Source organism: Bacillus sp. SSR7, from assembly GCF_055902415.1.
On the sequence record NZ_JBVVXV010000010.1, the window covers coordinates 115,343 to 173,013 of the forward strand.

At 34.4% G+C, this 57,671-nt stretch carries 50 protein-coding genes and 2 pseudogenes (1 of these 52 cut by a window edge); 40 read left to right on the forward strand and 12 right to left on the reverse strand.

Features of this window, described 5'->3' with window-relative positions:
• From pgsA to AC0NJG_RS18020, 15 genes are all read left to right on the forward strand, one after another.
• Window positions 1-436: the 3' portion of a CDP-diacylglycerol--glycerol-3-phosphate 3-phosphatidyltransferase gene (gene pgsA / locus AC0NJG_RS17950; RefSeq protein WP_001052965.1), read on the forward strand. The gene continues 143 nt to the left of window position 1, outside the view; only the last 436 of its 579 coding nucleotides appear in the window; its start codon lies beyond the left edge, outside the window; its stop codon occupies window positions 434-436.
• Window positions 437-456: 20 nt separating this feature from the next.
• Entirely contained in the window at window positions 457-1,695 is a 1,239-nt protein-coding gene (cinA, locus tag AC0NJG_RS17955; RefSeq protein WP_042514732.1) for a competence/damage-inducible protein CinA, read from the forward strand.
• Between the two features lie 144 nt (window positions 1,696-1,839).
• A complete protein-coding gene (gene recA, locus AC0NJG_RS17960) occupies window positions 1,840-2,871 on the forward strand; it encodes a recombinase RecA (RefSeq protein ID WP_001976711.1) in 1,032 nt (343 codons plus the stop codon).
• A gap of 481 nt (window positions 2,872-3,352) precedes the next feature.
• On the forward strand, window positions 3,353-4,918 hold the full coding sequence (gene rny, locus AC0NJG_RS17965) for a ribonuclease Y (protein WP_046198515.1): 1,566 nt from the start codon (window positions 3,353-3,355) through the stop codon (window positions 4,916-4,918).
• 162 nt (window positions 4,919-5,080) lie between these two features.
• Window positions 5,081-5,875: a TIGR00282 family metallophosphoesterase gene (locus tag AC0NJG_RS17970; RefSeq protein ID WP_429681157.1), complete on the forward strand. Its 795-nt coding sequence runs from the start codon at window positions 5,081-5,083 to the stop codon at window positions 5,873-5,875.
• A gap of 149 nt (window positions 5,876-6,024) precedes the next feature.
• Window positions 6,025-6,285 carry a stage V sporulation protein SpoVS gene (spoVS, locus tag AC0NJG_RS17975; RefSeq protein WP_000404341.1) on the forward strand — a complete coding sequence of 87 codons (261 nt, stop codon included), beginning with the start codon at window positions 6,025-6,027 and terminating at the stop codon, window positions 6,283-6,285.
• 58 nt (window positions 6,286-6,343) lie between these two features.
• Window positions 6,344-7,267: a dipeptidase gene (locus AC0NJG_RS17980; RefSeq protein WP_143881467.1), complete on the forward strand. Its 924-nt coding sequence runs from the start codon at window positions 6,344-6,346 to the stop codon at window positions 7,265-7,267.
• Between the two features lie 227 nt (window positions 7,268-7,494).
• The gene (locus AC0NJG_RS17985; RefSeq protein ID WP_087954517.1) at window positions 7,495-9,252 is read left to right on the forward strand and encodes a 2-oxoacid:acceptor oxidoreductase subunit alpha; all 1,758 of its coding nucleotides are present in this window, start codon (window positions 7,495-7,497) and stop codon (window positions 9,250-9,252) included.
• On the forward strand, window positions 9,239-10,105 hold the full coding sequence (locus AC0NJG_RS17990; protein WP_000190154.1) for a 2-oxoacid:ferredoxin oxidoreductase subunit beta: 867 nt from the start codon (window positions 9,239-9,241) through the stop codon (window positions 10,103-10,105). Before AC0NJG_RS17985 ends, AC0NJG_RS17990 begins: the two co-directional genes overlap by 14 nt.
• A 427-nt stretch (window positions 10,106-10,532) precedes the next feature.
• Window positions 10,533-12,062 carry a tRNA (N6-isopentenyl adenosine(37)-C2)-methylthiotransferase MiaB gene (gene miaB / locus AC0NJG_RS17995; protein WP_001005400.1) on the forward strand — a complete coding sequence of 510 codons (1,530 nt, stop codon included), beginning with the start codon at window positions 10,533-10,535 and terminating at the stop codon, window positions 12,060-12,062.
• A 3-nt stretch (window positions 12,063-12,065) separates the two neighbouring features.
• Window positions 12,066-12,497, forward strand: a complete 432-nt coding sequence (locus AC0NJG_RS18000; protein WP_000870462.1) for a YlbF/YmcA family competence regulator — start codon at window positions 12,066-12,068, stop codon at window positions 12,495-12,497.
• A gap of 125 nt (window positions 12,498-12,622) precedes the next feature.
• Window positions 12,623-13,165 carry an outer spore coat protein CotE gene (gene cotE / locus AC0NJG_RS18005; protein WP_001288800.1) on the forward strand — a complete coding sequence of 181 codons (543 nt, stop codon included), beginning with the start codon at window positions 12,623-12,625 and terminating at the stop codon, window positions 13,163-13,165.
• A gap of 181 nt (window positions 13,166-13,346) precedes the next feature.
• Window positions 13,347-16,019, forward strand: a complete 2,673-nt coding sequence (gene mutS, locus AC0NJG_RS18010; protein ID WP_087954518.1) for a DNA mismatch repair protein MutS — start codon at window positions 13,347-13,349, stop codon at window positions 16,017-16,019.
• An 8-nt stretch (window positions 16,020-16,027) separates the two neighbouring features.
• The gene (gene mutL, locus AC0NJG_RS18015) at window positions 16,028-17,971 is read left to right on the forward strand and encodes a DNA mismatch repair endonuclease MutL (protein ID WP_087954519.1); all 1,944 of its coding nucleotides are present in this window, start codon (window positions 16,028-16,030) and stop codon (window positions 17,969-17,971) included.
• Between the two features lie 265 nt (window positions 17,972-18,236).
• Entirely contained in the window at window positions 18,237-19,223 is a 987-nt protein-coding gene (locus AC0NJG_RS18020; protein ID WP_087954520.1) for a choloylglycine hydrolase family protein, read from the forward strand.
• A gap of 360 nt (window positions 19,224-19,583) precedes the next feature.
• On the opposite strand, the gene AC0NJG_RS18025 is transcribed toward AC0NJG_RS18020, so the two are convergent.
• On the reverse strand, window positions 19,584-19,769 hold the full coding sequence (locus tag AC0NJG_RS18025; RefSeq protein WP_000461128.1) for a hypothetical protein: 186 nt from the start codon (window positions 19,767-19,769) through the stop codon (window positions 19,584-19,586).
• Window positions 19,770-20,351: 582 nt separating this feature from the next.
• Between AC0NJG_RS18025 and AC0NJG_RS18030 the strand changes: the two genes are divergently transcribed.
• A complete protein-coding gene (locus AC0NJG_RS18030) occupies window positions 20,352-23,135 on the forward strand; it encodes a dynamin family protein (protein WP_087954521.1) in 2,784 nt (927 codons plus the stop codon).
• Window positions 23,136-23,234: 99 nt separating this feature from the next.
• Here the strand turns inward: AC0NJG_RS18030 and AC0NJG_RS18035 are convergent, their stop codons facing one another.
• From AC0NJG_RS18035 to AC0NJG_RS18045, 3 genes are all read right to left on the reverse strand, one after another.
• Window positions 23,235-25,154 carry an LTA synthase family protein gene (locus tag AC0NJG_RS18035; RefSeq protein WP_087954522.1) on the reverse strand — a complete coding sequence of 640 codons (1,920 nt, stop codon included), beginning with the start codon at window positions 25,152-25,154 and terminating at the stop codon, window positions 23,235-23,237.
• A gap of 429 nt (window positions 25,155-25,583) precedes the next feature.
• Window positions 25,584-26,921: an NAD(P)/FAD-dependent oxidoreductase gene (locus AC0NJG_RS18040; RefSeq protein WP_087954523.1), complete on the reverse strand. Its 1,338-nt coding sequence runs from the start codon at window positions 26,919-26,921 to the stop codon at window positions 25,584-25,586.
• 265 nt (window positions 26,922-27,186) lie between these two features.
• Entirely contained in the window at window positions 27,187-27,984 is a 798-nt protein-coding gene (locus AC0NJG_RS18045; RefSeq protein ID WP_087996557.1) for a cell wall hydrolase, read from the reverse strand.
• Between the two features lie 290 nt (window positions 27,985-28,274).
• Between AC0NJG_RS18045 and AC0NJG_RS18050 the strand changes: the two genes are divergently transcribed.
• From AC0NJG_RS18050 to AC0NJG_RS18085, 8 genes and pseudogenes are all read left to right on the forward strand, one after another.
• A complete protein-coding gene (locus AC0NJG_RS18050; RefSeq protein WP_087954525.1) occupies window positions 28,275-30,116 on the forward strand; it encodes a S8 family peptidase in 1,842 nt (613 codons plus the stop codon).
• 177 nt (window positions 30,117-30,293) lie between these two features.
• Window positions 30,294-31,283, forward strand: a complete 990-nt coding sequence (plcA, locus tag AC0NJG_RS18055) for a phosphatidylinositol diacylglycerol-lyase (protein WP_087954526.1) — start codon at window positions 30,294-30,296, stop codon at window positions 31,281-31,283.
• A 31-nt stretch (window positions 31,284-31,314) separates the two neighbouring features.
• Window positions 31,315-31,428, forward strand: a pseudogene (locus AC0NJG_RS18060) (GntR family transcriptional regulator); the annotation flags it as partial.
• Between the two features lie 214 nt (window positions 31,429-31,642).
• Window positions 31,643-31,834 carry a hypothetical protein gene (locus tag AC0NJG_RS18065; RefSeq protein ID WP_000006463.1) on the forward strand — a complete coding sequence of 64 codons (192 nt, stop codon included), beginning with the start codon at window positions 31,643-31,645 and terminating at the stop codon, window positions 31,832-31,834.
• A gap of 186 nt (window positions 31,835-32,020) precedes the next feature.
• Window positions 32,021-33,454 carry a MocR-like pyridoxine biosynthesis transcription factor PdxR gene (pdxR, locus tag AC0NJG_RS18070; protein ID WP_087954528.1) on the forward strand — a complete coding sequence of 478 codons (1,434 nt, stop codon included), beginning with the start codon at window positions 32,021-32,023 and terminating at the stop codon, window positions 33,452-33,454.
• A 33-nt stretch (window positions 33,455-33,487) separates the two neighbouring features.
• A complete protein-coding gene (locus AC0NJG_RS18075) occupies window positions 33,488-33,844 on the forward strand; it encodes a CidA/LrgA family holin-like protein (RefSeq protein WP_087954529.1) in 357 nt (118 codons plus the stop codon).
• Window positions 33,845-33,867: 23 nt separating this feature from the next.
• The gene (locus AC0NJG_RS18080) at window positions 33,868-34,539 is read left to right on the forward strand and encodes an LrgB family protein (protein ID WP_087954530.1); all 672 of its coding nucleotides are present in this window, start codon (window positions 33,868-33,870) and stop codon (window positions 34,537-34,539) included.
• A 21-nt stretch (window positions 34,540-34,560) separates the two neighbouring features.
• Window positions 34,561-34,986: a YfmQ family protein gene (locus tag AC0NJG_RS18085; RefSeq protein WP_087954531.1), complete on the forward strand. Its 426-nt coding sequence runs from the start codon at window positions 34,561-34,563 to the stop codon at window positions 34,984-34,986.
• 22 nt (window positions 34,987-35,008) lie between these two features.
• On the opposite strand, the gene AC0NJG_RS18090 is transcribed toward AC0NJG_RS18085, so the two are convergent.
• The 3 genes from AC0NJG_RS18090 to AC0NJG_RS18100 form a co-directional block, all read right to left on the reverse strand.
• Window positions 35,009-35,422 carry a CBO0543 family protein gene (locus tag AC0NJG_RS18090; RefSeq protein WP_173601311.1) on the reverse strand — a complete coding sequence of 138 codons (414 nt, stop codon included), beginning with the start codon at window positions 35,420-35,422 and terminating at the stop codon, window positions 35,009-35,011.
• Window positions 35,385-36,551, reverse strand: a complete 1,167-nt coding sequence (locus AC0NJG_RS18095) for a DUF2515 domain-containing protein (RefSeq protein ID WP_087954532.1) — start codon at window positions 36,549-36,551, stop codon at window positions 35,385-35,387. Before AC0NJG_RS18095 ends, AC0NJG_RS18090 begins: the two co-directional genes overlap by 38 nt.
• A gap of 145 nt (window positions 36,552-36,696) precedes the next feature.
• Window positions 36,697-39,420 carry a sensor domain-containing phosphodiesterase gene (locus AC0NJG_RS18100; protein ID WP_140421290.1) on the reverse strand — a complete coding sequence of 908 codons (2,724 nt, stop codon included), beginning with the start codon at window positions 39,418-39,420 and terminating at the stop codon, window positions 36,697-36,699.
• A 421-nt stretch (window positions 39,421-39,841) separates the two neighbouring features.
• Between AC0NJG_RS18100 and AC0NJG_RS18105 the strand changes: the two genes are divergently transcribed.
• The 4 genes from AC0NJG_RS18105 to AC0NJG_RS18120 all read left to right on the forward strand — a co-directional run bounded on the left by AC0NJG_RS18105 (window position 39,842) and on the right by AC0NJG_RS18120 (window position 42,506).
• The gene (locus AC0NJG_RS18105; RefSeq protein ID WP_087954534.1) at window positions 39,842-40,231 is read left to right on the forward strand and encodes a VOC family protein; all 390 of its coding nucleotides are present in this window, start codon (window positions 39,842-39,844) and stop codon (window positions 40,229-40,231) included.
• Window positions 40,232-40,439: 208 nt separating this feature from the next.
• Complete coding sequence (locus AC0NJG_RS18110; RefSeq protein ID WP_087954535.1) at window positions 40,440-41,255, forward strand: alpha/beta fold hydrolase; 816 nt, start codon at window positions 40,440-40,442, stop codon at window positions 41,253-41,255.
• A gap of 34 nt (window positions 41,256-41,289) precedes the next feature.
• Window positions 41,290-41,865, forward strand: coding sequence for a histidine phosphatase family protein (locus AC0NJG_RS18115; RefSeq protein WP_087954536.1), 576 nt, complete (start codon window positions 41,290-41,292; stop codon window positions 41,863-41,865).
• Window positions 41,866-42,188: 323 nt separating this feature from the next.
• On the forward strand, window positions 42,189-42,506 hold the full coding sequence (locus tag AC0NJG_RS18120; RefSeq protein WP_044791624.1) for a hypothetical protein: 318 nt from the start codon (window positions 42,189-42,191) through the stop codon (window positions 42,504-42,506).
• A gap of 114 nt (window positions 42,507-42,620) precedes the next feature.
• On the opposite strand, the pseudogene AC0NJG_RS18125 reads toward AC0NJG_RS18120, so the two are convergent.
• Window positions 42,621-43,235 (reverse strand): annotated as a pseudogene (locus AC0NJG_RS18125) (YczE/YyaS/YitT family protein); the annotation flags it as partial.
• 195 nt (window positions 43,236-43,430) lie between these two features.
• On the opposite strand from AC0NJG_RS18125, the gene pepT reads away from it, so the two are divergent.
• Entirely contained in the window at window positions 43,431-44,663 is a 1,233-nt protein-coding gene (pepT, locus tag AC0NJG_RS18130) for a peptidase T (RefSeq protein ID WP_474063263.1), read from the forward strand.
• A 37-nt stretch (window positions 44,664-44,700) separates the two neighbouring features.
• Here pepT and AC0NJG_RS18135 read toward each other — a convergent pair whose 3' ends face one another.
• The 3 genes from AC0NJG_RS18135 to adaA are packed head-to-tail and all read right to left on the reverse strand — an operon-like array spanning window position 44,701 to window position 46,716.
• Window positions 44,701-45,612, reverse strand: a complete 912-nt coding sequence (locus AC0NJG_RS18135) for a DNA-3-methyladenine glycosylase family protein (protein WP_048550006.1) — start codon at window positions 45,610-45,612, stop codon at window positions 44,701-44,703.
• Window positions 45,609-46,139, reverse strand: coding sequence for a methylated-DNA--[protein]-cysteine S-methyltransferase (locus tag AC0NJG_RS18140; protein WP_044791632.1), 531 nt, complete (start codon window positions 46,137-46,139; stop codon window positions 45,609-45,611). Before AC0NJG_RS18140 ends, AC0NJG_RS18135 begins: the two co-directional genes overlap by 4 nt.
• Window positions 46,126-46,716, reverse strand: a complete 591-nt coding sequence (adaA, locus tag AC0NJG_RS18145) for a bifunctional transcriptional activator/DNA repair enzyme AdaA (protein ID WP_087996569.1) — start codon at window positions 46,714-46,716, stop codon at window positions 46,126-46,128. Before adaA ends, AC0NJG_RS18140 begins: the two co-directional genes overlap by 14 nt.
• Before the next feature lie 154 nt (window positions 46,717-46,870).
• Between adaA and AC0NJG_RS18150 the strand changes: the two genes are divergently transcribed.
• From AC0NJG_RS18150 to AC0NJG_RS18200, 11 genes are all read left to right on the forward strand, one after another.
• Entirely contained in the window at window positions 46,871-47,629 is a 759-nt protein-coding gene (locus AC0NJG_RS18150; RefSeq protein WP_000767600.1) for an exodeoxyribonuclease III, read from the forward strand.
• Between the two features lie 300 nt (window positions 47,630-47,929).
• Window positions 47,930-48,895, forward strand: coding sequence for an iron-hydroxamate ABC transporter substrate-binding protein (locus tag AC0NJG_RS18155; protein ID WP_087954540.1), 966 nt, complete (start codon window positions 47,930-47,932; stop codon window positions 48,893-48,895).
• Between the two features lie 27 nt (window positions 48,896-48,922).
• Entirely contained in the window at window positions 48,923-49,930 is a 1,008-nt protein-coding gene (locus AC0NJG_RS18160; RefSeq protein WP_087954541.1) for a FecCD family ABC transporter permease, read from the forward strand.
• Window positions 49,923-50,945, forward strand: coding sequence for a FecCD family ABC transporter permease (locus AC0NJG_RS18165; RefSeq protein ID WP_087954542.1), 1,023 nt, complete (start codon window positions 49,923-49,925; stop codon window positions 50,943-50,945). Before AC0NJG_RS18160 ends, AC0NJG_RS18165 begins: the two co-directional genes overlap by 8 nt.
• Before the next feature lie 14 nt (window positions 50,946-50,959).
• A complete protein-coding gene (locus tag AC0NJG_RS18170; protein WP_000025777.1) occupies window positions 50,960-51,781 on the forward strand; it encodes an ABC transporter ATP-binding protein in 822 nt (273 codons plus the stop codon).
• A 15-nt stretch (window positions 51,782-51,796) separates the two neighbouring features.
• Window positions 51,797-52,624 (forward strand): alpha/beta hydrolase, encoded by an 828-nt coding sequence (locus AC0NJG_RS18175; protein ID WP_087954543.1) that lies wholly within the window; start codon window positions 51,797-51,799, stop codon window positions 52,622-52,624.
• A gap of 318 nt (window positions 52,625-52,942) precedes the next feature.
• The gene (locus AC0NJG_RS18180; RefSeq protein ID WP_087954544.1) at window positions 52,943-53,170 is read left to right on the forward strand and encodes a hypothetical protein; all 228 of its coding nucleotides are present in this window, start codon (window positions 52,943-52,945) and stop codon (window positions 53,168-53,170) included.
• Between the two features lie 290 nt (window positions 53,171-53,460).
• Complete coding sequence (locus AC0NJG_RS18185) at window positions 53,461-53,763, forward strand: metal-sensing transcriptional repressor (RefSeq protein ID WP_000509876.1); 303 nt, start codon at window positions 53,461-53,463, stop codon at window positions 53,761-53,763.
• Window positions 53,764-53,965: 202 nt separating this feature from the next.
• Window positions 53,966-54,172, forward strand: a complete 207-nt coding sequence (copZ, locus tag AC0NJG_RS18190; protein WP_474063264.1) for a copper chaperone CopZ — start codon at window positions 53,966-53,968, stop codon at window positions 54,170-54,172.
• Between the two features lie 95 nt (window positions 54,173-54,267).
• The gene (locus tag AC0NJG_RS18195; RefSeq protein WP_088327970.1) at window positions 54,268-56,685 is read left to right on the forward strand and encodes a heavy metal translocating P-type ATPase; all 2,418 of its coding nucleotides are present in this window, start codon (window positions 54,268-54,270) and stop codon (window positions 56,683-56,685) included.
• A gap of 169 nt (window positions 56,686-56,854) precedes the next feature.
• Complete coding sequence (locus tag AC0NJG_RS18200) at window positions 56,855-57,334, forward strand: GNAT family N-acetyltransferase (protein WP_087954546.1); 480 nt, start codon at window positions 56,855-56,857, stop codon at window positions 57,332-57,334.
• A 19-nt stretch (window positions 57,335-57,353) separates the two neighbouring features.
• Here AC0NJG_RS18200 and AC0NJG_RS18205 read toward each other — a convergent pair whose 3' ends face one another.
• Window positions 57,354-57,626 (reverse strand): HU family DNA-binding protein, encoded by a 273-nt coding sequence (locus tag AC0NJG_RS18205; protein ID WP_001043904.1) that lies wholly within the window; start codon window positions 57,624-57,626, stop codon window positions 57,354-57,356.
• Between the last annotated feature and the right edge of the window lie 45 nt (window positions 57,627-57,671).

Sequence of the window (57,671 nt, forward strand, 5' to 3'; positions counted from 1 at the left end):
CTTTATTGTTGCTTCGGCTACAGATTGGATTGATGGACATTACGCAAGAAAGTATAATCTTGTAACGAATTTAGGGAAGTTCCTTGACCCGTTAGCGGATAAATTACTTGTTTCAGCGGCACTTATCACGTTAGTTGAGATGCAATATGTACCTGCTTGGATCGTTATTGTTATTATAAGCCGTGAGTTTGCGGTAACTGGTTTACGTCTTGTACTTGCTGGAACAGGGGAAGTAGTTGCGGCAAATCAGCTAGGGAAAATTAAGACATGGACACAAATTATCGCGATTGCGGCATACTTATTACACGATGTACCTTTAAATTTAATCCATATTCCGGTTGCTGATATCTTTATATGGATTGCATTAATTTTTACTGTTATTTCAGGATGGGATTATTTCTGGAAAAATAGAGCTGCTTTTGTAAACTCAAAATAGAAGTTTATGGGGGAATTGGGATGAATGCTGAAATTATTGCGGTTGGAACGGAATTATTACTTGGACAAATTGCAAATACAAACGCCCAGTTTTTATCTGAAAAGTTAGCTTCAATTGGCATTAATGTGTACTACCATACTGTAGTTGGAGATAATAACAAACGATTACAGCAGGCGATTGAAGTTGCAGAAGAACGTGCGGATATGCTTATTTTTACAGGTGGATTAGGCCCGACAAAAGATGATTTGACGAAGGAAACAATTGCGTCTAGCTTAGGGGAAGAGCTTGTATATGACGAAAATGCATTAGCATTAATAAGCGATTATTTTAAGCGTACAGGTCGTGAGTTCACTGAAAATAATAAAAAGCAGGCACTCGTTTTAAATGGAGCAACTGTATTTGCAAATGATCACGGTATGGCACCTGGTATGGGTTTAAATAAGAACGGAAAAGTTTATATCTTATTACCAGGACCGCCGAAAGAAATGAGGCCAATGTATGTAAGTTATGTAGAGCCTTTTTTACGTAACTTTACAACAGGAGAAAACATTTATTCTCGCGTGCTTCGCTTCTTTGGAATTGGGGAATCTCAATTAGAGGTGAAAGTTCAAGATTTAATTGATGGACAAACGAACCCGACAATCGCCCCGCTTGCGAGTGATGGAGAAGTGACATTACGTTTAACTGCGAAGCATCAAAATGCTCATGAAGCGGAGAAACTCATTCAGCATATGGAAGATTTGATTTTAGAAAGAGTAGGAGAATTTTTCTACGGGTATGACCAAGAGTTTCTGCACTATAAGGCGATAGAGTTATTGAAGAAAAAAGGATTAACTTTAGCATGTGCAGAAAGTTTAACAGGTGGTCTCTTCGGTAATCAAGTAACAGAAAGTGCTGGTGTGTCTTCCGTATTTAAAGGCGGTGTCATTTGTTATCATAATGATGTGAAGCAACATGTTTTACATGTACCTGAGGAAGTGTTGTCTACTGACGGTGCAGTTAGTAAAGAATGTGCTCGTTATCTTGCGGAAAATGTTAAAGAATTATTAAAAGCGGATATCGGAATTAGTTTCACTGGGGTAGCAGGGCCAGATGCTTCAGAACATAAAGAGCCGGGAACAGTATTTGTTGGATTGGCGATGAAAGATGAACCAACTGTAGTCTTTCCTCTAAATTTAAGCGGAAGTCGTCAACAAATTAGGGAACGCTCAGCAAAATATGGATTTTATCATTTGTATAAAAAGCTAGAAGAGATATAAGTCTCTTTTAGCTTTTTTTAATGGCTAAATGCGGTTTTATTTAATGGAAAATAAAAAAATCGAATAAATGTTCGATTTTTGTTGGCAAATTGAATTGAAAATAGGTATAATAAGATTAGCAATTCAGTTAAGGAGGAATTTTGAATGAGTGATCGTCAAGCGGCATTAGATATGGCGTTAAAACAAATAGAGAAGCAATTCGGTAAAGGTTCAATTATGAAATTAGGAGAACAAGCGGAGCGTAGAGTTTCTACAGTTTCTAGTGGTTCTTTAGCACTTGATGTGGCATTAGGGGTAGGCGGATACCCACGCGGCCGTATTATCGAGATTTATGGACCTGAGAGTTCAGGTAAAACAACAGTTTCATTACATGCAATTGCAGAGGTACAGCGTCAAGGTGGACAAGCAGCATTCATTGATGCGGAGCATGCAATGGATCCTGTATATGCACAAAAATTAGGTGTTAACATCGATGAATTACTATTATCACAACCTGATACAGGGGAGCAAGGTTTAGAAATCGCGGAAGCACTTGTACGAAGTGGTGCGGTTGATATTATCGTAATTGACTCTGTAGCAGCTCTTGTACCGAAAGCTGAGATTGAAGGAGACATGGGTGACTCACACGTAGGTTTACAAGCTCGTTTAATGTCTCAAGCACTTCGTAAACTTTCAGGTGCAATCAATAAATCAAAAACAATCGCAATCTTTATTAACCAAATTCGTGAAAAAGTTGGGGTTATGTTCGGAAACCCAGAAACAACTCCAGGTGGTCGTGCATTGAAATTCTATTCAACTGTTCGTCTTGAAGTGCGTCGTGCGGAGCAATTAAAACAAGGTAACGACATTGTTGGTAATAAAACAAAAGTAAAAGTAGTTAAAAATAAAGTGGCACCACCATTCCGTGTTGCGGAAGTTGATATTATGTACGGAGAAGGTATTTCAAGAGAAGGTGAAATCTTGGATATGGCTTCTGAACTTGATATCGTTCAAAAGAGCGGTGCTTGGTACTCTTATAATGAAGAACGCTTAGGACAAGGTCGTGAAAATTCGAAGCAGTTCTTAAAAGAAAATACGGATTTAAGAGAAGAAATTGCCTTCTTTATTCGTGAGCATCACGGAATTAGCGAAGATTCAGGTGCTGAAGGTATGGAAGATCCAAGTCTTCTTGATTAAAAATAAAAGACACGGCTTCGTGTCTTTTATTTTTGTATCATTATGAAAGCGTTCTATATCGTTGGAGATAAAATATTTAATCTACCTAAAAGATTATGTATAAAGAGGGATATATGCACGTTTTACATAAATAAACTGGAATTTACTAAGGTTTTCCAGGATAATATGCTGTCTGCTTTTTACATTCATATATAAATTAGGACTGAAGGTAAAGAAAGTAAAAGTAGACAACGCTTGACAATGAAAATTGCGATAGATACAATGAGAATGTATATTTTTTCTTATATACGAAACACTCTTCTCAAGAAGAGAAGTAATATTCGGAGTAAGACTTAAATCTTGCCGAAATAATAATATGACATTTTAATTGTGAAATGAAGAAAGTCCCTTAAAAAAGCGGGACGACGGTCTTTGCTGTATGTTGGTATTCAATGTACATGCCGACAGTCTTTTTTCATTCATAGCAAGGGGAGGTGAAATCATGAGTAGTACTGCAGTTTGGATACTCATCTCCATTTTGCTTGCAACAGTCGGTGCAGTTGTTGGCTTTTTTGTTCGAAAGTCTATTGCTGAAGCGAAGATTAATGGTGCAGCTAATGAAGCGAAACGTATTATAGATGAAGCGAATCGTGAGGCTGAAGCACTTAAGAAAGAAGCGCTTTTAGAAGCAAAGGATGAAATTCATACACTTCGTACAGAAGCTGAATTAGAAATTCGTGACCGTAGAAGCGAATTACAAAAACAAGAAAATCGTTTAATGCAAAAAGAAGAGAACCTTGATCGTAAAGACGAAACGCTCGATAAACGCGAGCTACAGTTAGAAAAGAAAGAGGATTCTCTTGTAGCGAGACAACAACAGATTGAAGAGTTGGAAAGCAAAGTGGGAGAGTTAGTTCAAAAGCAACAAACAGAATTAGAGCGCATTTCCAATCTGACACGCGAACAAGCGAAAGCAATTATTCTTGGTAAAGTAGAAAGTGAAGTTTCTCATGAAATTGCCGTAATGGTAAAAGAAAGTGAAGTTCGTGCGAAAGAAGAAGCGGATAAGAAAGCAAAAGAGATTTTATCTCTTGCAATGCAAAGATGTGCAGCTGATCATGTTGCTGAAACAACCGTTTCGGTTGTAAATCTTCCAAATGACGAAATGAAGGGACGTATTATCGGGCGTGAAGGTCGTAATATTCGTACGTTAGAAACGTTAACGGGTATTGACTTAATTATCGATGATACACCAGAGGCGGTAATCCTTTCTGGATTCGACCCAATTCGTCGTGAAACAGCTCGTATCGCTCTTGATAAACTAGTACAGGACGGACGTATTCACCCAGCGCGTATTGAAGAGATGGTCGAAAAATCAAGACGTGAAGTGGACGAGTATATTCGCGAAGTCGGAGAGCAAACAACGTTTGAAGTGGGTGTTCACGGATTACACCCAGATTTAATTAAAATTTTAGGTCGTTTAAAATACCGTACAAGTTATGGTCAAAACGTCTTAAAACACTCTATGGAAGTTGCATATTTAACTGGACTTATGGCAGCAGAGCTTGGCGAGGATGAAAAACTAGCAAGACGTGCTGGTCTATTACATGATATCGGGAAAGCGATTGATCATGAAGTAGAGGGTAGCCACGTTGAAATTGGTGTTGAACTCGCAACGAAATATAAAGAGCATCCTGTAGTTATAAACAGTATCGCATCACACCATGGTGACACAGAACCAACTTCTATCATTGCAGTTTTAGTTGCAGCAGCAGATGCTTTATCAGCTGCAAGACCGGGAGCTCGTAGTGAAACACTTGAAAACTATATTCGTCGTCTTGAAAAGTTAGAAGAGATTTCAGAGTCTTATGAAGGCGTTGAAAAATCATTTGCAATTCAAGCAGGACGTGAAGTTCGTATTTTGGTAAAACCAGATACAATCGATGATTTAGAAGCTCATCGTTTAGCTCGTGATATCCGAAAACGTATTGAAAATGAACTGGATTACCCAGGACATATTAAAGTAACTGTTATTCGTGAAACACGTGCAGTGGAATACGCAAAATAAAGTGGTGAAACACCACTTTATTTTTTTGTGTTGGAATTGGATAAAATAAAGACAGTTAGTTATATAGCATAAAAGTAAAACAAACTTATAATAAACATATTATAAGGAATTTACTTAATGCTATAGCAATAAAAAATGCAGTACATAGAAAGGGTAAGACATATGAGAATATTATTTGTTGGGGATGTAGTAGGATCTCCTGGTAGAGGTATGATTCAACAATACGTACCGGCATTAAAGAAAAAATATACACCTACAGTAACAATCATTAATGGAGAAAACGCAGCAGGTGGCCGTGGAATTACAGAAAAAATATACCGTAACTTTTTAGAGTGCGGAGCACAAGCGGTTACACTTGGAAATCACGCTTGGGATAATCGTGAAGTATTTGAATTCATCGAGGATGCAAAATATCTTGCAAGACCAGCTAACTTCCCAGAAGGAACTCCAGGAAAAGGGCTTATTTTTGTGAACTGTAATGGAACAGAAGTTGCAGTTATTAACTTACAAGGACGTACATTCCTTCCTCCAATTGATTGTCCATTCCGTAAAGTGGATGAATTAATTAACATTGCGAAAAAACGTACGAATATTATCTTTGTTGATTTCCATGCGGAAACTACAAGTGAAAAACAAGCGTTAGGTTGGTATGTAGATGGTCGTGCTACAGCGGTAGTAGGTACGCATACGCATGTTCCTACAGCAGATAATCGTATTTTACCAAGCGGAACGGCATACATTACAGATGTTGGGATGACAGGGCCGTATGATGGAATATTAGGTATGGACAGAGAAGCAGTATTGAAGAAGTTTTTAACAAACTTACCGGTACGATTTGAAGTAACAAATGGTAGAACGCAATTAAGTGCAGTGTTAATTGATGTGGATCCAAATACAGGAAAAGCAAAGAAAATTGAACGTATTTTAATTAATGACGATCAACCATTTTTCGAGTAAATTTTCGTTAAAATTTAGATAAGTTATTATATTTTAATTTTTTAGAAAAATTACGAAAATTTAGCAGGAATACGCGCCATTCCTCGTGAATATAAGTTAAAGTGAAATAATTGCTAATACTTTTTAAAGAAACGAGGAGGAAACGCGGAATGGAAATATTAAAAGTTAAAGCAACGTCGGTCCCTAATTCTGTAGCTGGTGCACTTGCAGGTGTTATTCGCGAACGCGGAACAGCAGAAATTCAAGCCATTGGTGCAGGTGCATTGAACCAAGCGGTAAAGGCAGTAGCAATTGCAAGAGGATTTGTAGCGCCTAGTGGTTTGGACCTGATTTGTATCCCAGCGTTTACGGATATCATGATTGATGGGGAAGAACGTACAGCAATAAAATTAATTGTAGAACCTCGTTAAGTTTAAACAACCTGTTTGCAGTATGCAAACAGGTTGTTTTTATAATGGAGGAATGAAAATGAAAATTTTTGATGCTCATTGTGATGTGCTTCTTCAGTTATGGAGTGCACAAGGGAGAAAGGATTTTAAACATGATTCGCAATTACATATTACATTTGAACAGTTAAAGAACAGAAAAGGAAGTATACAATGTTTTGCTATATATGTGCCAGAAACAGTGGCATATGAAAACCGATTTGAAGTAGCATTACAAATGGTAGATATTTTTTATAATGAAATTTTATCCCTACCAGGTGTGAAGTTTATTCAAACAAAAGATGATATTAACATGTTAAAACAGGACGAGATTGGAGCGATATTAACACTAGAGGGATGCGAAGCACTTGGGAAAGATGCAATGAAATTACGGTTGTTGTATCGCCTAGGAGTACGTTCTTTTGGATTAACATGGAATTATGCCAATTTATTAGCTGATGGTGCGCTAGAGACACGTGGGGCAGGTTTAACGACTTCTGGTAAACATGTTGTACAAGAACTGAATGCGTTACATGTATGGACTGATGTGTCTCATTTGAATGAAAGAAGTTTTTGGGATGTTATAGAAATTGCAAAAAATCCTATTGCTTCCCACTCAAATTGTATGAAACTTTGCCAGCACCCACGTAATTTAAACGATGAACAACTTAAAGCTCTTATAAAGCGAAATGGCATGATCGGCGTCACTTTTGTACCGCAGTTTCTAACAAATGAAAAACAAGCGAATGTAGCAGATATAGTAAGACATATCGAATATATTTGTTCATTAGGTGGAGAGAACAATATAGGGTTTGGTTCAGATTTTGATGGGATAGTAGAAACAGTTGTAAATGTATCAGCGTATCGAGATTATGAAAATGTAATGAATGAGCTTTGTAAACACTATGCTGCATCTACTGTAGAGCGATTTTTATATGGTAATTTTGTTGAACATATTGGCTTTTAAGATTTTTGTTTTAAAAATCCAGAAAAATTAGAATTAATTCATTTGATATTATTGCTTTTTTTAAGACCTAATACTAGAATGAAAAACAAAATAGCTTTATACTAAAGATTCAGGGAAATCAGAAGAGGCATAATTTGCGTCCATTGTAGTTTATTTGCATAAAAAATGCTAAACTATTACTGTAAAAAAATACACTACAATGAATGCAGCCAAAAGGGGTGTAGGAGATGATTAGTCAACTTTCATGGAAAGTTGGAGGCCAACAAGGTGAAGGAATTGAAAGTACAGGAGAAATCTTCTGTATTGCATTAAACCGATTAGGATATTACCTATACGGTTACCGCCACTTCTCATCACGTATTAAAGGCGGCCATACAAATAATAAAATTCGTGTAAGTACAACAGAAGTACGCGCGATCTCAGATGATTTAGATATTTTAATTGCTTTTGATCAAGAAACAATTGATTTTAACTTCCACGAACTACGTCCGGGTGGGATTGTAGTTGCAGATGCGAAATTTAATCCGACAATACCTGACAATACAGATGTAAATCTATATGTGATACCGTTTACAGATATTGCTTCAGAATTAGGCACATCATTAATGAAAAACATGGTTGCTGTTGGAGCATCAAGTGCGGTATTAGGATTAGATGAAACAGCTTATTTAGATGTTGTTGAAGAGATCTTTGGTCGTAAAGGAGAGCAAGTTGTTCAAAAGAATATGGACGCAATTAAGCGCGGCTCTCAATATATGAAAGAGTTACTAGGTGAGAAAGTAAACATGATGCAGCTTGAAAAAGCTGATGGTCAGAAGCGCATGTTTATGATTGGGAATGATGCAATTGCATTTGGTGCAGTAGCTGGTGGTGCTCGCTTTATGTCTGCATATCCAATTACACCTGCATCTGAAATTATGGAATACTTAATTAAAAAATTGCCAAAAGTCGGCGGAACAGTAATCCAAACTGAGGATGAAATCGCAGCTTGTACAATGGCAATCGGTGCAAACTATGCTGGTGTTCGTACATTAACTGCATCTGCTGGTCCGGGTCTATCTTTAATGATGGAAGCGATCGGTTTAGCGGGTATTACAGAAACGCCGTTAGTCATTGTTGATACACAACGTGGTGGTCCAAGTACAGGGTTACCTACGAAACAAGAGCAGTCTGATTTAATGGCGATGATTTACGGTACGCACGGTGAAATTCCAAAAATCGTAATGGCGCCAAGTACAGTAGAAGAAGCTTTCTATGATATTGTAGAAGCGTTTAACTTATCTGAAGAGTATCAAGTACCTGTTATTTTCTTAACAGATTTACAGCTTTCTTTAGGGAAACAAACGGTAGAACCACTTAAGTTAGATAAAGTGGAAATTCGTCGTGGTAAGCTCGATTTAGAAGCGGAATTACCAGAACGTGAAAATAAAGCATACTTCAAGCGTTATGAAGTAACAGAAGATGGCGTTTCACCACGTGTTTTACCTGGTATGAAAAATGGCGTTCACCATGTTACAGGTGTAGAACATGATGAAACTGGTAAACCATCTGAATCAGCATTAAACCGTAAAGATCAAATGGACAAACGTTTCCGTAAAATGGAGAACTTGAAGTTTAATACCCCTGTGTATAAAAATGTTAAGCATGAAGAAGCAGATGTATTGCTTGTTGGATTTAACTCAACTCGTGGTGCGATCGAAGAAGCAATGGAGCGCTTAGAACAAGAGGGTATGAAAGTAAACCATGCTCATGTGCGTTTAATTCATCCGTTCCCAACAGCTGAAATCGATCCACTTGTGAAAAATGCGAAGCGTGTTGTAGTGGTAGAAAACAATGCAACAGGTCAACTTGCTAACATTATGAAAATGAATCTTGGTAGCGGTGAGAAAATTTCTAGTCTTTTAAAATATGATGGAAACCCATTCTTGCCGAAAGAGATTTACAACGAATGCAAAAAAGGGGTTGTATTAAATGGCAACATTTAAGGACTTTCGTAACAGTGTAAAACCAAACTGGTGCCCAGGTTGCGGAGACTTCTCAGTGCAAGCTGCAATTCAACGTGCGGCAGCTAACGTTGGCCTAAATCCGGATGAACTTGCTGTTATTTCTGGTATCGGCTGTTCAGGTCGTATTTCAGGATATATTAATTCATATGGTGTGCATAGTATTCATGGTCGCGCCCTTCCAATTGCGCAAGGTGTGAAAATGGCAAACCGTGATTTAACAGTTATCGCATCAGGTGGTGACGGTGATGGATTTGCGATTGGTATGGGACATACGATCCATTCTATTCGTCGTAACATTGACATTACGTATATCGTAATGGATAACCAAATTTACGGATTAACAAAAGGGCAAACTTCACCACGTAGTGAAGCTGGATTTAAAACGAAAAGTACACCACAAGGTTCAATTGAACCGTCACTAAATGTTATGGAAATGGCTTTAACAGCTGGTGCAACATTTGTGGCGCAAAGCTTTTCAAGTGATTTAAAAGAATTAACACAAATTATTGAAGCTGGTATTAACCATAAAGGATTTTCATTAATTAACGTGTTCAGCCCATGTGTTACTTACAATAAAGTAAATACTTACGATTGGTTTAAAGAGAATTTAACAAAACTAAGTACAGTAGAGGGATATGATCCGTCTAATCGCATGATGGCTATGCAAACATTAATGGAAAACAACGGATTAGTAACAGGGTTAATTTATCAAAATACAGCGCAACCTTCATACCAAGAACTAGTAAAAGGCTATAGTGAGAAGCCTTTAGTGCAATCTGATTTAAATATGGATCAGAAAATGTTTGATGAGCTTGTTGCTGAATTTATGTAATGTAAGAAGAGGAGGTTGCCATTTGGCAGCCTTTTTTAATGAGTAAAAATATAAGGTAGTCTTATTTACTTAGAAAATTCAGAATGGTAAAATAATATATAAATCGTTGTATGAAAATTGCATGTTCATTAACTAGGAAATGTAATAATAGGATAAGCCTTCTTCTTTGTAAAAATTGGCGAAACACTTCATACTATGGTAATGTGTATAGGGATAAAGCAATATGCTTTTGAGTAGGACAAAAGAAATACAAAAAGGGAATGTCTATTTGTGTGGGGAAGACTTCATTCTTATAGATGATTAGATTGATTACTCAAGTTTCAAAGGACAAGTATCTCTCAAGCTATCTAACCATTTTTGAGGTGGGTCTAAGCGCATTAAAATGGACTATAGAGTGTGTATAGTTAAGGGTGAAAGGAGATTACCGATGAACGAGCAACAACGATTAGCAAGTCAACAAGTGAATTCCTCTACGAAAAAAGAAGAGAAAGATTATAGCAAATACTTTGAAAGTGTATACCAACCACCTTCCTTAAAAGACGCGAAAAAGCGAGGGAAAGAAGAAGTTAAAATTGAACGGGATTTTGGCTTACCTGAAGAGTTTCGCAATTTTGGTACAGGAAGAAAGTTTTATATTCGTACATATGGTTGTCAAATGAATGAGCACGATACAGAAGTAATGGCGGGTATTTTCACTGCACTTGGATATGAACCAACCTTTTCAACTGAAGATGCAGACGTAGTATTATTAAATACTTGTGCCATTCGTGAAAATGCTGAAAATAAAGTGTTCGGTGAACTAGGTCATTTAAAGTCACTAAAACGAAGAAATCCGGACCTTTTGATTGGTGTATGTGGTTGTATGTCTCAAGAGGAATCTGTTGTAAATAAAATTATGCAAAAAAATCAACATGTAGATATGGTGTTTGGAACGCATAATATTCATAGACTACCGTACATTCTAAAAGATGCAATGTTCTCGAAGGAGACGGTAGTTGAAGTTTGGTCCAAAGAAGGAGACGTAATTGAAAACCTTCCGAAAGTACGCCGTGGTGATATTAAAGCTTGGGTAAATATTATGTATGGCTGTGATAAGTTCTGTACATATTGTATCGTACCGTATACACGTGGAAAAGAGCGAAGCAGACGTCCAGAAGACATTATCCAAGAGATTCGTCATTTAGCTGCGAATGGTTATAAAGAAATTACGTTACTTGGACAGAACGTAAATGCATATGGTAAAGACTTTGAAGATATAGAATACGGTCTTGGCGATTTAATGGACGAACTCCGTAAAGTTGATATTGCCCGTATTCGTTTTACAACGAGCCATCCACGCGATTTCGATGATCACTTAATTGAAGTGCTTGGAAAAGGCGGAAACTTAGTAGAACATATTCACTTACCAGTTCAATCTGGAAGCACAGAAATGTTAAAAATTATGGCGCGTAAATATTCACGTGAGCATTATTTGGAGCTTGTAAGAAAAATTAAAGAAGCAATTCCAAACGCGGTATTAACAACTGATATTATCGTCGGTTTCCCGAATGAAACAGATGAGCAATTTGAAGAAACGATGTCGTTATATCGTGAAGTAGGATTTGATACTGCCTTTACCTTTATTTATTCTCCGCGCGAAGGTACACCAGCTGCAAAAATGAAAGATAATGTACCGATGGAAGTAAAGAAAGAACGTCTTCAACGCTTAAATGCATTAGTAAATAAATTGGCAATTGAAAAGAATGATCGTTATAAAGGTCAAATTGTAGAAGTGTTAGTTGATGGGGAAAGTAAAAATAATCCAGAAGTACTTGCAGGTTATACTCGTACGAATAAACTTGTAAACTTCGTTGCTCCAAAGTCTTTAATTGGTCAGCTTGTGAAAGTAAAAGTAACGGATGCAAAAACTTGGTCTCTTAACGGAGAATTAGTTGAAGAGCCGATTGAGGTGGAATAATAGATGAAAGTATATTCGAAAGATGAAATTGTTGAGCAAGCGAAAGAATTAGCCAAAATGATTTCTGAAACAGAAGAAGTTGATTTCTTTAAGAAAGCAGAGGCGCAAATTCATAAAAATGAAAATGTAAAGCGCGCAATTGATGAAATTAAAGCACTGCAAAAACAAGCAGTAAACTTGCAGCATTACGGGAAATGGGAAGCTTTGAAAAAAGTAGAAGCTGAAATTGATGCCCTGCAAGATAAGCTAGATAGTATCCCAGTTGTACAAGAATTTAAATCTTCACAAACATATGTAAATGACTTACTACAGCTAGTTGCAAGTACGATTTCTAACAACGTAACAGATGAAATATTAATTTCAACTAATGGCGATGTATTGAAGGGTGAAACGGGCGCAGCGGTAGAAAGTAAAAAAGGAAATTGTGGTTGTTAAAGAGATGTCGAAATGACATCTCTTTTTTTAGTGAATTAAACGTAAGTTCTTCTCAAAAAAAGAATGACACATTCCGCTATTGTCACGCATATGATTAAGTGAATAGTGATTGAGGAGGGTTACGAATGTCCGAATTTAGAGAGATTATTACAAAAGCAGTGGTTGGAAAAGGACGTAAGTATACAAAGTCAACGCATACATGTGAATCGAATAATGAGCCAACAAGTATTTTAGGGTGCTGGGTAATTAACCACTCGTACGAAGCAAGAAAGAATGGAAAACATGTGGAAATTGAAGGTTTCTATGATGTGAACACTTGGTATTCATTCGATGGCAATACAAAGACAGAAGTTGTAACAGAACGTGTAAACTACACAGATGAAGTAAGCATTGGATATCGTGATAAAAACTTTTCTGGTGATGATTTAGAAATTATTGCTCGTGTTATTCAGCCACCAAATTGTTTAGAAGCTCTTGTATCACCAAATGGTAATAAAATTGTTGTAACGGTAGAACGTGAATTTGTAACAGAAGTAGTTGGCGAAACGAAAATTTGTGTAAGTGTAAACCCTGAAGGTTGTGTAGAATCAGACGAAGATTTCCAAATCGATGATGATGAGTTTGAAGAGTTAGATCCGAACTTTATCGTTGACGCAGAAGAAGAGTAATAGAAAGCTAGGGAGAAGTTCTTCCTAGCTTTTTACTTTACATAAGTGGTGCTTGAATGAACATGATTCCTAATGAAATGTGCTATAATGAAGAAAGACTCCTGAAATAGGAGATATGGATGTCCGTGAAATGTGACATATATGAATATAGATTATTATGTAAGAATTATGGAGGAGAAGTATGACGCAATATACCCCTATGATACAGCAATATTTAAAAGTTAAGGCAGACTATCAAGATGCCTTTTTATTTTTCCGCTTAGGTGATTTTTATGAAATGTTCTTTGAGGATGCAGTTAAAGCAGCCCACGAACTAGAAATTACATTAACGAGCCGAGACGGTGGTAGTAGTGAACGTATACCGATGTGCGGTGTACCGTATCATGCGGCTAAAAACTATATTGAACAACTTGTTGAAAAAGGATATAAAGTAGCGGTTTGTGAGCAAGTAGAAGATCCAAAAACAGCTAAAGGTGTAGTGCGCCGTGAAGTCGTACAATTAATTACCCCAGGAACGATGATGGAAGGGCGTACGATTGATGAGAAAGAAAATAACTTCTTAGCCGCATTAACACATTTTGAAGATGGATCATATGCGTTAGCTTGTAACGATTTAACGACTGGACAAAATACAGTAACGTTATTGACTGGTTCAGTAGAAGATATTTTATTAGAAGTGTATGCAACTGGTTCGAAAGAAATTGTTGTAGATTCTTCCTTTTCTAAAGATGAACTAAACAAGTTAACGGAAACGTTAAAAATGACGATTTCATATGAAGATGCAACGGCAATTCCTGAAGGGCTAGAACATCTTGTGAAAAACGTTTCACAAGCAAAGTTAATTAAAGCAGTTGGACGCTTATTTAACTATGTGATAAGAACGCAAAAACGTTCATTAGATCATTTACAGCCAGTGGAAATTTATTATACGAATCAATTTATGAAAATTGATGTGCATTCAAAGCGAAATTTAGAGCTGACAGAAACACTTCGAACGAAAGAAAAAACAGGATCATTATTATGGCTATTAGATAAGACGAAAACGGCTATGGGTGGTCGTATGTTAAAACAGTGGATGGAACGTCCACTTATACAGAAAGAACGAATTGAAGAGCGTTTAGAAATGGTTGAAACGTTTGTAAATGATTACTTCTTGCGTGAAGATTTAAAAGAAAAGTTAAAAGAAGTATATGATTTAGAACGTTTAGCAGGGAAAGTTGCATTTGGTAATGTTAATGCAAGGGACTTATTACAGTTAAGACGATCTTTACTGCAAGTACCAGCTATTTTAGAAGCGATTAGTTTGTTAGATAACGCGTATGCAGCGAGATTAATTCAAGGTGCAGATCCATGTGAGAGCTTAACAGAATTACTAGGAAGAAGTATTCAAGAAAATCCACCGCTTTCTATTAAAGATGGAGATATTATTAAAGATGGTTATAATGACAAGCTCGATCAATATCGTTACGTGAGTAAAAACGGAAAAACGTGGATTGCTGAGCTTGAAAAACGAGAACGTGATATTACAGGAATTAAATCGTTAAAAATCGGATACAACCGTATTTTCGGTTACTACATTGAAGTAACGAAAGCGAACCTTGGAGCATTACCAGAAGGCCGCTACGAGCGTAAACAAACGCTTGCTAATGCGGAACGTTTCATTACAGATGAACTAAAAGAAAAAGAAACATTAATCTTAGAAGCTGAAGAAAAAATTGTACAACTAGAATACGATTTATTTACAGCGCTTCGTGAAGAAGTAAAAGTATTTATTCCGAAATTACAGCATTTAGCGAAAGTGATTAGTGAATTAGACGTACTGCAAAGTTTTGCGACAGTGAGTGAAGAGGAACAGTTTGTAAAACCTGTACTAACAACGAAGCGTGAAATTTTCATTAAAGATGGTCGTCATCCTGTCGTTGAAAAAGTATTGAACGGGAAATTGTATGTACCGAATGATTGTATTATGCCAGAGAATATGGATGTATTTTTAATTACAGGACCGAACATGTCTGGTAAAAGTACGTATATGAGACAATTAGCACTAGTAACGGTTATGTCGCAAATTGGTTGTTTCGTACCAGCAACAGAAGCAGTATTACCTGTATTTGACCAAATCTTTACGAGAATTGGCGCAGCGGATGATTTAATTTCAGGTCAAAGTACATTTATGGTCGAAATGTTAGAAGCGAAAAATGCAATTGCAAACGCATCAGAAAGAAGTTTAATTTTATTTGATGAAATTGGACGCGGTACATCTACGTATGATGGTATGGCACTTGCACAAGCAATCATTGAACATATTCATGACCAAATTGGGGCGAAAACGTTATTCTCTACGCATTATCATGAATTGACAGTGTTAGAAGAAAGTTTAGATCAACTGAAAAATGTACACGTTTCAGCTATTGAAGAGAACGGAAAAGTAGTATTCCTTCATAAAATTCAAGATGGGGCAGCAGATAAAAGTTACGGGATTCATGTTGCGCAACTTGCGGAGCTTCCAGATAGCTTAATTGCTCGTGCGAAAGAAGTGTTAGCACAACTAGAAGGACAGGAAGAAATTATTATTCCAAAGCGTACAGAAGTGAAAGTACAAGAAGTTACTCCAGAGCCTGTAGTTGTAAAAGAAGAACCAGTAGAAATACAAGAGACGAAGGTAGAGACTGAAGAAGAATCACAACTATCATTCTTTGGTGGAGAACAGTCCCCGAAAAAACAAGACAAGCCAGTTCTAGATGCAAAAGAAACGGCAGTACTTACGCAAATTAAAAAAATTGATTTACTTGATATGACACCTTTAGAAGCGATGAATGAACTGTATCGCTTACAGAAAAAGTTAAAGAAAGGATGAGTAAGTAGATGGGGAAAATTCGCAAACTCGATGACCAACTCTCAAACTTAATTGCGGCAGGGGAAGTAGTAGAGCGCCCTGCCTCAGTCGTAAAAGAACTTGTGGAAAATTCTATCGATGCGAATAGTACATCTATTGAAATCCACTTAGAAGAAGCGGGGTTATCGAAAATCCGTATCATTGATAACGGTGATGGTATTGCAGAAGAAGATTGTATCGTCGCTTTTGAACGACATGCGACGAGCAAAATTAAAGATGAAAACGATCTGTTTCGCATAAGAACACTCGGTTTCCGCGGTGAGGCATTGCCGAGTATTGCCTCAGTTAGTGAATTAGAATTAATCACTAGCACAGGTGATGCACCTGGTACGCACCTTATTATTAAAGGTGGAGACATTATAAAGCAGGAGAAAACAGCGAGCCGAAAAGGAACAGATATTACAGTACAAAACTTATTCTTTAATACACCAGCGCGTCTTAAATATATGAAAACCATTCATACAGAGCTTGGTAATATTACAGATATCGTGTATCGTATTGCAATGTCACATCCAGAAGTATCATTAAAGCTATTTCATAATGAAAAGAAATTGCTTCATACATCAGGAAATGGTGATGTAAGACAAGTACTTGCATCGATTTACAGCATTCAAGTTGCAAAGAAGCTTGTTCCAATTGAAGCGGAATCTTTAGATTTCACAATTAAAGGCTATGTAACATTACCAGAAGTAACGAGAGCATCTCGAAATTATATGTCAACGATTGTAAATGGTCGTTACGTTCGAAATTTCGTATTAATGAAAGCTATTCAGCAAGGATACCATACATTATTGCCAGTCGGACGATATCCAATCGGCTTCTTATCGATTGAAATGGATCCAATGCTAGTTGACGTTAACGTACATCCTGCGAAATTAGAAGTTCGTTTTAGTAAAGAACAAGAATTGCTAAAGCTTATCGAAGAAACATTGCAAGCAGCATTCAAAAAAATACAGCTCATTCCAGATGCGGGTGTAACAACGAAGAAAAAAGAAAAAGATGAAAGCGTGCAAGAACAGTTCCAGTTTGAGCATGCGAAGCCGAAAGAACCATCCATGCCGGATATCAATTTACCGACGGGCATGGATGAAAAACGAGAAGAACCACTGGAAGTGAAGCAGCCAGCACAACTGTGGCAACCGCCGAAGCAAGAATGGCAACCACCACAATCGCTCGTAAGAGAAGAACAAAATTGGCAACCATCTACAAAACCGATAATAGAAGAACCGATTCGAGAAGAGAAATCGTGGAACAGTAACGATGAAGACTTTGAATTAGAGGAATTGGAAGAAGAAGTTCAAGAAATAGAAGAAATTGAAATGAACGGTAATGATTTACCGCCGCTTTATCCAATTGGACAAATGCACGGAACATATATTTTCGCTCAAAATGATAAAGGCTTATATATGATTGATCAGCATGCCGCGCAGGAACGTATTAATTATGAATACTTCCGTGATAAAGTAGGACGAGTAGCACAAGAAGTACAAGAACTACTCGTACCATACCGTATCGATTTATCTCTTACCGAATTTTTACGTGTCGAAGAGCAACTAGAAGAACTAAAAAAAGTTGGACTATTTTTGGAGCAATTCGGCCATCAATCCTTTATCGTCCGCTCTCATCCAACTTGGTTCCCGAAAGGACAAGAAACAGAAATTATCGACGAAATGATGGAACAAGTCGTTAAACTAAAAAAAGTTGATATAAAAAAACTACGTGAAGAAGCAGCCATCATGATGAGCTGTAAGGCGTCCATTAAAGCGAATCAATATTTAACGAACGATCAAATATTCGCTTTACTGGAAGAACTTCGTACAACAACAAACCCATACACATGCCCGCACGGAAGACCGATTCTTGTGCATCATTCTACTTATGAATTGGAGAAGATGTTTAAGAGGGTTATGTAGGGATACTGTTCATAGAGAAAATGGTCTCTGGTTATTTTAATAAAATATAGAAAGAAATAAAAAGGAGCGATAGTAACAATTCGCTCCTTTTTCATATAATTCTTTTGCAACTATATTTTAAAAATTTATAAACTAGAGATAACCTCAACGTATGTATACTTTATATGTGCTTTCTCAATTTTTTGTAAGGGAAGAGTTTTTTTAATTTACAGACTTATCGGAATTATGTAAAGTGTAGATAAAACCATAAAATGGGGTGTTCTTTATGTGTACTAGTTTGACATTAAAGACAAAAAACGGTCAGCATCTTTTTGCAAGAACGATGGACTTCACATTAGATATGAATCAAGAAGTAATAATCATCCCTCGACATTACCAGTGGAATAATATAACTGGTGAAATCATTAATACGAAACATGCTACGGTCGGAATGGGAATTAATCATCAAGGAAGGATCATTATGGCGGACGGAGTAAATGAAGCAGGTATGACATGTGCAACACTCTATTTTCCAGGATTCGCTACGTATAGTCAAAGCATAGATGACAATAAAACGAATTTAGCTCCATTTGATTTTGTAACTTGGAGTCTGACACAATTCAATTCTGTCAAAGAGTTAAAGGAATCTGTAGATAGCCTTATCTTTTTGGATATACCATTACCGGATTTAGGACTTACGCCACCGCTACATTGGATTTTAGCGGATAAATGGGGAGATTGTATTGTACTGGAGCCGACAAATGAAGGATTAAAAATGTATGACAACCCAATAGGAGTGATGACGAATAGTCCGGAGTTTAATTGGCATTTGCAAAATTTAAGACAATATATTGGCCTTAAATCGCAGCCATTCGCGCCAACAGAGTGGAGTAATGTACGATTAAGTGCTTTTGGCCAGGGCTCAGGCTCAATGGGACTTCCAGGGGATTTCACCCCGCCATCGAGGTTTGTGCGGGCAGCATATGGCAAACAAAACATTCAAGGTATAGATAGCGAAGAAGAGGGAGTATCAGCCCTTTTTCATATCTTATCAAATTGCGAGGTTCCTAAAGGTGGAGTCATAACAGAAGAAGGTGCATTAGATAATACCATATATACAAGCGTAATGTGTATGGAGTCCGGAACATATTATTATCATACTTACGATTGTAGACAAATTATAGCTATTCATTTATTTCATGAAAATTTAGATACAGATGAGATTAAAGCCTATCCGTTCCAACGGACACAAAAAATATTTTATGAAAACTAAGTAGCTTTGAAACAACGTTTGGTAAATTTTTAAATATATATAATAGAGCAATAATGGCCTATATAATTCATGGGTGCTTCTTTAACTTTGTGATTTATCATAAATCTACTCCTTGCTCCGATGACTCCAACAAGTAAAGTTTTGCTGGTAGGCTTTATTTAGAAATAGTGAAGAACAAAAAAGGTGTGGAAAATATCCATACCTTTTTTGTTCTTCCATTATCTATGTATAAAAAAGCGCTGTATATCAGCACTTTTTAAAAGTACATGAGTTGTATAAGAAAGACTTATATATTACCTATAACTATGCAAGGTCTAATATAGATTCTTATTTAATTAATTGTTATAAGAGCCTATACGCTTATTTATTTTTATTATTATTAATTTTTTCCGTATATAGCACCTGCTCTTTATAATGCTTCTTAATTGGGAAAGTATGTGTACCAGAGCCGTTTTTGAAATTTTTATTGATAGGGTTTTTTAGCGGGATTGTTGTAGTTTCAGTAAATTCATATGGGTAGTTTATTTTAGATTTATCTTCAAACATGAAAATGCCTCCTTTTAGGATTTCCTGAATTCTTTACTATAACATGATATGCATATAGATTTTTTTTGGACTAGTTATTTATATAGGTTAATGGAATTTAATTACGAAACTACTGAAGTGTTCTAAGGCAAAACAATTCGAGAAAGATATTGTATGAATAGCTACTCACTATTGTTGTTGTTTAAATTATCATGGTGTATGTGGAATTCTGAAGAGACCTAGTATATCTGTCTATCAAACAAGCACTATATGACGAACTCTTTTATGTATAGGTGAAGTGAATCATGTATATATATTCGTTATAAATTGTTTTTATAATATGGTTTATATAGGTTTTTCCTGATAATATAATGCGGTGGGTTATAGTGTTATTAGGTTATTAGGAACATTTAATGCTGTTTCATAACTGAAAGGGAATTGAAAAAAAACTGAAACTTTTCTCATAAAAATTCAATCTTACTTTAAAAATGAAAGGAAAATGAAATTTTCCAAAAGATATTCTTTGTTAAGATAAAAAGCATACATACAAAAAAGTATTGACATATCTTAAAAATGTATTTTCAAGATATAGTGGGGGAAAAGATGAGAATAGAAAAACAATTAATAAAAAAGATGTATTATGAAACATTTCTAATGGAGAATGTAACAAAATCACCTCTTGACGTACTTGGAGAAGCTTATGTAAATGAAGAAAAAAATGAAATTTCTGATGGGTCTTATATTCGTTTTGCGCAAGGTGAATTTTATTATCAGCATCAAGATTTTGAAGCAGCTATTTTTAAATGGGAGAAGGTTAGTAATGAATTAGCACCATGGGCACAAAAAAATATTGCGGATGCTTATTTCGAACTGAATCAATTAGCAGTTGCTGAAAATGTTTATACTTCCATTGCTACTGATAATATAATATTGATGACAGAAATTAGGCTACAATTACTTTCTCTTTACATAGAGCAAAATAATTTTGATTCCGCTTTCGCTGTTATTAAAGAAGCGGTTTCTTTAAATCCTGATTATCTGAATGTCACAAAAATTGCCCGTTCCTTTTATGAGGAGCAGCAAGATTTTGATAGTGCAGTAGAGCTTGCTGTGAATGAGTTAATTCGAACAGAATCTTATCCGTGGTTTGAGGTGTTAAAAGGATATATCGATAAAGGATTTACTAAACATATTTCACCAGATTATTTTTATGATGCATTAGTTACATTAAATCATGTAGATCAAGTACAATTTACGCAAATGGTTTCATCACTTTGGAACAGTTATAAAAATGAACAAAATTACTTATTGTGGCTTAACACAATAAATGAATTTTTCTTACATATTGAAATAGAGTCGTCCGATATATGGGACAAAATTTCTTCTCTTTACGAAGAAACATACTTTGCATTAATTCAAGGGCAATATATGCTTAAACAATTACACGATATCATTCCAAGTCTTTTAACAAATTGGTTAAAAGTAGTCAATCCGTCTTATGCTGTATTTCCATCAGCAGCTGTATTGGCATGGGATGAGATTTTTCCATCTAAAATAGATTCAGGCGATATACAACATGCGGAGAAGCTACTGTCATATTCTATGAATCATGTGAATGGTTTAGAGTACAGCCTACATCTTTTTGAATCTATTACACAGTGGGCACAAAAGAACAATATAGAAATAGGTCAACGATTTAGATGGTTAGTTGACGAACTTGCAGATTTAAGAACAAATCGTATTTTAGTAACAGGAACTTCAGGGAACGGAAAAACTACATTTATCAACTCTATATTAGGAGAAAATATATTAGAAAAATCAATTTCAAATGTAGTAGTTTTAAAAAATGATGCTCATACAGAAATTAACGCCATAACAGATGCTGCAATTACAACAACGGAAGATATCTCTGATTATCATAATATGATGTCTCAACACCATCAAACGTATAGAGATAGAGCATGTGTTGAATTTAAATTACCATGCAGATTTTTAAGTGAAAATAAAATTACATTTGTAGTTACACCCGGCTTTAATAGGAATAACGACACTAGGGATGAAGTATTTGAATATCTAAATTCCGTAGATGAATTATTGTTTGTATTGAATGCGGATTCACCTTTTACTGATAAAGAGCGTGATATTTTATTAAGCATTCAAGAACATACACCAAATTTACAAGTTCATTTCTTATTAAATAAAATCGATAACATTTATAGTGAAGCAGAAGTAAAAAGAGTATTACATGATACGGCAGCGAGAATAAACACATATTTCCCGCATGCGAGGATTCTCCCTTACTCTTCGTTATATACCAGTAATCAACAATTGAATGAGTTAACTGAGTTTATTCATTTTAACTTTAATTATAAAAATATTGATGCAGAACGTACTGAAAAGCTATTGTTCTTCATCCGAAAAACAATTACATATCTTTTAGCTAAACGCGTTGAAAAAGAAAACAATCTCGTGGATGCGATTAAGTGGAATGAAGATATGCTAGTGAAACTAAATGGTAGCATGAATAACCTTACTGCATTTGAGAGGGAAAAAATTCATTTCATTACACAATCATATCGTACAATGAAAACTGAAATTACGAATAATCTTACTGGAAATATTCCGAAGATATTACAGAGTTGTTCTGATTTAATGAGTGAAGAAAGCGATTTCGGTCACATGGATATGGAACTAAATAAAGCAATGAATGAAAGAGTGCATAAATATTTAGAACAAACTGTATTACCTAATCTTGCTCTTTCTATGCAAAATTGGATTGCAACTTCTCATAATGAGCTCATTCAAAGTCAGTCGTACTTAGAAGAACTTAGTGAAGGACTTAATTCTTTATTTGGAGAAAATCGAATACAGTTAGAATGTGATTTTAAAGTGCTTGATGACTGGCGCAGAGATACTGACAGAATGACGGCTAGAATACAAATGGATGAAGTAAATATTTTACGTCGATTTACGCCAGCCCAATTTTTACTGAAAAGTGCCGGTAAATTATTTGGAGTTCTTCCGAAAAACAAAACTATGCTATATAACAAATACAAACAGTATGTAGAAAATGAAGATTATACCGAGGTAACGGATTCTATTATGAAGAAATTTTTCTTGCAATTTGAGCTGTTTGAAAACACACAAGAGCGAGATATTCATATATTCTTTAGGAATCCATTTAACTCCTTGAAACAAGCTGTAGAAAATATGCAATTAGAAATACAAGAAAAACAAGAGATGTTACATAAAATGAAATCAAATCCTGAAGTTTATCATGATTCTATCATGCTCTTTGAATTGAGATTACGTCAATGTGAAGTAATTTTACATATAGGTGATGATCATACTTATACAGATGTAACTTTAGAAACAAGTGCAGAATAAAAGTAAAAGATATGAGGTTTTTCATTTGAAATAGCATCATGTGTTATAAGAGATGAAAAGGGAGCAACTCATTACAGTTGCTCCCTTTTCATATTCACATTATTTTTCAGTTTCTTTAATTTTAGTTTGTACTTCGCCAGTTTTAATTTTATTACTTTCTGAGAAACGTAGTAAATCTCCTTCAATAATTTTGTCAGACATTCGTAATTCATTTTGTGCACGGTTAATGAGTGCTTGTGCTTCTTTTTTTGGTAAATCTACAATTTCACCTGTTATGCGGTCATAGAAAATATTGTTTTTGTATGCATACTTGTCTGTAATGAAGCTACCATCACGTAAAACAACAAAACCGGTATATTCATCTGAAAACATATCATGACCAAAACGAATATCGTTCGTAGTATCAATTCCTAATAAATTGAGAATAGTCGGTTTCATATCGATTTGTCCCGTAGGCTTTGAAATCGTTTGACCTTCTGTTTGTCCAGGGACATGAATATATAAAGGTGTACGTTGTAAATTTAAAGTATCAAATTCGGTTATTTGATCTTTTTCTAAAAACTGTGCCATTGCGCGATTATGTTTTTCAGAAATACCATAATGATCACCATATAACACAATAATAGAATCATCATACATTCCCTCGGCTTTTAAACGCTCAATAAATTTTTTGATGGATTCGTCTAAGTAACGTGCTGTTACGATGTAACGATCAAATACGCCATTACCAGAGTTATATGGTTCAATGAATTTTGTATCTTCATCATACGTAAATGGATAATGGTTCGTTAAAGTGAGGAAACGAGCGTAAAAGGGTTGATCAACAGTTTTTAATATATCTACAGATTGATCAAAGTATTCGATATCTTTTAAGCCCCAATTTAAATTTGTTTCAGGTGTAATTTTGTAATCAAGTTCATTATAGTAACGATCATAACCGAGAGCAGAGTACATGATATTACGATTCCAAAATGTGGCGTTATTCGCATGGAATACAGAAGTGAAATAACCTTGCTGACGTAGAATTTCTGGAGTCGCCGTATAATCGTTGTTACCGTGTGTGAAGAATACAGCTCCACGATTTAATGGATACAATGACGTATCGATTAGAAATTCAGAATCGGATGTTTTTCCTTGCCCAGTTTGGTGGAAAAAGTTATCAAAGTAATAGCTTTCATTTATGAATTCATTCAAAAATGGTGTAACTTCTTGTCCGTTAACTGTTGCTCCTATTAAAAAGGTTTGCAGGGATTCAAGAGTGACAACAATTACGTTTTTTCCTTTCGCTACACCAAACATATTAGGGTTCGGCTCACTTTGGTTTGCCTTCACGTAGTTTTCAGTTTCTTGTAATTTGCTACTATCAGCAAGTGCCTTTTGTGATCCTGCTTTTACTTGCAGTGTTAAATCATAAACTTGATGCGTGTATAGTCCTAAATTTTTAACAAGCATAACTCGATCAAATGATCTTGTTAATAATTCAGGTCGCTCTTTTTCTGCAAGATGTAGATTAGCAAAAAATACACCAATCGTTAAAAGAAAATATAACAAGCGTGCCGGATGAGTTACACGTCCTGTTTGGAAGACTAATGACTTCTTCTTTAACAAAATAAAGAAGAAAATAATGTCTACGAATGCGAGTATAATTCTGTAGTTCAATATTTCTATAATACTGCCGCCTAATTGTCCGAAGTTTGATGTTTGTCCAAGTACTGGTAACGTAACGAAATCGCTATAAAAATCATAGAACATTACATTTCCAACGAGTACGATTGTTAATACGAAGTTGATACATAGCGCGATATAATTTCTTTTTTCACCGGTTGCAAATAATGCTAATCCGACAAAAGCTAATGATGTAGCGAGTGGACTAATAAACAAAATAAGCTCTTGTGTAGAAGATTCAATTTTTAAATCAAAACTGAACCTTGTAATAAGATATGTTTTTAACCATACTGCTAAAGCAATTATTAAAACAAAGCTTATATTTTGCATTTGTAAATTGATTTTATTTTTCATTTTTACTCCTTTTTTTTGTAATTTATTTAACTTGTGTTATATATTATGTTTTTATAACTATTATAGTATGCTGAACCATTTAGTTAATGGTTTCTAAAGGTAATAATATAAAGTATTCACATACGTACAATGAGGAATTTTAAAGCGTAAATCTTTTTTTTAGAATAGAGCAGAAAAAGTCATAGTTGTAGTAAAAAATACTTATAGACATCCTAACATATTAAACACTATGATGATGTTACAAAATATCGAACAAATGAAAATGGAAATGAATAGAGGATTTTAAAACTGTTGACATTCAATTTGTTAGAATTGAATGTCAATGGCTATGTTAAATATGTATCTCATAAAACCCTGATTTTTTGTGGGGAAATAGTAAGTTATTACCATGGAAGTTAAAATATTTAATTGCAATCTGAATGAAGGAAATTAAATGTGAGATAAATATTTTCCAACATACAACCCACTTGCAGCAGCTTGAGATAATGAATGAGTGACGCCTGAACAATCCCCAACTAAAAATAGGCCATGTATACTCGTTTCAAAATGATTATTGAGTTTTATCGTAGGAGCATAAAACTTTCCGTCAATTCCATATAATAAAGTATCTGTATCGATCGGTTCTTGGATGAATTGTTCTAATCGTAATAAAAATTCTTTAAGTCCTTCAATATATAACGGAGGAATTTCTGTATTCAAATCTCCATAATCTCCTTGTAGCGTAGGTTGTATACGGTTATATTTCATGTCGTTCGCTATTGTAGGCTGTTTATTTAGTAAGTCCTCTAAGCGCTGTATAACAATCCGATCTCGTCCTTGGTTAATGTTTTTAATAATTGAACTTGCATATATATTTGCTTCTTTGAGAGTTGGAAAATAGCGCGGGATGAATAAAGTGAAATTTAAGTTAGGTGTGCCAGTTCCTTTCTCTCGAAAATTTTGACCGTCAGGCATAACTAAACCTTCTTCGTACTTTCTAATAATGCGTCCTTTTGGATTCATACAGTACGTAGTCGCTGTGAAATCCTCATGCTCATAAGAAAGTTTAGTCTCAAATGTATCTTTTAATATAGAACGTAATTGGTGTTCTTTCATCTCTACTCTAATACCTAAATCTACACGAGTTTGTTCCTGAGAAATATGTAGAGAAGTGCACATCTCCTTTAACCAATCTGCTCCGGAACGCCCAGTTGCAAATACTAGTTGCCTAGATTGAAATGTTCCTTCATTTGTATCTATAGTAAAATGATCTTTCTGTTTCATAATATGTTGTACATCTATATGAAATTGTATATTTATTTTCGTAAGTAAAAATTCGTAGAGTTGCTGAAAAATTTCATTTGAAAGGGTAGTACCAAGATGCCGTACTTCTGTTGTTAGCATTTGTAAACCACACGATTCAGCTCTCTTATTGAGATTTGGATTTTCTGTAGAATATTTTGAAACTGAATTTCCTCCGAACTGACATAGAATTTCATCTACTTCAGCCATAAGTTGTATAAAGCCCTCTTTACCAACTTTTTGCTCAAGTTCTCCACCAAATCCGTTTGTATAATTAAATTTCCCTTCAGATTTTCCTAAACCAGCAAATCCGAAATATTTATCACATGTAGTACAATTACACGCTTTTCCTTCGTCTAAAGGACAATGGCGAGCTCCTAGCGCTTTACCTTTATCAAGAATTAAAACTTTTTTGTTACTTTTAACTAGTGAATAAGCCATAAAAATGCTACTTACTCCAGCACCGATAATTGTAACATCATACATATTCTTTCACCTGCTAACGAATAGTTTGTTTTTTATTTTTCTAGTGTATAACAATTTTATGAAGGTAAGAAATAAATTTTATTAATAAAGGGGAGTTTTTGAACTTGATGCTTTTTTAATTTCTTAGAGTGATGAAGTAAATACAAGTGTCTTTATTTACAAGAAGAATTAGTTTTCAAAGACCACTATATCACATGATAAATAAATTCTTACATACAAAAAAACAGACCTTTTAAGTGAAGAGGTCTGTTAATGATTTTTAATGTTATTTAGCGAAGACGTGGTTACCAATTACTGCTACTGTTTGACGTGTCGTAATCCACTTGTCTGTTGATGTTTTCGGGTTATAGAAATAAAGCCAATCAGAATGTATTCCATTTGTGGAGATAGCCTCTTCTACAGCCATTTTTGCTTCTGCGCTTGCAGGCTGATTAATTCTTCCATCTGTAACAGGAGTAAATGCATATCCGTATTTAATAGGTTCATAAATAACGCCTGTTATTGTATTTGGAAAACCTTTTGCATTTACACGGTTTAGTATAACTTTCGCTACTGCTACTTTTCCTTTATACGATTCGCCACCTGCTTCAGCGGTAACTAAGCGTGCCATTAAGTCTTTTTCTTTTTCTGAAATACTTGAGTTGATTTTTAAATGTTGTCCTGTATAAAGCTTGTTTTCGATTGTGTTGTTCATTTGTTTTATAGATTGAACGGTAACATTGTAACGCTTTGCTATCGTTTCTAATGAATCTCCCGGTTGTACCTGATAAATAATTTGTCCAGAAATGTTCGCAGGCTTGGCGTTTTGGCGAACAGTGATTTCATTTGAGTTGACGGAACCCGGGATATGTAACTGTTCGCCAATGAAAGTTTGATCGTTTCCTTTATTATTAGCCTGTTTAATGGATTGTATTGAAACGCCGTATTGTTTACTAATGCTCCAAAATGTATCATTCTTTTTTACTGTGTGAATGGTAGAAGCTTCAGCTGTACTTTGATTACATACGAATGTAATTGCAGCTGCAGATAAAGGGATTATATGTTTTATTTTTAATAATTTCATTGTAAATCCTCCTAGGAAAAATAAGGTAAAACGGTTAAGAAATGTAGTTCAAAATGTCTATATATAATATTTTAATGTAAGTATATTAGCACATATAAAATAAATAATCATTATAAGTTTCTTATTTATTTAGTGTAGAGTCCGAATATGAAATATTGCATATGAAAATACATTGAAGTTCATATTGCTGATTACTATAATCTATTTAGTAGAAAGGGAATATGTTATATAAATAAAATCATTATAGATTAATATAATGATTAATTATTATTAATAGGAGGATTGATGTAATGAAAATATTTCAAAAAATGTGTACGTCAACTGTAATTATTACAACATTTTTAGGAATAGGAGGCACTGTCAATAGTGTACATGCTGATTCTATAGAACAGCAGAGTAAATTAGGAATAGAACAAGAAACAGATAAGCAAATCATTGTAAAATTTAAAGCGGATTTGAAATTTCCATATGAAGATGGTATTGAAAAACAAATACAATCTCAAACGAACGATAAAGTAATAGAAGATCTTTTGGCAGAATACCCAGATGTAACATTTACTCGTTTATTCACATCTGTAAGCCCGGAACAAATACAAAACCTTGAAGTGAAAGCACCTAATAATGTATCTACAAGTTTATTAAACTACTATATTCTTCAAACTCAACATGCTGGGCAAGAGGAAGAACAAGTAGATAAGTTAAAGACATCTTCTTTAATAGAAGATGTGTATATAAAGAAACAAGAAAAAATAACACCACCGGAAGTACAGCCATTAAGTGTATCTTTTAATCCTAATAACAATCCTAGATATGAAAAACAAGGTTATCTTGAAGCAGCACCATCTGGTATTAATGCACCTTTCGCCTGGGGAGTCCGAGGCGGTAATGGAAGTGATGTAACCTTTGTTGATATGGAATATGGATGGTTATTAAATCATGAGGATTTAGTACATCAAAATATTGAATTAATGTCTGGAAGAAATATAGATCAACATGTCGGTCATGGGACGTCTGTACTAGGAATTGTATCCTCTGAGGACAATGAAGTTGGGAATATTGGGATTGCGCCAAAAGCGAAAGCAAAGGTGATTTCTCAAATAAGAGATAACGGACAGTATAATACAGCTGATGCAATATTAAGTGCTATAAATCAGTTAGAAGCTGGGGATGTTTTATTATTAGAGGCACAAGCTTCCTTTGATGGGTATGGTGATAAATATTTACCTGTTGAGGTACAACCAGATATCTTTGATGCGATTCGTGCTGGTACAGATAAAGGTGTTGTCATTATAGAAGCTGGAGCGAATGGTTGGAATGATTTAGATCAATTTAAAGATAGAAATGGTAAACAAATTTTAAATCGTAATAGTAAAGATTTTAAAGATTCAGGTGCAATTATGGTAGGAGCGGGCTCTTCATCTTTCCCTCATGAACGTATGTGGTTTTCGAATTATGGAAGCCGTATTGATGTGTATGGTTGGGGAGAAAACGTAGATACAACTACAGCTGAGCAAAGTCGAAGTGCTGTAAATCTTTATACATCTAGCTTTAGTGGCACGTCAAGTGCTTCACCTATTATTGCCGGAGCAGCGACTTTAGTACAAAGCATTGCTAAAGAAAACTTAGGACAACCATATAGACCGAGTGAACTAAGAGCAATATTAAGCAACCAGAATACAGGAACAAAATCTAAAGATCCATATTCAGATAGAATTGGTGTTTTACCAGATTTGAAGTCTATACTAGTAAACTTAGGGTATGGACAAAGAAAACCAAACGGTGGAAATGAGTTACAAGTAACAGAAAATGAACCAAATAATGAACGTATACAGGCAAATAAAGTTAACTTTCATACACCGATGAAAGGGACACTATATAATAGTGATAGAGTAGATGTATTTACTTTCCAAATTGACTCGCCAGAAAATATTACTATTTCTCTATTAAATGAACAAAACATTGGGATGACATGGGTGCTTCATCATGAATTAGATTTAAATAACTATGTAGCATATGGTGAAAATGAAGGAAATGTAGTTAAAGGTACTTATAATGCAAAGCCAGGTAAATATTATTTATACGTCTATAAGTATGAGAATAAAGATGGTTCATATGTATTGAATATAAAGTAAACGAAAGGAACTTCAGGTGAAGTTCCTTTAAATTTTTCTAATTTAGGATATGTGAATGATTTTTTAACTTTACTTCTATGTAATATTTCATATTTATGAAATGTTATTTATTTTTTACTCACCAGATTATATTATATTCAATAAGTTTGATATAAAACAGAAAAAGGAGGAATAATAATGAGCAGTAAGAAATTTATTTTGAAATTATTCATATGTAGTACGATATTTATCACCTTTGTATTTGCTTTACATGATAAGCAAGTAGTTGCAGCAAGCTCTGTTAATGAGTTTGAAAATTGGTCAAAGTGGATGCAACCTATACCTGATAATATCCCATTAGCACGAATTTCAATTCCAGGAACACATGATAGCGGGACGTTCAAATTACAAAATCCAATAAAGCAAGTATGGGGAATGACGCAAGAATATGATTTTCGTTACCAAATGGATCATGGAGCTCGTATTTTTGATATAAGAGGACGTTTAACAGATGATAATACGATAGTCCTTCATCATGGGCCATTATATCTTTATGTAACACTGCATGAATTCATAAACGAAGCGAAACAATTTTTAAAAGATAACCCAAGTGAAACGATTATTATGTCTTTAAAAAAAGAGTATGAGGATATGAAAGGAGCAGAAAGTTCCTTTAGTAATACGTTTGAAAAAAGTTATTTTGTGGATCCTATCTTTTTAAAAACAGAAGGAAATATAAAATTGGGAGATGCTCGTGGGAAAATTGTACTACTAAAAAGATATGGTGGTAGTAATGAATCTGGAGGATATAATAATTTCTATTGGCCAGATAATGAGACGTTTACCACAACTGTAAATCAAAATGTACATGTAACAGTACAAGATAAATATAAAGTGAGTTATGATGAGAAAGTAAAATCTATTAAAGATACGATAAATGAAACGATGAACGATAGTGAGGATTTAAATCATCTATATATTAATTTTACAAGCTTGTCTTCTGGTGGTACAGCATGGAATAGTCCATATTACTATGCCTCTTATATAAATCCTGAAATTGCAAACTATATAAAACAAAATAACCCTACAAGAGTAGGCTGGATTATTCAAGACTATATAAATGAAAAGTGGTCACCACTGCTGTATCAAGAAGTTATAAGAGCGAATAAGTCACTTATAAAAGAATAAAGATGATGAGAGTAAGAAGCGATAAAATACGTCGCTTCTTATTGAAAATACAGTGTATCTTGGAAATGGAACAATTTTCGAGTTATCTCAATCGATGTTTCATTATGAAAAGGCCAAACTTTTAAATTGGGTCAATTTTAAGTGAAAAATGAATATCATTAACTTTACGAAAAAGCAACTGATCATAAGTGTTCAGTTGCTTTTTATTTTTAAAGTGGATGAGCGAAAAAATATAAAAGTGGTTGGTCCGTTTTTTGCAAACATCTATTATGATAAGAGAAGAAAGGTAGTATGTTATCAACGTTTTAAAGAGGAAGTTCTTAATAAAAATAGACTGGCCTTAGAGAGGTGAAAATACAATGAGCTTTGCGATTTCACTAGTCGTTATTATTGTAATTGTATCACTGTTTGGGACCGTGCTAGTTGCACGAAATGTAGAGGAGAATTACGGCAAGTCCACAAAGAGAAATGTGAAAAATTTATCTGCAATCTATATTGTCCTTCTTTTTGTTCTACTGCTAGGGGTAACATGGTATGCGGTAATAATTTGATAGTTTGTAACAGAACTGCAACGAGAGCATGAAGCTGGAATTTCAGAAGCTATCGAGTAATTAGAGACGGAGCTATTTTAATATATCCATTTTTGGATGAGAAAATGTGACTAATTAATACTATTTTTACGGTGAATACTGTTAGTAATAAATTGAGGATAGTTCGTTTTGAAAGGAGGCAACTATATGGAATGGAAACCAAATCGTGCAGATAAGACGCCTGTATATAAACAAATAGCGGATTATATTGAAAGGGGTATTTCTTCAGGTGAGTTTCCTTCTGACAGTAAGTTACCTTCTGAGCGTATGTTAGCAAAAGAATTACAGGTGAATAGGAGTACGATAGTAGCTGCATATGAAGAATTAAAATCACTTGGAGTAGTAGAACGGCAAAAAGGAAGCGGAACGAGGGTGAATACAGACATATGGGGTGTTTCACATAAACGAATACCAAACTGGGGTAGGTACGTCGAGGACGGGTCATTCTTACCTAATGTACCACTTGTTCAACAAATTCGAACGGAAACACAAAAAAATGACTTAATTAATTTAGCGAGTGGTGAATTGTCACCAGAATTAATTCCGAGTGATAGATTTCGAACGATTTTGTCGGAGAAAACATTTATGGAAAACCTCGGTTATGATCATCCACTTGGAAATGAAATGTTGAGAAAAACAATTGCGGCACATGTTCAGCAATATAAACAAATTGAAGCAGATTCGAATTCTATCCTTATTACATCTGGAGCACAACAGGCACTTAATCTTATCGTTCAATGCTTATTAAAACCTGGTGATGCGATTGCAATTGAGGACCCTTCGTATTGTTTTTCACTGCCGATATTTAAATCAGCTGGCTTAAAAATATTCCATTTACCTGTTGATCAGCATGGAATGAATCCAGATGACTTAATTGATTTGCATAAAAAGCATCGTATTCGTATGGTATTTTTAAATCCGGATTATCAAAATCCAACTGGAACCGTGCTTTCATTGGCAAGACGTAAAAAGATTTTAGAACTGTCTTCTGAATTTGGCATACCGATTGTAGAAGATGATCCGTATAGTTTAACTTCATTTAATGGTGAAGTGAATCCAACATTAAAATCAATGGATCAAAACGGGAATGTTCTTTATATAAGTTCACTATCAAAAATTGTGGCATCAGGATTACGGATTGGCTGGGTAATTGGCCCTACGCGTGTAATAGAGCGTTTAGCGGATGCGAAGCAGCAAGTTGATTTTGGTCATAGCGTATTTACACAGTGGGTGGCAAATCAATTTTTAGAATCAGAAGATTTTCATGCACATATTACAATGCTTCGTGGACAATTGAAAGAGAGAAGAGATGCGTTAATTAGAAAGCTTAAAGAAATATTAGGGGATCAGGTTGAATTTTTTGTTCCAGAGGGTGGAATACATTTATGGTGCAAAGTGCAAGGAACGTTTGATGAATATCATTTATTAGGCGAATCTATACGAAATGGTGTAGCGTTTGTTCCGGGAAGTGTTTTAGGTACTAAAAGTGAATATATTCGTTTTACTTTTGGGAGAGTAGATATCGAACAAATACAACTGGGAATTACGAGATTCGCGGAAACGCTAAATGAGATTTCATAATGGTGATGCGTAATATTGAAATGAGGGAAAGAAATGAAGTATGTGACACTTTTACTTCAAGTAGGTGTGCTCTATGTATTTAGTTTAGTTGGTACGTGGATTCAGGGAGAATTCCATCTATCAATGCCAGGGAGTTTAATTGGGATGTTAATGCTGTTTCTACTCCTCTATACTCGTATTTTACCATTAAAGTGGTTTGAGGAAGGGGCGGGAAAATTAATCGTATTTTTACCGTTATTTCTAATTCCTTCGACAACAGGGCTGATGGAATATGGGTCTTTTCTTTTCAGTAAGGGGAGTGTTATATTCCTTTTAGTAGTTGCAAGCACGACAGTAACTTTAGTTGTTTCAGGTTATATAAGTCAATTATTAGTAACATCAAAAAAATAAAATCGACAAGGTGCACGATCCAAATGGTCTTCATTATTATTACAATAGTAATTTATGTATTGGCGACAAAGTTATATAAAAAATTTACGTTTCCATTTATGTTACCGGTGTTAACAGTTACGGCAATTATGATTTGTTTATTTCTGACTTTTGATATTTCCCATCATGAGTATAGGGAAAATGGTGGAGATATTCTTTCTAGTTTATTGAGTCCTGCAATTGTAGCATTAGCGATACCTTTATTTAAAGAGCGAAAAATACTTATGAAAAACTTTTTGTCGATACTTATCGGTGTAGCGGTAGGTATAGTGGCTTTAACGAGTATGAATGTAGTGATTGGTGAGATGTTAAATATAGATAAGGAACTCATATTAACGACACTGCCGCAATTAGCGACGATGCCTATTTCCATTTCATTAGCGGATCAAATTGGTGGTATTCCATCTATGACTTCTAGTTTCGTAGTAGTTGCAGGAATAACAGGTGCTATTATCGGACCGACAGTACTGAAGTTTTTCCGAATAACAAGTGCGATTGGAAAAGGAGTGGGGATGGGGTGCGCATCACATATGATCGGTGTGAGTCGTCTCGTGAAGGAAGGCGAGAAAGAAGCGACGATCGGTTCGGTGACGATGATTGTAACCGGAATACTTATTAGTATAATCATACCGTATGGAACGAAATTTATATTTTAAAATGTAATGGAGATGATGAAAATGACAACATGGTTTATAGTTACATTATTTATTTTTGGTGCGATTAAAGTACTAGTTTCTAGTATGCCGACTTCTGTTGTAGAATCAATTATTAGTAGATTTGAATTGCATCAAAAACTTGAGGAAGAGAATACCACTATATTGATAGACGGAAAAAATATAGAGGGGGAAACGAAACTACAAGTTATTCATGAATTTAACGAAGCTTTATTTTTAGATAAACATTATTTTCCGCCGCACGGGGAAGGAACACCAATCGTTATTAACACGAAGAAAGGGAATAAAGAGATTCGATTTTCTCTGTATAGCCATGAGGAACATGTTGATGTAATCAAGCAATATAAAAAGAAAATCGTTGCCTATCGTTTGCGTTCAAAACGCCTTCAAAATCCTACATCATTAGCAATAACTGAAGATTATGCTTAAGAAGAGATCTATAATGGTCTCTTTATTTTTGTATGAAATGATATACTTTCCAGATAAAAGAAAAGAAAATCATATAGCCAAATAAAGAATATGTATGATTCCAATCCAAACTATGAATAAAGAAACCGAATCTTTCAGAAATCTGTTCAAAAATGCTAGCACAAATACCTATTGAAATAATAAATAGAATTCTAGAAACTGTAGATAATGTTTTTGAAATTTGTATGAAAATCGTTGTTAAAATTGGTAGTACAAATAAAGTAAAGCCAATGTTAATTGAAAATATGGATGAGAAAGGTCTAACCGGAAAGGAATACATTTGTTTCGCAACAAAGAAAGCATCTAAGAAAGTTCCGATAATAGAAGAGAATAAGATTGTAATAACTAATGCGAAAAGGTTATTCTTCTTCTCGAAGGAGGACGTTTTTCTTTGCAAGAATTGCCAACTCAATTTTTTCGAGTGTTTTACAGTAGTCTTCTGTAATTTGTCCATGTATCCTTTCCTCCTTATCGGTTAAATAATGTATGACTTGCCAGTCGTTAAACCAATCTGCATGTTCTGTTTCTTCATGTTTCATATTTTTCCATGCATACATAAGTGCAGGGCTATATATACGGTGGGCATCACTTTTTAATTGGCATTTCTTTATTCTTCGTTTATAAAACTCTCTTGAAAAGGATTCATTCACACTTGAAAATAAATGTGGCCAATAATCTTTTCGGGATCCAGTATGTGGATGAGTGTCAGCCCATTGTAGTATACGAGCTAAAACGTGTTCATCATGAAACAATAATGTATATAATCGTTTTCCGAGCAAAATTCGTTCGTGTAAGGAAGTGAAATGTTTCATTGTATCACCAATTAATAATGTTTTTTGTCCAGTATTTTCTTCAGAGAAAGGGAAGAGAATATGATTAAATTGAAAGAAATCAAAAAGTTTAAATCCAATACTATTTAGTACATTTTTTTTGAAGTATTTATTTTGAATCACTCTTTTTTCTAAGTAGTTTTGTTCATTAATAATAGTCGCAATCGTTAATATTTGTTTGTTTCCAGTTTTCCAAAAAAAGTTCCACATCGTTTCCATGAATGTTGACACATTGAGGTGAGGGAGGAGATGAAAAAGATTTTTGTTTTTTTTAACACTCTGTTCATATAATAAAAATTGTGGATACACATCTTGAAAGATAAGCCAATTACCCCGTTCTAAAAAAGAAAAGAAAGTAAATTGATCTTTCTCAGATAACAATTTCGTATATAAATCCCCCTTTAAATCTGTCATGTTCCAACCGCCGTTCCGCGATACCATATGTCCAAGCAATGCCCAATGTATTTCAGGATATCTTTTGTAAAATTGATAGTAAGCACGAGTTCTTGTAACATTATTTTGATTCAATAATTTTGTTCTTTCTTTAATTGTGTGTATGAATACTTCTTCTTCGTTCGAAAGGGGAGAAAGGAAGTTATTTACGTTGATGCATTTTTGTTTTAGCTCGTTTTTTATTGAGAAGAGGGATAGAGGAATGTTTTTGTAAAGTTTATGATTTGGATTGTCGTGGTGCATGTAATTCCCTCCAATTCAAGTCTGTTATCATAAATATATTAGTAACTACTTACATAAATGATATGTGAAGGAAATGAAAAGTTGCAAAGTACAAAAAAGGAAAGAAGAGTCCGTCTCTCCTTTCCTTTTCGTGTATGTATTTACGCTACAGAGAATGAACACCTTTTTTGAGAAGAGTAGAAAATGAATCAGCATGAATAGGCTTGCTGTAGTAGTAGCCTTGAATAAATTGACAATTATTTTTTTGAAGGAAACTCACGTGTTCTTTCGTTTCTACACCTTCCGCGATAACTGACATTCCTAATGTATTTGCTAATGTGATGATTGTTTTAATAATTTCCATTCCATCGTCACATGTTTCAGACATTGTAATAAATTCTCGTGGGATTTTTAACGTATCGATTGGATATAAAGGTAAGTAAGCTAGCGAAGAATAGCCTGTACCAAAGTCATCGATTGAAATATGAATCCCTAAACTTTTTAGTGTACGTAGTTTTATTAATGTTTCTCGCTCATCCATCATTGCAATTCGCTCTGTTAATTCAAGATCGAGAGAACTTGCTGGTAAGCCTGTATTTGCTAATGTTGCAGAAATAGATTTTACAAAATCTTCTTGTTCAAATTCTTTAGCAGATAAGTTTACACCTATTTTTAAATGTGAATATCCGAGTGCGTGCCAACGTTTCATTTGCTCACAGGCTTGCTTCAATGTCCACTTTCCTATTGGAATAATTTGTAGTGTTTCTTCTGCAATCGGAATAAATTCGTATGGAGAAATAATACCTAATTCAGGATGATTCCACCTAATTAAAGCTTCTGCACCAATAATTTTATTAGATTCACTATCAACTTGAGGTTGATACAAAAGGAACAATTCTTCATTTTGTATTGCGTTTGGTAAATCTTTTTCTAATCGTAATCGTCTTTCAATCTTTCTAGCGATTACATCGTCATAAATAGAGACGGAGTTAAGCTCTTTTGCCTTCGCATCATACATTGCAACATTAGCGTTTTTTAATAGTGTGGTGATATCGATTCCGGAATGTGGATAAATAGCGATGCCGATACTAAGTGATAAAGTTAATGTATGCTCATGTATGACAAAGGGTTTTTCCATACTTTCAAATAATTGATTACATAACTCGAATAAGGAATCTTCGTCAGTATAGTTTTCAATTAAGATTGTAAATTCATCACCGCCGATTCTTGATAGATGAATATGTGATGGAAGACATGATTGGAATCGCTTTGCTACTTCTTCTAATATGTAATCCCCTGAAGAATGTCCAAGTGTGTCGTTAATTACTTTAAAGCGATCTAAGTCCAAATATAATAATGCAAACTCGCTTTCTGTCGTTTTAGCATTTTTTATAATTCTTTTTAATTTCTTATGGAAAAAGGCACGGTTCCCAATTTTCGTTACAGTATCATGGAATGCTAAATATTTTATTTCTTCTTGCTGTTTTTTTAATGCAGTAATATCTTTCACCATAATATAGCTTCCTGAAATTTGTCCGTCTATCATAATAGGGACGATAGTAACGTATAAAAAATAAGTAAAGCCATCTTTATATTGAGAACTAAGTTGTAAGGATGCCGATTCTTGTTGTTTCACTTTTTCTAATGCAGATGCTAGTTTATGTTTATCTTCATCTAAAATAATTGAAAAACATGTTTCACCAAGTAACTCGTTCGTTGGTGCTCCAAGTAGTATACTTCCAGCTTTATTTACATTTAAGAATACACCATTTAAATCAATTGTAAAAATAGGATCAGGGTGATATTCATATAATGATTTGAATTTTTGTTGCTTTTGAGATAGAGCCTCTGATTTATGAACTAAATCTGAAGTCCGTAATGTAACTTTTTCTTCTAATTGGGCATTAAATACTTGTAAACGTTTGGTTAGGGAATTGTTTTGCATACGTACAATAGAATGACGAATGAGTACGAAAATAAAAGTAATACAATTTCCCGTAATGAGAGTGGAAGATGCTGTTTGTTCTTTTAACGTAAACCCGATTAGTATTGCAACGGCAAGATAAGGAAATACAACTAAAGCCTTCTTTCCTATTATAGGGTTAACAATGAAATAATTTTTATGGCTATTATGATCTTCTGAAATAGATCCAGCTATTGCAATAAGCAATACAGGTATTCTATATAAAAGACGTAATAATGTTATCGTTTCAGTTGATAAATGATTATTTAGGTAAAAATAAATATAGTTAAAAGTTGCAGAACTTATTAATACAAAAATAAAGATATAAATTTTCCGTTTGGAATTAAAAATTGTTGGACGGAAAAAGAGACTAACACCTAGTAGAAGAAATAATAAATCTGCAATTGGATATAGAAATGAAAGGAAAACATCTCCTAGTGAAAGAGAGAATATATTTAAATTTGGTTGATTAAATAAATACCACTCCAATGTGAATATGGAAGTAAGTACTATGCATATATCACAAATAAAGAACGCTTTTTCCCATTTATCGCATTCTTTTAAGATTTTATAGCAGAAAGCGATAAGACAAAAGAGTAGAAAAAACATGTAAAATACATCAGAAATTGTAAAACGATGTATTGGAATTTCGAAGAAGCTATCTTGATATGTATATACTATTTTTCCTAATAAAAAACTACCAATTGCTATTGTGATACATATCCAAAACGGATTTGAACTGACTTTTTTAGAATATATAGAGTAAATGAGTGATACAAATGTAATAGCTTCAACAATAAGTGAAGCGAAGCGTACATCTGAATTTGAAAAATGAGTAGGGAACAGATAGAAAAACATAAAATAGATTGAATAGCATATTAATGTCGCAATTAATATACATAGTTGTAAATTTTTATTTAATTTCAATAAAATCACCTTCTTTAATTATGTACTATATTCGTAATATCTATACATAATAATATTATTTAAGAATTGTATCAGATTTCCTTATAAAAATCATGCGTATAAGGAAAGTGATGAAGAGTTTAATACTTCTTAAAATTAAAAAAACATGGCGTTTGATAGTATGTATTACATCAAGATTTTAAATAGAAATTGTATATTTAGTCATCCTTTGAATTTTAAAGGTTTTTTAGTGGTTCGCAAGTGAATATGTATAATTGCATAAGGGTATAACATTCAATTTTATATAAAATTGAATGTTATAAAGTATAAACTAAACTTTTGTATGTATCTATTCTCATACGAATGAGGGATTTCAAAAAGATGTTACGTATATACAATAGTACGTAAGCATATATAAAACATTTAGTATGGGAGGAAAAGTATGAAGAATTGGGTGAAGTTTCGAATAGCACGTCCAACTGATCAGTTTGAAAAGGTGATAGAATTCTATGAAAAAGGATTGGGCTTAAAACGTATAGGTGAATTCTATGATCATGAAGGCTATGATGGGGTCATGTTTGGACTCCCAGATGAAGAGTATCATTTAGAATTTACAAGACATTTTGACGGGAGTCCTTGTCCAGCTCCGACCAAAGATAATTTACTTGTATTTTATATGAGTGAAGATAGTGAAATGAAAAAGGTAAGTAAAAGGCTGTATACATTGGGATATGATGAGTTGGAACCTGAAAATCCATACTGGAAAGACAAGGGGATAACGATAGAGGATCCAGATGGCTGGAGAATTGTGTTGATGAAATTAGAAGAATAATGTGTAATTATGCTTGAAGTTCAAGTAGGAGGAAATACGTAAAAGGGCTTTCTTTTGAGGGGGACACTCATGGAAGGTTTTTTTGTATGAAATCTGAAAAATAAAATTTGAAATTATATTCTGGAAAGTAATAAAATAAGAACGTGTACTCCTATGGGTTTGAGAGGGGTGTCTGTAAAGATGAATAGAACACTAGGGGGACTTTTTTATGATATGCCGGATTAAGGATGCAGAAATATATTATGAAATCATTGGCGAAGGAAAACCTGTCATTATTATACATGGCTGTGCACCTGATCATAGGTTAATGCAGAGGTGCATGGAATCAGTATTCGAAAAATATAAAGGTTACCAAAGAATATATATTGATTTACCTGGCATGGGGAAATCGAATGCTCCAGATTGGATAAATAGTTCAGATCATATGTTAGAACTGTTAATTGCATGTATTGAAGAAATCATTCCGACGAAAAACTTTTTATTAGTAGGAGAATCTTATGGGGGATATTTAGCTAGAGGTATACTCACAAAGCTGTTTGAAAGAGTTAATGGATTACTATTAGTCTGCCCTGTTGTAGTAGCGGATCCAGAAAAAAGGACTCTTCCAGATAAACAGGTAATTTTACAAGATGAGGACTTTTTAAATAAGCTCACTTCTACGGAAAGAGAGGCATTTTGTGAGTTAGCAGTAGTAGCAAACGAATATACATATAAGCGATTTCAAGAAGAAATTAGACCAGGGTTAGATGTTGCTAATTATGAGTTTATTGAAAGGTTGCAAAAGAATTACTCTCTTACTATGAATTTTCATCATATGAAATATGAGAAACCCGTTCTTTTACTAGCTGGAAGACAAGATATATCGGTAGGTTATCAAGATATTATAGAAATTATTGATGATTATCCAAGAGCGACATTAGCCGTGTTAGATATGGCAGGGCATAATTTACAAATTGAACAACCTGAATTATTCGAGAGTTTAGTAGGAGAATGGATTAAACGGACAAATCAGCAAAGTTTATAAAAGATGAATGAATTAATATTTTCAAGGAGGAAGTATGAGTACATATATCTATATGGTTAGACATGGTGAATCACCAAAATTAGAAGAGGGTGAAAGAACACGTGGTTTAACTGAAAAGGGAAGTTTAGACGCTCATAGAGTAACAAATATATTAAAAACAGAGGGAATCGATACTTTCATTTCAAGTCCATATAAGAGAGCTGTATTAACGATAGAAAAAACAGCCGATTTCTATGAAAAAGAAATATTAATATATGAAAATCTTAAAGAGTGTATGTTTTCCAGTGGCGATCAAGTTATATCAGATAAAGAGGTGTATCCACTTGTAAAGAAGATGTTCTCTGAAGCGGATTTTGCACGAACGGAAGGAGAGTCATATGCGGATTGCCAAAGAAGGGTAGTGAAAGTATTAAAAGAAATCTTAATGGATTTTCAAGGACAAAAAATTGTAATTGGTACACATGGCCTTGTCATGACACTCATGATGAATTATTTTGATAAGCAATACGGGTTTGAATTTTTAATGAATACGTCAAAACCAGATATATATAAGATGGAGTTTAAAGAGGAACAATTAATGAATGTAGAGAGATTATGGAAAGCAGAATAAAATTGGTTGTATGGGCTTTATTGTAAAAGTTACTTTTATAGCAAAATCTTCTTATTTGAATAGAAAGTATTTTTATCAACTATTTTTAGAATGTTAAATCAATAAGTAATTATTCAGTTTCTGAATAATATAATTGAAAGTTGGTTTAAGTAAACAATTTTAAATGTGACAAAACTCCAAACGTTGAATTTATATTCAATAGGAGAAAAAGATGTAGAATTTTGTCTTACTGTCCTCGTTTACTTTTTATTTCATTACATATAGGCTTTGTGGTGTAAGGGGGGACATCACCTTTACGCAAAATCTATAAGGAGGTCATTGTAATGAAACAAATTAAAAAGTTTGCGGGAGTTGCTTTAGCGGGGACGATTGGATTAAGTGGACTACTGTTTTTAGAACCAAGTGTAAGCGCTGCGGAAGTACAGCAAGTGAAAGAGGAGAATTTCAATGCAATTGATGTATCGATGAATCTAAATGAATTATATGTATTAAGTGGCAGAAGCATTGATGTTCTTTCTGGAGATAAAGAAGCAATTCAGCTAAACAAATACACAATTCGTTTTAGTAAACCAGGGAAGTATGTGATTAAAGTAAATGGCTGTATTTATGACGATGTATATACTTTTATTGTGAATGATTAGTATATCTTCTTAAATTATGGAATAAAAAAGAAACACCCTATTTGCGGTGAGAATCGTAAATAGGGTGAATTTACTTGTATTAAACTGTACTTTAAATATGTTCACTAATTTTTTTTTGTTATGTAGAGTATGTAGAAGTGTTTGAAATACCTTAAATGATTGCTGAAAGATTGGACTTTGAATAAATGTATACAGAAAAGTTACGATAAAAACAGGACCCCCTAGCATAAATCCAATAACTAGTACAATACATTCTACTATGATTCTAGCACGGCTAATAGATAGACCGGTTTTGTCGGAAATAGTAAGCATGAATCCATCACGAGGTCCAGCGCCGATTCCAGCCGCAACATACATCCCTCCCCCGATACCTGTAATGGTGATACCAGAAAATAGAATGAGTAAGTTTAACCATAAATAATCACTAGCGTTTGGAAGAATATTTGATTGTAAGAAAAAGTCCATAATCGGACCGATAAGTAGTGCATTTAAAAATGTGCCTATATTTATATATTTTCGATCTACTAGTAAAGAAATGAGAACGAGACATAATCCACATATGACACTCCACGTACCAATAGTCCATCCAAACCTTTGGTAGAGAGCCATGTTTAAAACTTCCCAAGGATGTAAACCGAGAAATTTAACTTTTACTGCAAGAGCATTTCCAAGGCCGAAAAAAATTAATCCTAAGAAAAAAAGAAAATAGCGAAAGAGAGTTAGCCTCATCTTTAAAACCTCCCATATTGTATAATTATGTATATTACATGTAAGAGTTTTAATGTACAAATATTACGACTTTTCAACCGGTATTTAAAATAGCTAAAATACAAATGAAATATATGTATTCACAGTCAAAAAAGTTAAAATATTTCGTCTCAAGGATTATAATAGAGAAAGAAATATAAAAGGGAGTGAACGAGTTTGAAACAAGAACTTATTGAAAGATTTACGAGATATGTAAAAATTGATACGCAATCAAATGAAGAAAGTCATACAGTGCCAACAACACCTGGACAAATTGAATTTGGTAAGTTATTAGTGGAAGAGCTAAAAGAAATTGGGTTAACAGAAGTGACGATGGATGATAACGGTTATGTAATGGCAACACTTCCTGCTAATACGGATAAGGATGTTCCAGTCATCGGCTTTTTAGCACATTTAGATACGGCAACAGACTTTACAGGGAAAAACGTAAAACCACAAATTCATGAAAATTTTGATGGCAATGCGATTACGTTAAATGAAGAGTTAAATGTTGTGTTAACGCCAGAACAGTTTCCAGAATTACCATCATATAAAGGACATACCATTATTACAACTGATGGTACGACACTTCTAGGAGCAGATGATAAAGCTGGTCTGACTGAAATTATGGTTGCAATGAACTATTTAATACATAATCCGCAAATTAAACATGGGAAAATAAGAGTAGCATTTACGCCGGATGAAGAAATTGGTCGTGGGCCAGCGCATTTTGATGTAGAAGCGTTTGGTGCATCATGTGCTTATACGATGGATGGAGGTCCATTAGGTGGTTTAGAGTATGAAAGCTTTAATGCTGCAGGCGCTAAGTTAACGTTTAACGGAACGAATACACATCCTGGAACAGCGAAAAATAAAATGCGTAACGCAACTAAACTTGCGATGGAGTTTAATAGCTATTTACCAGTAGAAGAGGCACCAGAATATACAGAGGGGTATGAAGGATTCTATCATTTACTTTCTTTACATGGTGATGTTGAGCAAAGTAAAGCGTATTATATTATTCGAGATTTTGATCGTGAAAATTTTGAAGCGCGTAAACATAACGTTGAAAATATTGTGAAGCAAATGCAAAAGAAGTATGGACAAGATGCAGTCGTTTTAGAAATGAATGATCAATACTATAACATGCTTGAAAAAATCGAACCAGTGAGAGAAATTGTTGATATTGCATATGAGGCAATGAAAAGTTTAAATATCGAACCAAATATTCATCCGATTCGCGGTGGAACAGATGGATCACAACTATCGTATATGGGATTACCAACCCCAAACATTTTCACAGGTGGTGAAAACTATCACGGTAAATTTGAGTATGTTTCGGTAGATGTTATGGAAAAAGCTGTTCAAGTTATTGTGGAAATCGCAAGACGATTCGAAGAACAAGCTTAAAAAAGAACCAAGTAGTGCGGATGCGCTACTTGGTTTTTTAGTATAATACTCGCCACAAATAAAAAGTTGCGTAAGACTCCCAGTTGATCCAATTTGCCGCAAAATCTTTTATTTCCTGTTTAGTTGGTTTACTTTCGGAACCTGTTATATATTTAATTGCATTGTGCAAACCAACATCGTCAATTGGAAAAGCAGAAGGGAATCGTAAACAGCGCATTAAAACATAGTGGGCAGTCCACGGACCTACACCATGTATAGCAGTTAATTGTTTTTCAGCAATCTTTACATCTTGTGTTTGTAGTAAAGATTCTTTTGATAGTTTTCCTTCTGTAATAAGCTTTGCAATACCGATTAAATATTCACACTTTCGAGTCGTCATTTTTAAATTTTTGAGATCTTCTACGTGTAAATTGGCAATCGTTTCAGGAGAAGGGAATATCCAATGTTTTCTATCGTTCCATTCTACATAACTTCCAAATGTCTCGACTAATCTTCTTTTTAGCGTATAAGCATATGTGAGGTTAATTTGTTGACCGATAATTCCCCAGGAAAGTGCTTCAAATAAGTCTGGAATACCTAAGGTGCGAAGGCCATTATATTGTTCAATTGGTCTTTGAAGGAGTACATCATGTTTAGCCAATGTATAAAAGGGAGTTAAATCAGTAGTTAAATCAAACCACTCGTTCACATAGTTAGCTATAGCTTCGTGTATCGATTCTTCAGATGTATATAATTCTTCTAAAAAACGTATTTGAATATTTCCATCTATATTCATACTAATTTCAACTAAAGGATTTACATCGTGAACAGGGATAACTTTATAAATTTTGTTATCTTCAATGTGGAACATACATTCATTGTTAGAACGCGATAAATAGCGTAAATTTTCTTGGAAACTAAATTCTGTTGGAACTGCTAAAATTAATGCGCTAGTATAGTTTGCTGTCATATGCATTCTACCTGCGACTTTTCTAATGTAAGCAACGCTTTCTTCATTTCTAATCCGCCTCTAAAGCCGGTTAGTTTACCATTCTTTCCAATAACACGATGGCAAGGAATTGTAATAAGAAGAGGATTGGCAGCAATAGCGGTAGCAACGGCACGTACAGCAGTAGGTTTTTGTATTGTTTCGGCAATTTTTGAATAAGAGTATGTCTCCCCATAAGGAATTTCACGTACCGCATTCCAAACAGATAATTGAAATTCAGTTCCGTAAGCATCGATAGGGAATGTAAAAGCTTCTCGCTGGATTTCTAAATACTCGATAATTTCTTTCGTATATGTTTGTAGATAATTGGGATTACAGGTCAAAATATGTTGGGGCAATTTTTTTCTAGCCCATATATTTAGTTCTTCAAAGTTTTCATTTTGAGACCCAATGAAACATAATCCATTTTCAGTTGCAGCAATATGAAACTGAAAATGTTTATGTGTAAGTAGCATCCAATATATAAACTTATTTTTATAGGAATTCATTATTGTATCCCTCTTTCATTTCATTCTTTTTTCGATATTCAGTAGGCGTAAATCCGGTTTTCTTTTTAAATAAAGTTGCGAAATACTCTGGGTTTTCTATCCCGACGGCAGTACTAATTTCTTTAATGGAGTGATTGGTTTGTAAAAGGTGTTCTGCCGCTTTAACAATTCTGAAATGCTGTATATATTCTATTGGACTTATTCCTGTCATTTTTTTGAAAGTGCGTTGTAAATGAAAGGGGCTACCATGGCACATTTCCGCAAGTATGTCGAGAGTTAATAATTCATCAAAGTGTTTTTCGATATAAACTTTTATTTGTTCTACCCACTCTTCATTAGGTAAAGTGAGCCCATTTGGTTTACAACGCTTGCACGGGCGAAAGTTTTCATTTAACGCTTGCTCTGCATGATGAAAAATTCGTACATTGTTTTTATTCGGTATTCTTGATTTGCATGATGGCCTGCAAAAGATTCCAGTTGATTTCACAGCATAAAAGAATTTGCTATCATAGGAAGAGTCATTATGGATAATTGCTTGCCAATGTTCATTTGTTAACGTAACTCCTTCATTGTGCAAAGAACATCACCTCTGAAATTAGTATAACCTGAATAAAGTGCGTATGTATGTATTCATAAATGTAAGAGCAAGATTACAAAGGTGAAAATATGATTGTTTTTCTATTTTGTGATAGCATGAAATTTGGAAAGAAACATCAAGAGGAGGCCTATAAGTGAAGTTAATTTCGTGGAATGTAAATGGTTTGCGAGCAGTTATCGCAAAAGGTGGATTTTTAGAATATCTCGAGGAATCCAATGCTGATATATTTTGTTTACAAGAGATTAAATTACAAGATGGGCAAATTGATTTAAATCTAGAAGAATATTATACATATTGGAATTATGCTGTAAAAAAAGGATATTCAGGGACGGCTATTTTTTCGAAAAAAGAACCACTTTCTGTTACTTATGGTTTAGGCATTGAAGAGCATGATCAAGAAGGACGTGTTATTACTTTAGAATTCGAAGATTTTTACATCATTACATTATATACACCAAATTCAAAACGTGGATTAGAAAGATTAGATTACAGAATGAAATGGGAAGATGATTTCCGGGTGTATATTAAACGATTAGATGAGAAAAAACCAGTTATTTTTTGTGGAGACTTAAACGTTGCTCATAAAGAAATTGATTTGAAAAATCCAAAAAGTAATCGTAAAAATCCTGGGTTTTCTGATGAAGAAAGAGAGAAGTTTACATGTATTTTAGAAGAAGGATTTATTGATACGTATCGTTATCTATATCCTAATCAAGAAGGCGCATATTCGTGGTGGTCGTATCGAATGGGAGCGAGAGCAAAAAATATTGGATGGCGTTTAGATTATTTTGTTGTTTCTGAAAGAATGAAAGACCAAATAACAGAGGCGAAAATTAATAGTGAAGTAATGGGATCAGACCATTGCCCAGTTGAATTACATATAAATTTCTAAAAAAAGAAGTATCCACCTGACAGTAGGCGGATACTTCTTTTTTAATTCAGTTTGTTAAAATTTTTCAAATCTTTCTTGAAATAATTACATATTAAATATATAATTAGTAACGATAATCATTATCAATGAAAAGGATTATCAATGGGTGAGGTGTAATAGAATTATAGCTTAGGGGAAGTGAACGAGAATGAGTTCTGGATAGAATTATTAATCTAATGAAATATATATGTAAGACAATTTTCATATAGTTAAATTTTATTGAGAATATAGTTTTGAAAATTCGAGAGGAGATATATAAAGATGAATAAGAAGTTATTTACATTAGGGATGGTTACAGTTTTAAGTGTAGGACTAGCAGCATGTAATAGTGCAGATAAAACATCAGGAGAAAAAACGCAACAGCCAAAAGCTAGTGAGACGAAAAAGGACGAAAAAAGAAAAATTACATATTTAGGTAAAGAATATACAGTGCCGGCAAAAGTAGATAAAATTGCGACAGCTAGTTTAGAGTCAATGGAAGATGCGGCGGTACTTGGTATTAAGCCAGTAGGTGCTATTACTGTTGGTGGTAAATTACCGAAGTATCTTGAGAAAGATTTAGAGGGTGCAAAATCTGTTGGTGAGAAAATGGAACCAAATTTCGAAACATTACTTCAATTAAAGCCAGATGTTATTACATCAAGTACGAAATTCCCAGCAGAAACAGCTGAAAAATTTACGAAAGTAGCTCCTACATTCCCGGTATCACATGTTTCAACAAATTGGGAAGATAACTTAAAGTTAATGGGAGAATTAACTGGCAAAAAAGATAAAGCGGAAAAAATTATTAAAGATTACAATACGGACGCTGAAAAAGCAAAAGCAAAACTAGGAGATAAGTTAAAAGACAAAAAAGTACTTGTTATTAGACTAAGAGCAAACGAATTATTCCTATATCCAGAAGGAGTATACTTCAACCCTGTAATTTATAAAGATCTTGGACTAACTGCTCCAGAACAATTAAAAACTGTAAAAGCACAAGAGAAGATTTCATTTGAAAAACTTGCTGAACTTAACCCAGATTATATTTTCTTACAATATGAAACAACTGAAAATAAAAACCCGAAAGTGCTAGAAGAAATTGAAAGTAATCCAATTTGGCAAAGTATGAATGCTGCGAAAGAAAAGAAAGTATTTGTAAACGTTGTGGATCCAATGGCACAAGGTGGTACTGCTTGGAGTAAAACAGCATTCTTAAAAGAAGCAGTGAAAAATTTATCTAAATAATACAATAAGTAAGGTGCGTTGAATGATATGCAGAAAACAAATGCAGTACCAGTAACTATATTATGTATAGCACCCATACTCATCTTATTTACAGTTATACTTTCTATTTTGTATGGGGCGAAAAGTATTGATGCTGAAACGGTGTGGAACGCATTATTTCATTTTGATTCAAGTGATGTAAATCATAATATTATTATTACTTCACGTTTACCAAGGGTAGTTGCAGCTCTTTTAGTCGGAGCATTTCTAGCCATATCAGGAGCACTTATGCAGGGGATGACAAGAAACTATCTTGCATCCCCTTCTATTATGGGTGTGACGGATGGAGCAGCCTTTGTTATTACACTTTGTATGATTTTTCTCCCAGGAATGTCATCCATTGGTATGGTGATATGTTCAATGATTGGTTCTGCACTAGGAGCTGGTATCGTATTTGGTTTTGGTTCACTCCTTCAAAATGGCTTATCACCAGTTAGGTTGGCAATTATCGGAACAGTTATTGGAACATTTTTAAGCAGTGTATCGGCTGCAATGGCTTCGTATTTCCAAATTTCTCAAAATGTTAGTTTTTGGTTTAATGCAAAATTAGATCAAGTTGATCCTAATATCATTAAAATTACGATGCCGTTTGGGATAATTGGAATAATTTTAGCACTGTTCATATCAAATTCTATTACGATTCTCTCTTTAGGCGAAGAAGTTTCTATTAATCTAGGGCAACGTACAAAACTAGTTAAAGCGATGGCAATTTTATCAGTTATTTTCTTAACAGGAACGGCAGTTGCTTTAGTGGGGAAAGTTGGTTTTGTAGGTTTAATTATTCCGCACATTACTCGCTTTATAATTGGGGTAGATTATAAGTGGATTTTGCCATGTGCAGGCGTTATTGGTGGCGTTTTTCTAGCGTTATGTGACGTTTTAAGTAGATTTGTAAACTATCCATTTGAAACACCGATTGGAGTCGTTACCTCCTTAATTGGAATTCCTTTCTTCCTGTATTTAATCCGTACAAGAGGAGGAGAGAGACATGCTTAAAAGCTCAAATCAACGTTTCGGAATGACGATGGGGATACTTATATTTTTAATACTATGTGCTATTTATATTAGTTTAACGAATGGTACGTTTGACATTACGATTACAGATGTATGTAAAACACTCCTTAGAATAGATCCAGTACCGGACCATGATTTAGTTATTTTTGAGTTTCGTCTTCCGCGCATCGTAATTGCTGGATTAGTAGGATTAGGCCTAGGCGTTGCAGGTGCTGTAATTCAAGGGATTACAAGAAACGGACTGGCAGACCCAGGTATTTTAGGAGTAAATGCGGGAGCAGGAACAGCGATCGTCATCTTTATGTTTTTCTTTCAAGGCCAATTAAAGAGCACAGACTGGGTTTCTATTATGATGATGCCAATGTTTGGTTTAGTAGGTGGATTAGGTGCAGCTATCATCATTTATCTGTTTTCTTGGAAAAACGGTAAGTTAGATTCGCAACGTCTTTTATTAACAGGGATTGCAATTGGATCAGGATTTGGGGCATTTTCTATGTATTTATCACTCAAAATGAAGTCAACGGATTTTGAAATGGCTGCAGTATGGGTGTCTGGAAGTATATATAGTGCAAATTGGAAGTACATTATTGCCATGTTGCCGTGGCTTATCATATTAATTCCTCTCATACAAAAGAAAGCTTATTTATTAGATTTATTTCAGTTGGAAGAAACGAGTATTACAAGTTTAGGTGTTTCGCTAGAAAGAGAGAAATCAATTTTACTATTAAGTAGTATCGGACTTGTGAGCGCATGTGTTGCTGTTTCAGGAAGTATTGGTTTTATTGGATTAATGGCACCGCATATAGCGAAAAGACTTGTCGGTATTCAGCATAAGCATATCATTCCTACGTGCGGAGTAATCGGAATGTTTCTTGTAATTGCTTCAGACTTTATTGCAAAAACAGTTTTCACACCTGTAGAGTTACCAGTGGGAATCGTTATTTCTATTGTCGGTGTACCGTATTTCTTATATTTACTTTATAAGGCGAAAGCGTAAGGGGAGGAATAAAAGTGAGTATTTTAAGTGCAAAAAATTTAGAAACGAGTTATGAAAAGCTTACAGTGTTTCGTGATTTAAATGTGGAAATACAAGAAGGAAAAGTAACGACAATTATAGGGCCAAACGGGTGCGGTAAATCAACATTGTTAAAAACAATGGGAAGAATTTTAAAGCAAAAGAGCGGTAAAGTCTATTTGCAAGGGCAAGATCTAAATACAATTCCAACGAAAGAAATTGCGAAGCAGTTAGCTTTACTTCCGCAAACTCCAATTGCGCCAGGAGAGCTTAAAGTAGAAGAATTAATTTCTTATGGACGCTATCCACATCGGAATAACGTAAATAAGTTAACTTCAAAAGATAAAGAGATGATTGATTGGGCTTTAGATATAACGAAAACATCTGCATTTCGAACGAGACAAATAGCAAATCTATCTGGTGGTCAAAGGCAAAAGGTATGGCTGGCTATGGCTTTAGCACAAGAGACAGAAGTGTTACTACTAGATGAACCAACTACATACCTTGATATGTCTCATCAATTAGATGTATTACAAATTGTGGAGAAGTTAAATAAAGAACATAATTGTACGGTCGTAATGGTACTACATGATATTAACCATGCAGCAAGGTTTTCAGATGAGATTATTGCAATGAAGGAAGGGGAAATTGTTACAACTGGTAGTCCAGAAGAGATTATTACAAATGAAGTATTAAAAGAAGTATTTCATATTGATGCGCGTGTCATGATCGATCCGTATAACGGGGCTCCTGTTTGCTTCGGTTATGATAGCGTTGTATCTCAAGAAGAAAAAGTAGAAATATATGTAACAAGTTAAAAGGGGGGATATAGGGTGAATACTACTATTGAAAAACAGCAGATTAAAACATCTAATACAGAACAGTGGAACATGTATTCAAAATTAGAATGTAATGAATATCAAATTTATATTTCAAAGCCGAGGCAGCCAGCACCCAAGTCAGGGTATCCTGTTATATACGTATTAGATGGAAATGCCTTTTTTCAAACATTCCATGAAGCAGTTAAAATACAATCAGTTAGAGCAGAAAAAACAGGTGTTTCACCAGCCATTATAGTAGGTATTGGCTATCCAATTGAAGGGGCATTTTCAGGTGAAGAAAGATGCTATGATTTTACGCCTAGCGTAATTTCAAATGATGCACCTTTAAAGCCAGATGGTAAACCGTGGCCTAAAACAGGAGGAGCACATCATTTCTTTACTTTTATTGAAGAAGAATTAAAGCCGCAAATTGAAAAGAATTTTGAAATTGATAAAGGAAAGCAAACACTATTTGGGCATTCTTTAGGTGGACTATTTGCTTTACATATATTATTTACAAAGCTAAATGCTTTTCAAAATTATTTTATAAGTAGTCCGTCAATTTGGTGGAATAACCAATCTGTGCTTGAAAAAGAAGAGTATCTTATAAATGAATTAAACAATGCAAAGGTTAAAACAGGAGTATTTCTTACAGTTGGTTCACTTGAACGAGAGCATATGGTTGTAGGTGCAAATGAATTGTCAGAGCGCCTTCTCCAAGTAAAACACGATCAGTTTAGATTTATGTTTTATGAAGCAGAAGGAGAGAATCATGCATCTGTTGTGCCAACTTCTTTAAGTAAAGGGTTGAGATTTATTAGTCATGTATCCAGTGATTAAAAGGCTAATGATTGGAGTGAATCCACATTTTTAGGTTAGTTAATAAAGTGATCATCTAATAAAATGCAAACGCAAGGCTATGGGGAAATCCTCCATAGCCTTTTGTGTTGTTCAAGTAGAATTGTCCTTTTTGAAAGTTTTGTTTCAACTTTTCGTCTGAAGAGACAAAAAGTTGTCACAATTCGTTCACAATTAGCATAAACATAAAATAGACGAAATGAACTTATTTCCAAAAAGCTTGGTTCATTCCAATCATGATTCGTAGAGCTGAAAAAGTATGGATGAAAAGTTCACTATATTCTCAAGGAGGTAGATCGTATGAAAACTATTCTTGCTATCGCTGGACTTATTTGGGTTTTATCGCATGGCATCCCAATTTATGAAGGAGAACAAATTCGTAGTGCTCTGAATAAAAATTTTAATGAATATCATATCATTGATCGGCAAGATAATGTTGTGACAGTTCGTGTAAATGACTGTTTTCATACGGTAACTGTTGAAGGAACTTCAGTAGTGAATGATACAAAAGTATGTGATAAGCAATAATTATATATAGGAAGAAAAAGTCTCAATTTACACGTGTGAAGATTGAGACTTTTATATTTGGAAATGAATAATAAGCGGGGATGGAAAATCCCCGCTTATTATTGTTTTTTGAAAAAAGGAAAGGGTATAATGAAAATTGAGACTGAGAAGCTAACAATTTGTTAAGAATAATCATAAAGTGGAAATATACTCATATGGGGTATCATGCATAGATATTTAATGCTATAATTGGTATACTCGTAAAAGCAATTGTTTTATTGGATGAAGAGAAACTTTAAGAAGGTGATAATATGGGGCATAAAGAGCATGAAGCAGTAACACATAGATCAGAAAAAGAAAAAGAGCAAATTATAAATAGATTGAAGAGAATTGAAGGGCAAGTTCGGGGTATTCAAAATATGATTGAAAATGATCGGTATTGCGTGGACATTTTAGTGCAAATTTCAGCGATTAATGCAGCGATGAAAAAAGTAGGAATGGGTGTATTAAAAAACCATACAAGTCATTGTGTTTCAGGTGCAATTAAAGATGGTAATGGTGACGAAGCAATCGAAGAATTAATGACAGTATTTGAACGTTTTTCAAAAGCATAAAAACAAGCTAGTACGTAACTGGCTTGTTTTTTGTTTACTTTCATATAAGGTTTCGGGGTATTGATGTGAAAAAGTGTATGTAAAATAAACTTTTAGAAAATAATTGAAAAATCATGACACAAAACCGTTGATTACCTTAGGGGGGTATGGTAAGATGAGGGTGTGGTTAACAAACAATGAAGAAATAAGAGGAGGATTTTAAATGGAACAGTTAACATTACAAGTTGAAGGTATGTCTTGTGGACATTGTGTAAATGCTATCGAAAGTAGTGTGAAAGAACTAAACGGTGTTGAGCAAGTAAAAGTTCAATTAGCAGAAGGAGCTGTTGAAGTTACTATCGACTCGTCTGCTGTAACATTAAAAGATATCGTTGCTGTAATTGAAGATCAAGGATACGATGTTCAATAATTATTTTTAGATATGGAAATAAATCGTACTTTATAGGAAGTACGATTTATTTTGCTAATAATTATACCTCATAAGGGTATATAGAGGTGAGAGACATGAATGAACAAAAAGAGGCCAATCTTCAAATATCAGGAATGACATGTGCAGCATGTGCAAATAGAATTGAAAAAGGTCTAAAAAAAGTAGAAGGTGTTCATGATGCAAATGTAAATTTTGCACTTGAAAAAACCAAAATAATGTATGATCCCCAAAAAACAAATCCGCAACAGTTTAAAGAAAAAGTTGAATCATTAGGATATGGAATTGTAAGTGATAAAGCTGAATTTACTGTTTCAGGAATGACATGCGCAGCATGTGCCAATAGAGTAGAAAAACGTTTAAATAAGTTAGAAGGTGTGAACGAGGCGACAGTAAATTTCGCTTTGGAATCGGCTACAGTAGATTTTAATCCTGATGAGATTAATGTAAATGAAATGAAGAGTGCAATTACGAAATTAGGATATAAATTAGAAGTGAAATCAGATGAGCAAGATGGATCAACTGATCATCGCTTACAAGAAATTGAGCGACAAAAGAGGAAGTTTATCATTTCGTTTATTTTATCATTCCCGTTGCTGTGGGCAATGGTAAGTCACTTCTCATTTACATCGTTTATTTATTTACCTGATATGCTTATGAACCCTTGGGTGCAGCTAGCTCTTGCAACGCCAGTTCAATTTATCATTGGTGGACAGTTTTATGTTGGGGCTTATAAAGCGTTACGTAATAAAAGTGCTAACATGGATGTTCTTGTGGCACTTGGAACGTCCGCCGCCTATTTCTATAGTGTATATTTAAGCATTCAATCTATCGGTTCTTCGGAACATATGACAGATTTATATTTTGAAACGAGCGCGGTACTTATTACACTAATTATTTTAGGTAAATTATTTGAAGCAAAAGCAAAGGGACGTTCATCAGAAGCAATTAAAAAGTTGATGGGTTTACAAGCAAAGACAGCTACAGTTGTGCGAGATGGAACAGAAATGAAAATTTTAATCGAAGAAGTAGTAGCTGGTGATATTGTTTATGTAAAACCTGGTGAAAAAATTCCGGTAGATGGTGAGATTATAGAAGGAAAGTCAGCCATAGATGAATCGATGTTAACAGGTGAAAGTATTCCAGTTGACAAAAAAATTGGGGATATAGTAATCGGTTCTACAATGAATAAAAATGGATTTTTAAAAGTGAAAGCAACTAAGGTAGGAAGAGATACTGCATTAGCTCAAATTATTAAAGTAGTAGAAGAGGCACAAGGTTCAAAAGCTCCTATTCAAAGGGTAGCTGATCAAATTTCTGGTATTTTTGTACCAGTTGTGGTTGGAATCGCGATTATCACATTTGCAGTGTGGATGATATTTGTTACACCAGGCGATTTTGGCGGAGCACTTGAGAAAATGATAGCAGTACTTGTTATCGCTTGTCCATGTGCATTAGGTCTTGCAACGCCTACATCTATTATGGCGGGATCAGGAAGATCAGCTGAGTATGGTATTTTATTTAAAGGTGGGGAGCATTTAGAAGCAACGCATCGATTAGATACAGTTATTCTAGATAAAACAGGTACTGTGACAAATGGGAAACCGGTGTTAACAGATGTAATTGTAGCAGATGGATTCCACGAAGAAGAAATACTACGCTTAGTAGGTGCAGCAGAAAAAAATTCTGAACATCCACTTGCAGAAGCGATTGTAGAAGGAATTAAAGAAAAGAAAATTGATATCCCAAGTTCAGAAACATTTGAAGCAATTCCGGGATTCGGCATCGAATCAGTTGTAGAAGGGAAACAATTATTAATTGGTACACGCCGATTAATGAAGAAATTCAATATTAATATTGAAGAAGTTTCTAAATCGATGGAAGCGCTAGAACGAGAAGGAAAAACAGCAATGTTAATAGCAATAGATAAGGAGTATGCTGGAATAGTTGCCGTTGCAGATACTGTAAAGGATACTTCAAAAGCAGCTATCTCAAGACTTAAGAAAATGGGTCTAGACGTTGTTATGATTACAGGAGATAATACACAAACTGCTCAGGCAATTGCGGGGCAAGTTGGTATTGATCACGTAATTGCAGAAGTATTACCAGAAGGAAAAGCAGAAGAAGTGAAAAAACTGCAAGCACAAGGTAAGAAAGTAGCAATGGTTGGGGATGGAATAAATGATGCTCCTGCTCTTGCAACGGCCGATATCGGTATGGCAATTGGAACAGGAACGGATGTAGCGATGGAAGCGGCAGATATTACGTTAATCCGTGGTGATTTAAATAGTATTGCGGATGCAATCTTTATGAGTAAGATGACGATAAGAAATATTAAGCAAAACTTATTCTGGGCACTAGCTTATAACGGCTTAGGAATCCCGATTGCAGCGTTCGGCTTCTTGGCACCTTGGGTTGCAGGAGCGGCTATGGCATTTAGTTCTGTATCGGTCGTATTAAATGCATTACGATTGCAAAGAGTGAAGTTAAAATAATAAAAATTTAAATCTATAGAGTAATTGCATAGGCGTTTATACAAAAAACAATACTTTGAAATAAGTATTGTTTTTGTTTATATAGAAAGAAAAAAGATATAATAAAGCAGAAATATTGAATACTAGATGGTAGAAAAATTAAATGATAGTGTAGTAAGGAGGTTCATATATGTTAAAAGATACGATCATTAGAACATTCCATAAAGAAGATTTAGAACAAGTATTACAGTTGTTCTATGAAACAGTTCATACAATTAATGCTAAAGATTATAACGTATTACAGCTACAGGCATGGGCACCAGAGCGACTAGATAGAGAAAGCTGGTTACAGTCTTTAGAGAAGAACATTAGTTATGTAGCGGATCATAACGGTGTGATAGTTGGATTTGGAGATTATAATGAGGATCATTACGTAGATCGTTTATTTACACATAAAGATTATCAAGGCAAAAGGATAGCTTCCTACATATTACAGAAGTTAGAAAGAGAAGCAGCAAACCTAGGGCATAGGGAGATCTATACAGAAGCGAGTATTACAGCAAAACCTTTCTTTGAAAGTAAAGGTTTTATTTGCATCAAGGAACAAAAGAAACAGCATAATGGTCAGATTTTTATTAATTATATAATGAAAAAAATAGCCTTCTCGTAAACGAGAAGGCTATTTTTCATTATTTTACAGCTTCTTTTAGTTCTTTACCAGCTTTGAAAGCAGGTACTTTAGAAGCTGCGATTTGCATTTCTTCACCAGTTTGTGGATTACGGCCTGTACGAGCAGCTCTTTCGCGAACTTCGAATGTACCGAATCCGATAAGTTGTACTTTTTCACCAGCAGCTAAAGTGTTAGTGATTGATTCTACTACAGTTTGTACAACTACAGTAGCTTCTTTTTGAGAAATCTCAGCATTTTGTGCTACGTTTTTGATTAATTCTGTTTTGTTCATGTTTTTCACCTCATATGTAAATAATGCTATTTAAGTTGTTATTAT

Bases quoted from the DNA above. Each gene is read 5' to 3' on its own strand.
- cinA (WP_042514732.1), top strand. From the start codon at position 457: ATGAATGCTGAAATTATTGCGGTTGGAACGGAATTATTACTTGGACAA.
- recA (WP_001976711.1), top strand. From the start codon at position 1,840: ATGAGTGATCGTCAAGCGGCATTAGATATGGCGTTAAAACAAATAGAG.
- rny (WP_046198515.1), top strand. From the start codon at position 3,353: ATGAGTAGTACTGCAGTTTGGATACTCATCTCCATTTTGCTTGCAACA.
- AC0NJG_RS17970 (WP_429681157.1), top strand. From the start codon at position 5,081: ATGAGAATATTATTTGTTGGGGATGTAGTAGGATCTCCTGGTAGAGGT.
- spoVS (WP_000404341.1), top strand. From the start codon at position 6,025: ATGGAAATATTAAAAGTTAAAGCAACGTCGGTCCCTAATTCTGTAGCT.
- AC0NJG_RS17980 (WP_143881467.1), top strand. From the start codon at position 6,344: ATGAAAATTTTTGATGCTCATTGTGATGTGCTTCTTCAGTTATGGAGT.
- AC0NJG_RS17985 (WP_087954517.1), top strand. From the start codon at position 7,495: ATGATTAGTCAACTTTCATGGAAAGTTGGAGGCCAACAAGGTGAAGGA.
- AC0NJG_RS17990 (WP_000190154.1), top strand. From the start codon at position 9,239: ATGGCAACATTTAAGGACTTTCGTAACAGTGTAAAACCAAACTGGTGC.
- miaB (WP_001005400.1), top strand. From the start codon at position 10,533: ATGAACGAGCAACAACGATTAGCAAGTCAACAAGTGAATTCCTCTACG.
- AC0NJG_RS18000 (WP_000870462.1), top strand. From the start codon at position 12,066: ATGAAAGTATATTCGAAAGATGAAATTGTTGAGCAAGCGAAAGAATTA.
- cotE (WP_001288800.1), top strand. From the start codon at position 12,623: ATGTCCGAATTTAGAGAGATTATTACAAAAGCAGTGGTTGGAAAAGGA.
- mutS (WP_087954518.1), top strand. From the start codon at position 13,347: ATGACGCAATATACCCCTATGATACAGCAATATTTAAAAGTTAAGGCA.
- mutL (WP_087954519.1), top strand. From the start codon at position 16,028: ATGGGGAAAATTCGCAAACTCGATGACCAACTCTCAAACTTAATTGCG.
- AC0NJG_RS18020 (WP_087954520.1), top strand. From the start codon at position 18,237: ATGTGTACTAGTTTGACATTAAAGACAAAAAACGGTCAGCATCTTTTT.
- AC0NJG_RS18025 (WP_000461128.1), bottom strand. From the start codon at position 19,769: ATGTTTGAAGATAAATCTAAAATAAACTACCCATATGAATTTACTGAA.
- AC0NJG_RS18030 (WP_087954521.1), top strand. From the start codon at position 20,352: ATGAGAATAGAAAAACAATTAATAAAAAAGATGTATTATGAAACATTT.
- AC0NJG_RS18035 (WP_087954522.1), bottom strand. From the start codon at position 25,154: ATGAAAAATAAAATCAATTTACAAATGCAAAATATAAGCTTTGTTTTA.
- AC0NJG_RS18040 (WP_087954523.1), bottom strand. From the start codon at position 26,921: ATGTATGATGTTACAATTATCGGTGCTGGAGTAAGTAGCATTTTTATG.
- AC0NJG_RS18045 (WP_087996557.1), bottom strand. From the start codon at position 27,984: ATGAAATTATTAAAAATAAAACATATAATCCCTTTATCTGCAGCTGCA.
- AC0NJG_RS18050 (WP_087954525.1), top strand. From the start codon at position 28,275: ATGAAAATATTTCAAAAAATGTGTACGTCAACTGTAATTATTACAACA.
- plcA (WP_087954526.1), top strand. From the start codon at position 30,294: ATGAGCAGTAAGAAATTTATTTTGAAATTATTCATATGTAGTACGATA.
- AC0NJG_RS18065 (WP_000006463.1), top strand. From the start codon at position 31,643: ATGAGCTTTGCGATTTCACTAGTCGTTATTATTGTAATTGTATCACTG.
- pdxR (WP_087954528.1), top strand. From the start codon at position 32,021: ATGGAATGGAAACCAAATCGTGCAGATAAGACGCCTGTATATAAACAA.
- AC0NJG_RS18075 (WP_087954529.1), top strand. From the start codon at position 33,488: ATGAAGTATGTGACACTTTTACTTCAAGTAGGTGTGCTCTATGTATTT.
- AC0NJG_RS18080 (WP_087954530.1), top strand. From the start codon at position 33,868: ATGGTCTTCATTATTATTACAATAGTAATTTATGTATTGGCGACAAAG.
- AC0NJG_RS18085 (WP_087954531.1), top strand. From the start codon at position 34,561: ATGACAACATGGTTTATAGTTACATTATTTATTTTTGGTGCGATTAAA.
- AC0NJG_RS18095 (WP_087954532.1), bottom strand. From the start codon at position 36,551: ATGCACCACGACAATCCAAATCATAAACTTTACAAAAACATTCCTCTA.
- AC0NJG_RS18105 (WP_087954534.1), top strand. From the start codon at position 39,842: ATGAAGAATTGGGTGAAGTTTCGAATAGCACGTCCAACTGATCAGTTT.
- AC0NJG_RS18110 (WP_087954535.1), top strand. From the start codon at position 40,440: ATGATATGCCGGATTAAGGATGCAGAAATATATTATGAAATCATTGGC.
- AC0NJG_RS18115 (WP_087954536.1), top strand. From the start codon at position 41,290: ATGAGTACATATATCTATATGGTTAGACATGGTGAATCACCAAAATTA.
- AC0NJG_RS18120 (WP_044791624.1), top strand. From the start codon at position 42,189: ATGAAACAAATTAAAAAGTTTGCGGGAGTTGCTTTAGCGGGGACGATT.
- AC0NJG_RS18135 (WP_048550006.1), bottom strand. From the start codon at position 45,612: ATGACAGCAAACTATACTAGCGCATTAATTTTAGCAGTTCCAACAGAA.
- AC0NJG_RS18140 (WP_044791632.1), bottom strand. From the start codon at position 46,139: ATGAATTCCTATAAAAATAAGTTTATATATTGGATGCTACTTACACAT.
- AC0NJG_RS18155 (WP_087954540.1), top strand. From the start codon at position 47,930: ATGAATAAGAAGTTATTTACATTAGGGATGGTTACAGTTTTAAGTGTA.
- AC0NJG_RS18160 (WP_087954541.1), top strand. From the start codon at position 48,923: ATGCAGAAAACAAATGCAGTACCAGTAACTATATTATGTATAGCACCC.
- AC0NJG_RS18165 (WP_087954542.1), top strand. From the start codon at position 49,923: ATGCTTAAAAGCTCAAATCAACGTTTCGGAATGACGATGGGGATACTT.
- AC0NJG_RS18180 (WP_087954544.1), top strand. From the start codon at position 52,943: ATGAAAACTATTCTTGCTATCGCTGGACTTATTTGGGTTTTATCGCAT.
- AC0NJG_RS18185 (WP_000509876.1), top strand. From the start codon at position 53,461: ATGGGGCATAAAGAGCATGAAGCAGTAACACATAGATCAGAAAAAGAA.
- copZ (WP_474063264.1), top strand. From the start codon at position 53,966: ATGGAACAGTTAACATTACAAGTTGAAGGTATGTCTTGTGGACATTGT.
- AC0NJG_RS18195 (WP_088327970.1), top strand. From the start codon at position 54,268: ATGAATGAACAAAAAGAGGCCAATCTTCAAATATCAGGAATGACATGT.
- AC0NJG_RS18200 (WP_087954546.1), top strand. From the start codon at position 56,855: ATGTTAAAAGATACGATCATTAGAACATTCCATAAAGAAGATTTAGAA.
- AC0NJG_RS18205 (WP_001043904.1), bottom strand. From the start codon at position 57,626: ATGAACAAAACAGAATTAATCAAAAACGTAGCACAAAATGCTGAGATT.